Raw genomic sequence first — 57489 nt, 5'->3', positions numbered from 1 at the left:
AAGCAGTCTTGTAATTCTTGATAGCGTTGGCTTTCATCAAACTATCAAAGTCTGGATGATTTAACCACCCGTGAATATTGGAGATAGCAGTTGATGGCTTCTTTAGACGTTCGGTCAAATCAGCGATTCGATCTAAGACAAGTGTAATTGGAATCTTCACTTGCTTTAACCAGAGCAGGTCATTGTTCATGCCATTCATCTGATTATAAATAAATCGACTAGCGTCACTGTTACGCCTAATCAGCCGCCTTTGTTTGGTTGAAGGAAAGACTCTAACTTTAACCCCATAATGATAAGGTAATTGCGCCATTGTCTTCGCCATAAATTACCACCTCCTCTTGCTTGATAGTAGCATAGCATATGAGTATACTTAATCCAAAGCAAAAAGGCTTATAATAATATTTATGGAGGTATCATATGAGCAATGATTTTGGCGGAATAATTCACGAACGAGGTTATGTTTACAACTTTCATTTTCACTTGATCTGGGTCACTAAATACCGGCATGAAGCATTTACAACGCCCAAGTTAGTCGCTGAAATGACCGACATTCTAACGAAAATAGCCCGGCTGAATGAAGTAACCATTGAGCAAATGGAAGTAATGCCGGACCATATCCATTTATTACTAAGCTTTAAGCCTAAGTATGCACCAACCAATGTTGTCAAAGCCTTCAAAGGTGGTTCAGCGCGCTTATTCTTTGAATTACATCCAGAGATAAAGGCTCAGAAGTTCTGGAGTGGGCATCTCTGGTCTCCTAGCTACTTCATGAGTACTCTTGGTGATATGAGCAAGGAAACTGTAGAAAATTATATCGCCAGTCAGCGAAGGAGATAGTGGCATTCATCCCTTGCTTGAAAGCAAGGGAATTCTGCCTAATTTGTATTAAAAAGCGTACCCGCTAGAACTAGTCTAACGCGTACGCTACTGAGTGATAATTATATTTGTAAGCCGTCTTGCCTAAAGAATGCATTCATTCCTGATACACTAGTCAGGCAAGGAGTTTTTATGTGCGGGGGCTGTCTTTTCCTTTTGAGGTGAGGTCTATGGAAAATTCCGAAGAAAGGTTTCACGACCCGTGAGTGTTTTTCAAGCGCTGTCGTTAATGTTGGCATTCGCAACATTAATGATTCTTATCGATCGCCATAACGATCGCAAATAAAAAAGCCGCCCCTTCAACTTTGACCAGTTAAGGGCGACCCGTCGTCGTTACTGTCTCCGCTCTTAAAGCGGCTTGCAAGGCCGGTGTGCAAGCATCGGCTTTTGCTATAGCCTTAATATACCACAAAACCTGGTTGAGCAACACCAAACACGTTTGCTCCTTTTTCAGCACAAAAAAATACCAACCACCGAAGTGATTGGTATTTTGAGTTGTTACTAGTTGCGACGGCGTTCTGGAATCCGCGCTGCCTTACCGTTAAGTTCACGGAGGTAGTACAGCTTAGCACGACGTACACGACCTTGACGAATAACGTCAATCTTAGCAACACGTGGGGAGTGTAATGGGAAGATCCGTTCCACACCGACACCGTTACTGATCTTACGTACAGTGTAAGTTGCTTGGATGCCAGCACCCTTACGCTTGATTACGACACCTTCGAACAATTGGATACGTTCGCGGGTACCTTCAACGATACGGGCGTGAATACGCACAGTATCTCCGGCACGGAAGTCTGGAACATCGTCCCGTAATTGTTCTTGGTTGATCTTTGCAATTAAATTGTTTTGGCGCATATCAATTCTATCCTTTCGCCAACATTCATTCTCAGTTTCGACAGCGGAATGTTGTTTCTGTGGCTAAACAGCCAAAAGTAAGTGTATCATATCTCGAAATACCTGTAAAGGTTATTTTCTTGACTCCTGCTCAGCAGCCTGCCGTTCTTCCTCTTCAATCCGCACGTCGGCCAACAGATGCTTCTGTTCCTTGGTCAACTTGCTGTGATCGATGAGGTCAGGACGCCGCGTGTAAGTCCGTCGTAACGCCTCTTTTTGCCGCCATTCGTCAATCTTACCGTGATTTCCACTAATCAAAACGTCAGGCACCTTCATGCCGCGAAAATCAGCTGGCCGCGTGTATTGCGGATATTCCAGCAATCCTGAAGAAAAGGAATCTCCAGGTGCAGACTCCTCGTTGCCAAGCACACCGGGTAATAGCCGCACCGTGGCATCGATCATCACCATAGAGGCCAATTCTCCCCCTGTCAGCACGAAGTCCCCCAGGGAGACCTCATCCGTCACGAGTGAGCGAATACGCTCGTCATAGCCCTCGTAATGGCCACACAGGAAGGTTAAGTGTTCCTCATGGGCAAATTCTTCGGCGACGTGTTGATTGAACGTGACGCCAGCTGGGTCCATCAAAATTACCCGGCCCTTAGGCAAGCCCTCAGCCGCCGCCTGTTCTTCCGTAGCCTTAACGGCATCAAAGATCGGTTGCGGTTGAAGCAGCATCCCAGCACCCCCACCAAAGGGGTAGTCATCGACATTGCCGTGCTTGTTAGTCGAGTAATCTCGGAAATTGGTGACTGGCATGGTTAGATGGCCATTTTCAATCGCCTTCCCCACGATGGAGTCGTGCATTGGCCCGGAAAACATATCCGGAAATAGACTTAACACATCGATTCGCATTACTCGAGTCCCTCCATTAATTCAACCGTGACTTGGTGTTGATCCAAGTCAACATTTTTAACCACCTGGTCAATCTTCGGCAGTAACAGATCGTCCTTGCCAGGACGGTCAACGACCCAAACATCATTGGCGCCGGGCGACAGAATTTCCTTGATGGTCCCCAACTCTTCGCCATCGACCGTCACAACATCTAAGCCCACGATTTGGTGGTAGTAGTACTCGCCAGGTTGTAACTTATCGTGTTGTAATTGGTCATCCGTCACCTTCAACGTGCTTTGCTTATAGATTTCAACATCATTGATTGACGGCTTACCCTCAAAGCTTAATAAGTAAAAGTTCTTGTGGGGCCGTTCGGAAGCAATCGTCAACTTAACAGGCTTGGACTGGCCCTTCTGAAAGGCGTAAAGCGTTGAGCCCACCGCAAAACGACTCTCTGGAAAATCGGTGATTGCCATAACGCGGACCTCACCCTTGATACCATGCGTGTTCACGATGGTCCCGACTGTGTAATATGCCATCTAATTGGCCTCCCTATTTTTTAAAATGATTATTTTATATTTTTAACTCAGTTATCTAGTTATACTAATTCGCCTTACCGGGCGGTGAAAATAAACCGGAACGCGGTGGGCGGACGTCCCGAGCCACAGAGCGGTCTCGGAACTTGCTTTGAACCTCTGAGAACCGAGTTTCAAAGTCACCAATTCTCTAAGCGACAAGTCGCTTAGAGAATTCCCACGGCTGAGTTTATTTTCACCGCCCTCACGGCTGACATTGCTTTAACCAAATTTACCTGTCTACTCAACTCAGAAATCATTTAAATTGAATGACCCCCATAACCGATCACGACAAAACTACGGATTACCGCAGTGGTATTTTACCACTACTAGCACCGTTTCCCACCAGTTTACGTCCAAACCAGTCGTCACATTAACGCGACTATCTTAGCCGGAGGAGGCCAGAGATGGCGCCAGCCGTGACGGTGGTGCTAGCTGATATTTTTCGGCTAGCACCACGGGACGCATTTGGAGACGTGTGACTCTTCACGGCTTCAAATCGAGCCGAAAGACCGCTCTATGGCTTTCGGCGGTCCCACAGCAGGCAGAATCTCTGGCAACCGCAGGCGGACAGTTAGCCGTTTAATGTGCGCTTAGTTTGGGGTACAAAAAAACTCGAGGAAACGTTGCCGCCTCACTCGAGAGTCTTTGCCGGGCGGTCATCAATGATGAGTCGTACCCGTTTATTGCCTTGAACGCGAACGCTATAGACGATCGTACGAATCGCCTGCGCCACGCGGCCTTGTTTACCGATCACCCGACCGATATCGTCCGGATGAACGGTTAACCGATATTCGTAGAACCGGTCCGTCTCCTGAGGTGTTACCACCAAAGCTTCGGGATGTTCCACGAGTGGGCTAACAATTGCTAGAATTAATGCCTTAAAATCGGTCATGGCTAATCACTACTTTTTAGTGTATTTAGCTTCGTGGTATTGCTTCATGATACCAGCGTTGGAGAGTAAAGTCTTAACCGTATCTGAAGGTTGAGCACCGTTGTTCAACCAGTTCATGATAGATTCTTCCTTCAACGTAATTGAAGCAGGTTGGGTAACTGGATTGTACGTTCCAACTTGTTCGATGAAACGACCATCACGAGGACTCCGTGAGTCGGCAACCACAATCCGGTAGAATGGGCGCTTCTTAGAACCCATCCGCTTTAAACGAATCTTAACTGACATGTAGACACCTCCTGTATTTCTTTCAACGTGTAATAATATACCAGTTTATGGATATGATGTAAAGGGTTTTTTCTTTACACCTCGAAATTAATCGAAAGGACGCTGTAACCAGGCCCGATCATTCGGGGTTAAATACTGTTGATTTGCGGCAATCCACCGCTGAACGGCCCCGTAATCGTCGAACTCTAATTTTACCGGACTCACTCCTGCTGCCTGCAGATCCTTGGCAAACTGGAGGTCGGCTACGGTAATCGGCTCTTGGAACAACGGATTCTCTTGGGCCCGTGCACCCCACTCGTCAGCCAATATGGCGTGAGCATTGCGATACGGGGCCGTTTGTTTGATCAACGACCGTAACTCGGCCGCCGTTAATTGTTGGGTCACGACTTTTCCCTCCTTATCGCTTGCCATTGCGGATCAGCCATTAGACTGACCACGGTACCGGGAGCCGACTCGACTGAGAATGCCGCGACGGGACTCGTCAGCAACCAGATCACGGGTACCGGTAACGTTGGCTTCAAGTGGCGTTCACCATAGCCATCCGTCAAAATAATGACCAGCTGACCGCTCGCCCCCTGCAGAAGCCGGGGCAAGACATCGAGGACCGCTTGGAACCGCGTGCCACCTCCACCTGTCCGTATGAGACACTGAGGACGTCGCTGTAAGTCAAAGCTCTTACTGGGGTCCACAACCGTATCAAAGGGATAAACGGTCACCTGGGCGGGATAAACGGCTAATAACGCGGCCATCTGCCCCAACAGGTAGCTAATCTCGCGGTCCCCCATCGACCCAGACTCGTCAACAAAGACCGAAATCTTCTGCCAAGTCGTCACGATTTGTCCGGGGAGCTCCATTCGCGCCGGTTGCCGACGATTGAATCGTCCAAACGCCGGCTGACGCCCCGCTGGCACCTGTCCCAGTCCCCGTTTGAGCAAAGCTCGCCAATCTAGCGGATGCTCGGCCATCGTAGGCGTCAGAGCCGCCTGAACGGCCCCAGGGAGCGTTCCTCGTTGCTTGGCCGTCAAGGTGTCCGCCGTGTGTTGGAAGAGCTGTTGACGCCACTGTTCGCGATTAGCTGCGGCGGTAGCGTCTGCCTGGCCCCAGGTCGTGTGGCCGTCCAAATCGGTCGGCTCAGTCCCTTCGGTGGCGGTCAGGTGGGCCACTTCGGTTCCCGGATGCGCCGGTCCACCAGCCGGTTTAGGCTGTGTCGAGGCGTGTTGCTTGGCCCGCCATTGACGCAATTGTTGAAAATAAACGGCCGAATCCTGTTGCCGCAAGACCGGTTGCCCAATCAGCTGCTGGAGCTTTTGACTGGTAATTGCTTGCGCCGGTAAATCGGTCAGATAGTCATTGACCGCAGCGTCCGTCGCCCACCGTACCAGTCCGGCCTGCGCCGGTGTCTGTAGCGCAGCGGCGTACCGTTGCGGGTGTTGCCACAGCAAGTGTAGTACCGTGTGTCGGAGCATCGTTACCCACTGCGCTCCGGTCCAACTCTGTTTAGCTATGGCATCAGGATTTAATCGTAGTCGCCAATCAGTGGTCGTTGGCCGCAGCTCTAATGGCGTACGCCCCTGACCAACCTCTAGCGTCAGCTGACTGAGCACGTGGCCGTAGAAGGGGTCCGTCTGTAATAGTGCCATAACCGCATTACGGTAAAGTTTCTGAGTTTGTGACCGCTGATCAGCCAGCGGCACCGTAGCCAACCGCTTCAAATCCTGCGTTAAACTGGTCATCGCCTACACCTCGATCTGACTACCACGCTTGCCAATCGTCGTTAACTGCTGGTACAACTTCGCCACACCGGGCGTTGTCGCCGTCACAGCCGCTAACTGTTCCAACAGATCTGGTTCCTCCGCCAGCTGTTGAGCAATCGCAAACTGACCATCGGCAGGACAGGCGGCTAACAATTCGCTGAACCGTTGGGCCGTACTCCCCGTCGTCAAGGGCCATTCCGCAGCATTGGCGGCCAAACATAGTCGCAAAATTTGTTGCTGCTGCGCGGGTGCTAGCGCCTTGAAGACGGCCACCGCATCAGCTGTCGTATACGCTTGATCAACGGTCAATCCCGGCCGCTGCTCTTGCACGTAACCGGCAAAAGCCGTGCCGACCGTCATCCCCAAGTTTCCTTGCATGATGGCCGCCACGACCGCCGTTTGACTCAGGAGTCGTTGCTGTTCTAGTTCGTGTAAGGCTTGGGAGACCCGCTCCCAGGCACGGGGTGTCGGTTGCAGGTCATCATCCGCCATAGCATTGGTCGTCGCGACCACGTGCAGATCGGCGGGATTTTCCGCTAGATAAGCTGTGACCAGCGGGTGAATTCGTGGCTGCCCAGCGCTCGTCTGTGTCGCCCAGGCCAACCAAGTCGTGGCGTCCGCCGTTAAGACGAGCCGCGTCGTCCGGTCCGCAATCGCTGCATCCCCGGGGGTCACGCCGTAGCGACTCTGCTCGAAACCGGCCATGGTCGCATCAGGATTCTCCGCAAGGATCAGGTGGACCTGTTTCGGTAGCGTCAACGTATTGATTTGCCGTTGGAGCACAAGGTTCATCAGCTCACTCTGAACCGCCTGCGTTCCCCGGTTAAATTCATCCAAAAACCAGATGATCTCCTGATCTGGATGGGCCTCGGCGTAACGAATCATGGCGACCAGGGTGTGCGAATAGCCGAATTGCACATCGGCCAGCGACCCATACTTTTCGGTCTGGACAAAGGAATCACTCGTCAGTGGTGGCACGGGAATCACCAGATCCCCCTTTTCCACTAAACTGACGACCGTCGTAAATAACTTGGCATGGCGCTGACAGGCCAGGTCCGCGACTAACGCAGATTTCCCAATCCCCGCTTCACCCACGATGGTGGGCACACTCCCACTCGCTATGACGACGTTGGTTGCTTGCAAACACGCTTGATACGTTAAGGCCACTACCTTCACACCCCTTCAGGTCACATTCTGTAAAATAACGATTACCATTATTTTACCACGCGGCGTTGAAAGAATTTAACGATTTCCACAATGACGATCATCATGAATGAAGCACCCAAGACGATGGCCCATTGGAACAGATCCAGGTGCGCCACGTGGAACATGCCGTTTAAGCCCGGAATCAGAATCGTCATGGCTAACAGTGCAAAGGCAATGACGATTGCCCAGTTAAAGAACTTGTTCCGGAACAAGCCAACCGTGAAGATCGACCCATGAATCGACTTGGAGTTAAAGGCATGGAAGAGTTGAATCAAACCTAACGTGGCAAATGCCATGGTCAAAGCGTCGGCATGGGCCAAGTTGGCGGCTGCATGAACCGGATAAGTGATTGCCATCCAGTAAACAAACAGTGTGATGGCGCCTTCCAATAGCCCCTGATAGAGGATACCGCCCAGCACCCCGCCGGAGAAGAAGTTAGACTTTCGACCCCGCGGCGGTTGCTTCATAATGTTACGTTCCATCGGCTCAACCCCCAGCGCAATCGCTGGCAGGGTGTCGGTCACCAAGTTGATCCAGAGGATGTGGACCGGTGCCAGAATTTGCCAACCCAACATGGTCATCATGAACAGCGTCAGGACTTCCCCCAGGTTGGCGGATAGCAGATACTGAATGGCCTTTTGAATGTTAGCAAAGACTTTCCGTCCTTCCTCAACGGCAACCACGATTGTCGAGAAGTTATCGTCGGCCAGCACCATATCACTGGCCCCCTTAGACACTTCTGTTCCCGTGATCCCCATGCCAATCCCAATGTCGGCGGCCTTCAGTGCGGGGGCATCGTTGACCCCGTCACCGGTCATCGCAACGACCTTGCCATGTTTCTGCCAAGCATTTACGATACGCACCTTATGCTCCGGTGCAACCCGCGCATAAACAGCGTAATCCTTGACCTTCTTGGCAAAGGTTGCGTCGTCCATTTCGTCCAATTCCGCCCCGGTAATCACCGCGGCAGTTTCACCCTCTTCGATAATCCCCAAACGCGTGGCAATGGCGGCCGCCGTATCTCGGTGGTCCCCCGTGATCATCAGTGGGCGAATCCCGGCCGACTTAGCATCGGCCACAGCTTGTTCGACTTCTGGTCGCTCAGGGTCAATCATCCCCACCATTCCGGCAAAGACCAGATCATTTTCCACGTTGGCGCTGGTCATATCATTAGGAATAGCATCGACAATGCGGTAGGCAAACGCCAAGACCCGTAATGCTTGCGTCGCCATCTCGTGGTTCGTCGTCAAGATAGTCTCGCGGTCGGCGGCCGTTAACGTGGTCACCTGGCCGTTCTTAGCAATCTGAGTGATGCGTTTCAGCAGCTCATCCGGCGCACCTTTGACGGCAATCAAGAATTGATTATCGGCTAAAGGATGAATGGTCGACATTAATTTCCGCTCAGAATCGAAGGGGATTTCTGCCACTCGCGGCCGGTCAGTTAGGACTTGATCAACCGGGTAGTTCCGATCCATCTGGTATTGAACCAATGCCGTCTCCGTGGGGTCACCAGCCAGGCCCTCAGCCGTAATCTTAGTGTCGTTACTGAGAATCATGGTCTGGGCCAACAGGTTATCTCGCTCAAAATCCAGGCTGTGGGCGTCGACCAGCTTTAGATCCTGGTAAACCTTTTCAACGGTCATCTTGTTTTGCGTCAGCGTCCCCGTCTTATCGGAGGCGATGATGTCGGTACTTCCCAACGTTTCCACGGCCGGTAATTTCCGCACAATGGCGTGACGCTTGGCCATTCGTTGGGTTCCCAAGGCCAAGGTAATCGTAACGATAGCGGGTAGCCCCTCTGGAATCGCCGCAACGGCTAAGGAAATCGCCGTCAGTAACATGTCGATCAGGGTTTCAGCCTGCCGCCACATTCCCATGGCAAAGACGATGGCCGCAATCACCAGAATTAGAATCGTCAGGGACTTTCCGAGTTGCGTCAGGTTGGCCTGTAGTGGCGTGGTCGTCTCATCGGCGGCTTCAATCATACCAGCGATCCGGCCGACTTCCGTTTGCATCCCAGTCGCGATGACGACCCCGGTGGCCCGACCATACGTGACATTACTGTTCATGAACGCCATGTTGGCCCGGTCTCCAATGGGCAAGTCATCACCCGTCAAGACGCCGTCACGCTTTTCAACCGGTACGGATTCCCCGGTCAACGCGGACTCCTCAACCTTGAGTGAGCCCACCGCGACCAACCGCAGATCCGCGGGGATGATGTCACCAGCTTCTAGTAATACGATGTCCCCAACCACCAGTTCATCACTCTTGACGGTCGTGACCACGTTGCCCCGGCGCACGGTGGCGTTGGGGGCCGACATTTCCTTTAAGGCATTGATGGCTTCCTCGGCCTTAGCCTCCTGAAATACCCCGAAAATGGCGTTTAACACGACCACAATCAGGATGATCACGGCATCAACGACTTCACCCGTCAGCCCAGCAATCAATGCCGCGACCAGCAAGACGATGATCATGAAATCCTTGAACTGTGCGATAAACTTCTGCAAGAGAGACGTTGTTTTCTGTTGATTCAACGCGTTTTTGCCGTTCTGCGCCAGCCGCTCCTGTGCAGTCGTTGCGCTTAAACCCTGCGCATCAGTCCGCAGTGACTGGTAAATAGTGGACACGGGTTGCTGGTAAATTGGGATTTTTGCCATTTTCCATTTCCTCCTATGGTGTGCGCCGACCTCACTTGCTTAACCCACGATAATGATTAACGGTCATCATTAAATGAGGTTAAAAAAATGAGGCCTACGCATGCACACAAAAATTCGTGAACACACATAAGTCTCACTATTTAAGACAATACCGGATTGGCTTCTTGCTGACGATATTGCCGCAGAGTTTCCTGCTAGTTACTCCCTTATGAATTGCTTTAGGGACAGTATACCGAATAAATTTCTCGGCGTCTAGCTTTTTGCAAGTTCGTCGTGAAAATATCGGTATTTATGAAAAACGTTATCGGTTGTCGCTCGCGACTGGTCAGCCCAGGAGAGCTACTTCCGCCGCTTTTTCTTACTCTTAAGACGCTTCTTCTTGTTTTTCTTCATCTGACGGGACATCCGGTTCATGGCCATCTTCTGCATGCGGCCCATACCGGCGCCACCGCCCATGCCACCCATACCAGAGCCGCCCATCATTTGTTCCATCCCAGACATGTTCCCCTTGGAAACCTGGTTCATCATTTTCTTCATCTGGTTGAACTGCTTGATCATCCGGTTCACTTCATGGATGGGACGACCGGAACCAGCGGCAATCCGCCGGCGACGGGAAGGATTCAAGAGGTCAGGATTGGTCCGTTCTTGTGGCGTCATGGAATACACGACGGCCTTCAAATGTTCCATATCCTTAGGGTCCATCTGAGCGTTCTTCAAGGCAGGATTGTTGGCCATCCCTGGAATCATCTTCATGATTTCATCCATGGGTCCCATCTTTTGAATCTGCGCGATCTGGTCCAGGAAGTCGTTGAAATCAAACGAATTTTCCTGAATCTTTTCGGTCAGTTCTTGGGCTTGCTTTTCATCGTATTCCTTCTGGGTCTTTTCAATCAGGGAAAGCATGTCCCCCATACCCAGGATACGTGACGCCATTCGGTCGGGATGGAAGACGTCCAGATCAGACATCTTTTCACCTTGACCAATGAACTTGATTGGCTTACCAGTCACGGCCCGAATGGACAGTGCGGCCCCACCACGAGTATCGCCATCTAACTTAGTCAGTACAACCCCGGTGACGTCCAGCTTGTCGTTGAACCCTTCGGCGGTGGCCACGGCATTTTGCCCAGTCATGGCATCAACCGTCAGTAAGATTTCATCAGGATGGGCTAAGGCTTTGATCTTGGCCAATTCGTCCATCAACTGTTCGTCGATCTGTAAACGACCGGCGGTATCGATAATGATGTAGTCGTTGTGGTCCGCTTCAGCTTGGGCTAACCCTTGCCGCACGATTTCCACGGGGTCCACGTCAGTTCCCAGTTGGAAGACGGGAACGTCGATGCCTTGGGCGACCTGAACCAACTGCTCAATGGCAGCTGGCCGGTAAATATCCCCGGCAATCATCAAAGGACGGGCATTTTCTTCTTCCTTCAACTTCCGGGCTAATTTCCCGGCAGTCGTCGTTTTCCCGGCCCCTTGAAGCCCAACCATCATGATGATCGTTGGAATCTTGTCGGACTTGTTCAGGGGAACGGCTTCTTCCCCCATGGTCTTCGTTAATTCTTCATCAACGATTTTGACGATCTGTTGGGCGGGGTTCAACCCTTCCAGCACATCGGCACCCATTGCCCGGTCACGGACCTGCTTCACGAAGTCCTTGACCACGGTAAAGTTAACGTCGGCTTCCAGTAATGCTAGCCGAATCTCACGCATGGTTTCGCGCAAATCACTTTCGGAGACTTTCCCCTTCCCGCGAAGTTTGCGCATTGCGTTTTGCAGTCGTTCAGTTAATCCTTCAAACGCCATTCGTATTGCCACCTAACTTTCATTGTTCTTCTAGATTTTCAAGTCCCGCAACTAACCGGTTGAGCTTGGCGTCCTTGGGGTAATTATCCGCCACGTATGCCTGAATCTCATCGGCCTGTTGGTTACGAGCCGTAAATTCTTGATAAAGATGAAGCTTGCCCTCGTAATCTTCGAGGATCTTTTCCGTCCGCCGCAAATTGTCATAGACCGCCTGCCGGCTCACGTTGAATTCCTCGGCAATTTCACCCAGGGAGTAGTCATCGCCGTAGTACAGCTGCATATAATTATTCTGCTTTGCGGTCAACAACGGCTGGTAGAACGCAAATAAGGAATTAATTCGATAATTTTTTTCAATTTCCATGATTGGTCCTCCCAGATAGTTACACCGCGCTTACTGGATCATCACCATCCCCGACTGCCGTTGCCGGTCTGCCGGGAACGCTTCACACATTTGGAAAATATGACGGGACCCATCCACGCACTTACACACTCTACTAGAGTACCGATTTTTAGCGGTTTCGTCAATTTTTTTCGCGTTCTTTACGTGCTGAAAATAAAAATTTTCAAGTTCTTTGACGTTTGACGTCTCTCGTAAAAAGAATCCTAACGTAAAAAGCTAGCCAACCCCAGCCGTTACAACGGTAGAGGTCACCCAGCTTTCGTTTAAAATTTAAATTTAACGCGATTTTTCCAAAGCCTTCACATCGATCAGGCCCTTGAACAGACCGTAAACGAACTCGTTCGGGTCAAAAGGCCGCAAGTCTGAGATCTGTTCACCCAGTCCAATAAACTTCACAGGTACGTGGAGCTCGTTGCGAATGGCCAACACGATTCCCCCACGGGCGGTCCCATCCAACTTGGTCAGAACGATTCCCGTCACGTCGGTGGATTCCTTGAACAACTTGGCCTGCGTCAACGCGTTCTGCCCAGTCGTTGCATCCAGCACCAGCAAAACTTCGTGAGGAGCCGTTGGAATTTCACGGGTGATGATTCGCTTCATCTTGGCCAACTCATTCATCAAGTTGACCTTGTTCTGCAAACGCCCAGCCGTATCCACGAAGAGAATATCGTAATCCTCTTCCTTAGCCTTACGTACGGCATCGAAAACGACAGCGGCCGGGTCAGATTGTGGCTTCCCCGTCACGATATCAACATCCGCCCGTTTGGCCCAGACATCGAGTTGCTCCGTGGCCCCGGCTCTAAAGGTATCGGCCGCAGCCAGTAGCACTTTCTTGCCGGCCTGGTGATAGCGGTTGGCCATCTTCCCAATGGTCGTGGTCTTCCCAACCCCGTTGACCCCGACAAAGAGGATCACGGTTGGGCCCTCCTTGGCCATGTTCAACGCGGTACTTTCATCGTTACCGGCCGCATCGTAAATCTCGACCAGCTTCTCGACCACCACGTTCTGCACATCGGCAGACTTCTTGGCGTTCTGGAGCTTAACCTCGTCGCGCAACTCATCGCTGAGCTTCACGGCCATGTCAAACCCAACATCGGCACCAATCAGTGTCTCCTCCAAGTCATCGAAGAAGCTCTCATCGACGTGGCGGAAGTTCGCCAGCAAAGCGTTCAGTCGTTCGCCAAACGTGTGCCGGGTCTTCTCTAACCCTTTGTCGTAGAGCTGTTCATCGCTAACTGGTTGGTCGACGGATTCAGCGGGTACTGGGTTCTCAGTCGTGGCCGGTTCAGCCGTTGCTGGGGCTTCAGACGTTGTCGCCTCAGTGGCTGCCGGTTCAGTAGCGGCACTCGCTACGGAATCCGGTTCGGCCGTCTCTTCTGCTGGTGTCGCTTCGGAAACGGATGCCACTGCTGACTCCGGTGTTGGTTCGGCTGGCGTCACCGCAGCTTCACTAGCCGCGCTGTCAGGGGTCGGTGTTGCTTCGCTGGTGCTTTCAGTCTCAGTAGTCGTAGCTTTCTCAGCGGCTGATTCTGGCTCTGAAGCTGCACTACTAGCAGCGGGCGCCTCATCTGACGTTGCCGTTGATGACGCTGGTGTTTTCGTTTCAGCACTTGCTGAACTAGCGGCACTACTGTCAACAGCGCTGCTCGATTCGGCAGTTACTGCCTCACTGGTTGGTGCGGCCACAGCGCTGGCTGGTGTTTCAGCACTGCTGGTTGGTGCCGTTGATTCTGGCGCTTGGCTTTCCGGTTCCTTTTTGGCCCGGCGCCGAAAAATATCAAATAATCCCATTAGGATTGCTTCCCTTCCGTCGTGGTTTGTTTATCCAGATCTACGGCGACCATCTTGGAAACGCCGGACTCCTGCATCGTCACCCCGTATAAGATATCGGCTTGAACCATCGTCTCTTGCCGGTGGGTAATCACGATGAACTGAGTCTGATCCTGGAACTGATGAATGTAGCGAGCGAACCGGGTCACGTTGGCCGGATCCAGCGCCGCTTCCACTTCATCCAAAATACAGAATGGTACGGGTTGTACCTGTAAAATCGCAAATAATAGCGTAATTGCCGTCAGGGCGCGTTCACCCCCGGAAAGGAGTCCCATGTTCTGGAACTTCTTACCCGGTGGCTGGGCCATGATATCGATTCCCGTGGTCAACAGGTCGTGGGGGTCGGTCAAGACCAGCTCGGCTTTACCGCCACCAAACATCTGCTTAAACGTCGCCGCAAACTTCTCGGCAATCTGATCAAAGCTCTGTTTGAATCGCCGTTTGACCTGGCCATCAAGCTCATCCATGCTCGTAGTCAACTGATCACGGGCCGTGAGTAAGTCATCGCGTTGCTGGGTCAAAAAGTCGTAACGCTCACGAACCTCTTTGTACTCGGCGATGGCGTTCACGTTGACCGTTCCAATCTCATCCAGCCCCCGCTTCAAGAGCTTCAACTGCACGGCCAACTCGGTATCGGGCAGGTCGCTAACTTCCTTCTCAGCCCCGGCTAGACTAAGCTGGTACTTTTCTGAAAGTTGATTCTGTTGCTGGTCGATCAACGCGGCTAACCGGGTCTGCTTGACCTGCGCCTGTTGCAGGTCGTCGTTGGCCAGTTGCAGCAGCCCACTAGTCCGCTGATTTGCGTCCTCAGCCGCTGCCAATTGGTCGTTGACCGTGGTCAATGTTTCATTGCTGGCAGCCAGCTCGTGGTCGATGGTTTCCCGATCGGCCTGTGCCTGTTTCAACTGTGTCTCAGCTTCGGCCGGCGTCAACGCCTCCTGTTGATCCAACTGTTTCAAATCGGTGGTCAACGTGGTGACTTGTTGCTCAGCCGCCTCAATGTGGTGTTTCAGATCCGCACAGGTTATCCGTTGTTGCTGTTGGCGTTCCTTGGCCCCGGCCTGCCAAGCCTGCTTCTCAGAGAGTTGCGCTTGCTTAGTCGTCTGTTCGGCCGTCACCGTCTCAATCTGTTTCTGGACGGTCTGGACCTGCGCCTCGGTCGCCGTAATCTGCTTCTCACCGGTCAAAATCTGCTCCGCCAAGTGAGCATCCTGTTGGTCATCCCCAGCATTCTTCGCCTGGTCGATATCCAACTGAGCTGCTTTGACCTGCCGACTGGCTTGGGACAGCGCGGTTTGGGCACTGGCTAAGTCATCATCCAGTTGCCGACACTGCGGTTGTAGCCGATTAATGGTCGCCTGCAGTGTCTGACTCCGCTGTTCACTCGCCAGCATGGTGGCTCTGGTCGCCTTAATCTTGGCTTCTTGTTCTTGTAACTGTGGTTTCATCTTAGCAATTGAATCCTGTAACTGCTGGAGATCCTGTTGTTGCCGGAGCACGCTGCTGTGAGTCTGCCGCGCTTGTCCCCCGGTAATGGCCCCGCTGGCACTGACCACGTCACCGGCCAGACTGACCACCCGATAACGGTGATGAATCTGCTGACTAATCGCCACCGCCGTGTCGAGGTCGGCCGCAAAGATCGTGGTCCCCAACAGGTACTCTAAAATATTGGTGGCCCGGTCGTCAATCTTGACCAGTTCGCTCCCAATCCCTAGAAAACCGGTCAGCGACTGCAAATTCTGCCGCGTCGTCCGGTCGACCTGACGCCCATGAATGGCCGTCAATGGTAGGAAGGTCGCCCGGCCAGCACGTTGCTGACGCAGATAACCGACTGCGGTCTTTGCCGTCGTCTCGTTATCCACGACCACCTGCTGGAGCTGACCGCCCAGTGCATATTCAACGGCTGCCGTATAGCGTTCTGGGACATCCAACAACTCTGAAACGGCTCCTAAGAGGCCAGTAAACTGTTGGCGCTGCTTGAGAATAGCCCGCACACCTTGGTAGAAGCCGCCGTACTCAGCCGAAGCCGCCTGTTGGCTCGCCACCTTGGTCTGCGCCCGTTGGTAGACTTCCAACGCGGCCTGCCAATTGTGTTGCAACTGCTGATAAGTCTGTTGTTTTTGCTGATACTGACCAGCCTCGGTGTCGAGCGCCTGCTCCGCCGCATTTAGCTTGGACTTGTGCGTTGTCGCCGTTTCGGTGGCCGCATCAACCTTGGCCTGGGCCGCCTTTTCCGTTGCCTGTAAATCGACTAACTGGCGGGCGACTCGTTCGCCTTGCTGGAGTAACCGTTCCTGATTCTGCTGAATATATTGCCGCTGATTCCGCCAGTTGGCAACGCTCTGTTTCTGATCGAAATAGGTTGTTCGCAGGTGTTCCAACTTAGCGCGCAGATCACGCAACGTCTTGGGGGACGTGGCTTTGGTCAGCTCACGAATCTCTGCCTCAGCCGTCGTCATGGCTGCCGTTAAATCCTCTAAGGTCCGTTCGGTCGTTGCCAACTGTTCCTGGTTCGACGCTATTTCACGCCGCAACTGTTGGCGTTGATCCGTGGTTGCCTGACGTTGCTCGTCTTGGTGGCGTTGTTGTTCACCGGACAGATTCACCTGTCCCTGACATTGTTCAACCTTCTGGGTGGCCGCAACCAGCTTCGCCTGCAGGTCATCTTTCTTGGCTAGCAACGCCGTTTGACGTTGTTTGAGCGTCTGAACCGTCGCCGTCTGGTCGCGTTCGGCGGTCTGATGGTCGGCAACTAATTGCTGCTTTTCCTTGACTGCCGCGTCCGCAGAACCCTTTTGGTCTAATTCCGCATGAAGCTGCCGAACCAGTTGCGTCTTTTCCAACAGCGCATACTTCTTCTGCTGGTCCAGATAGTCCTCAGCTAAGCTACTCTGTTCTTCCAAAGGTTCCAAGCGACCCTCAAGCTCGGCCACGATGTCTTCAACCCGATGCAGGTACGCCATGGTCTCTTCCAGCTCACGTTGGGCCTTTTCCTTATCCTTACGGTACTTGTAAACACCGGCAACTTCCTCGATGATGTTCCGTCGATCCTCGGGTTTACTGTTGAAAATTGCCTCGACCCGTCCCTGTGAAATGATTGAAAACGAGTCTTGTCCCATTCCCGAGTCCATCAATAGCTCCGTAATATCACGCAACCGACAGTTCTGCCCGTTGATCTGATAGTCACTCTCGCCGGACCGGTACAGGATGCGGCTGATTGTTAGTTCCGTGTAGTCGCTCTTCAAGTAGTGGTCACTGTTATCCAATGTGATTGCCACCGCCGCACGATTCAGTGGGTGCCGGTCGGCGGACCCAGCAAAGATCACGTCAGGCATCTTACTCCCCCGTAAACTCTTCGCTGATTGTTCCCCCAAAACCCATCGCACGGCTTCAGAAATATTACTCTTCCCACTACCATTAGGGCCGACGATGCCGGTCATCCCCGGCAAAAAGTCAATTCGGGTCTTGTCCGCGAAGGACTTGAACCCGCTAATTTCTAATGTCTTTAGCCGCATCGTTAGTCATCCTTACTCTGTTTTCAAATTCTCCAGGGCGTGGCGCGCCGCATTTTGTTCGGCGTGCTTCTTCGAGTGGCCGTGGCCCTCACCCAATTTTTTATCGTCCACGTAAACGGCGACTTCAAAGGCCCGATCATTGTCGGGGCCCTCTTCGTCTAGCAAGCGGTAATCAATGGTTACGGAGCCGTTCTTCTGAACCAGTTCCTGTAATTCCGTCTTGTGATCAAAGAACTCGTCGAAACGCCCCTCATCCAACTTAGGGAAGACAACCGTCGTGACGAAGCCCACGACCTTGTCCAGGCCTTGATCCATGTACAACGCCCCGATAAACGATTCGAAAATATCACATAACAGGGAGTCACGTTGCCGGGCTTGCGCCTTCTCTTCACCCCGACCCAACCGAATGTACTGGTCGAAGTGACACTCACGCGCAAAACTAGCAAAGCTCTGTTCATTCACCATGGCTGCCCGTAACCGGGTCAACCGTCCCTGCGGCATGTTGGGGTACCGTCGGAAGATGTAGTTGGATACAACCAACTGCATGACCGCATCCCCTAAAAATTCAATGCGTTCATAAAACTTGAGTCCCTGATTGGGGTGTTCGTTGACGTAAGAAGCCTGCGTAAACGCCTCATCTAGCAAGGATTGATCTTTAAAATGGATATCGAAGTTATCTTTTAGTTCTTGATTTAATCCAGCAATCACGCGCTAATTCCCTCATTTCTGTTGTTCTGTTAAGTACTTGGGGCCTGTGTTTGGTTCTGATACTGTACCGACCCTACATAATAGGGCACCCCATCGCCCTTCGTCTACCTCAAGCATTTGTGCTCTCTGACTGACAAGACTGGTTCGGAGCCTTCCTAATTTCATATTGCCGAAACGTGCGCCACAAGGCAGGTCCCTGCGCTACCCCATTAGGCAAAAACCTAGGCCCGGGATTTTGTGCCTAATGACGTTAATGCTCGGGACCTAAGCGCCTTGTTCTGCACTCTCTAAATTGATTGAAAAAGCCCGGGACAAAGAAATGCGGCCCGGACTCGCTCAATCGTTATTTATCTTCGGTTTGGTGGGCCACGATGTAGTCGACCACTTCGCCAACGGTCATCAATTTCTCGGCGTCTTCGTCGGAAATTTCCGCGTTAAACGTATCTTCCAGTTCCAAGACGAATTCCACGAAATCAATGGAGTCGGCGTCTAGGTCCTTCTTAAAATTCAACTGTTCGTTGATTTGGTCCCGGTCGGTTTCGAACCGATCGGCAATAATATCGGCAATCTTGTCAAAAATTTCTGCTCTCGTCATATCTATCCCTCGCTCACAGTATTCAATAAGTAGTCTAACCGTTTTGGCTGACCTTGTCTAGCAAATTAATATCGGTCACGAATCCATTTTTAGTATGAAATGACCCGTGGCACCACGACTTTGACGCTTACTTCAAGGATTCCTTCAAAGCCGCCATCTCGTCGGTGTGATTGGCAAAGTAGCTGACCAACTGATCAGCACTCTTGGTTTCGATCAATTCGCGAATCTGACCAATCGTGTTCTTGACGGTCGGTGCCTTGCTGGAGCCGTGGGTCTTCACAACTGGCGCCTTCAGGCCCAACAGAACGGCCCCACCGTATTGAGAGTAATCCATAGCACTCTGGACATTCTTGAAGACTGGCTTCAGCATGCTGGCCCCAATCTTACCACCCAGGCCACCACTCATGATTTCACCCTTGATGAGCTTCAGCATGGAGAGCGCCGTCCCTTCAATAGCTTTCAACGTGGCATTCCCCGTAAACCCATCGGTCACGACCACATCAGCGGCCCCGTTTAAGAGTTCCCGTGATTCAACGTTTCCGATAAAGTTAATGCTGTCGATACTGGCCAGAGCTTGGTAGATGGCCTGGTGAGCCATGTCGCCCTTGTCGGCTTCGGTCCCGTTGTTCAACAGACCAATGCAGGGTTGCTTCACGTGCATGATCGATTGTGCGTAGTACTGGCCCATTACAGCGTATTGCACGACGTTAAATGGCTTGGTATCAGCATTTGCGCCCACGTCCAGCATCACAAAGCTGGACTGATCCGGCTTGCGCAGGACGGGTAACGTTGTGGTCAACCCTGGCCGATCGATGCCCTTGATTCGGCCAACGATTAGCAAGCCAGCAGCCAACACAGCCCCGGAATTACCAGCGGAGAAAAAGGCATCCGCCTCGCCATCCTTGACGGCGTTCGCTGCCAGGACGATACTCGACTGCTTCTTCCGACGAATGGCCCGGACTGGCTCGTCCTCCATGGTGATGACCTCAGTGGCCGGCACCAGCGTAAGGCGGCTATCGTCTTGAATCAACGGCTTCACTTGTTCTTCTTGTCCGTATACTAAAAATTCAACGTCACTGTAAGCGTCTCGTGCTAATTCGACACCTTTGATAATTTCAGCGGGGGCGTAATCGCCACCCATTGCGTCAACGGCAATTTTCATAATTCGTCTCCTTTTAATCCATGGTGGTGTTCTGGTGGGCTGTCGTGCTCAGAAACGCGGCAAGCGCCAAGTTGGCGTCCTTATCCGCCCAATCGGGGGAAGCCACCGTTTCCTTAGCCGCCTGTTGCGCCGCACTCAAAATGTTCAAGTCGGCTACAGGATCACCAACTTTGAAGTCGGGCACCCCAGACTGCTTTTTACCCAGAATATCACCTGGACCCCGTAATTCCAAATCCTTTTGCGATAAAACAAAGCCATCGTTGGTGCTGGTCATGGTCGTCATCCGCTCGACGGCCAGCTCATTCTTCGGGTCCGCAATCAGGATACAAGCGGAAGCCTTCTTCCCCCGACCGACACGACCACGCAGCTGATGAAGTTGCGCCAAGCCAAAGTGATCGGCATCATAGATCAGCATCACCGTGGCGTTAGGCACATCGACCCCAACTTCGATCACGGTCGTGGCGACCAGGACCTGGAACTCGTTGGCCTTGAAGGCATCCATCACGGCATTTTTTTCATCATTTTTCATCCGACCGTGAAGCAAGCCAACCTTATAAGTCGGTTCGAACTGTTCCTTGAAACGTTCATAAATGGCCTCGGCATTCTTCATGTCGACGGCTTCCGACTCTTCAATCAACGGTGTTACCACGTAAGCCTGTGAACCGCTACTCAGCTCGGCCTTGACCTGACGGAGCGTGCTGTCGACCTGATTGCTACGAATCCACGAGGTCTTGATGGGTTGGCGTCCAGCTGGCAACTCATTGATGACCGAGACATCCATTTCCCCATAAGCGGTAATCGCCAGTGTCCGGGGAATCGGGGTCGCCGTCATAGCCAGAACATCGGGTTGTTGCCCCTTCTCACGCAATGCTTGCCGTTGATTGACACCAAAACGGTGTTGCTCATCGACCACGGCGAGGCCGAGGTCGTGGTAAGCCACTTCCGGTTGAATCAGCGCGTGCGTCCCCACAATCAGATTGACGGCGCCGTTGGCAATCTGCGGCAACAAGGTCTTGCGGGCGGCGGGCTTGGTGGCTCCCGTCAGTAAGGCCACGTTGACCGGAAAATCGGCGAACAATTTCGCTAAATTATTCGCGTGTTGTTCAGCCAAGATTTCCGTTGGCGCCATGAGGGCGGCTTGCGTCCCCGCGGTGATGGCCGCGTACATGGCCACGGCGGCCACCACGGTCTTACCACTCCCCACATCCCCTTGCAGGAGCCGGTTCATGTGGACCGGTCGCTTCAGGTCGTAGCAGATCTCATTGACCACTCGTTTCTGAGCGTCCGTCAGTTCATACGGCAGCGAGGCGATGAAGTCCTTGAGCTTGGGTAAATCATAGGTCAGCGCCTGACCGTGAAGTGTGTGATCCTGTTGCTTCACGATTTGCAGGCGTGTTTCAAAGAGATAAAACTCCTCAAACTTGGCTGTTCGCCGAGCCGCTTGAGCTGCGGCATCCCCCGCCGGAAAGTGCATGTCGTGAATCATTTGTCGACGATGCAACAAGCGATACTGCTCGCGCAACGGCTCCGGAATCAGATCCACAATAACCGGCTCGTAAGCGGCATAGGCGCTTTCGACCAACTTTTGAATGGTGGCTTGACGCACTTCCTTATTGGCGGGGTAAATTGACCCCATGCCGCCTCCGTCATCGGTACTGGCAATAATTTTCATACCAGATAGGCTCTGCCGCTTGGCATCGAAACGACCATATACGGCCAGCTCGTTACCGACCTCCAACTTATCCTTGAGCCACGGTTGGTTAAAGAACGTGACCGGAATAATCGTGTGTTCGTCGAGGAGTAGCCGAAAGTTCAGCCGTGTCTTCCGCCGACCGAACCGTGAAATCACGGGAGCGGCGGCCACGGTACCCTTTAAGGTTACTTTGGCTTGGTCAGTCAGTTCAGTAGGATCTTTGGCCTGCAAGTCCTCGTAACGAAATGGGAAGTAGGTCAACAGGTCGTTAACGTTCTCAATGTCCAAGGAATTCAGCGCTTGCGCCCGCTTTGGCCCAACACCGGCCAATTCACTGACCGAATCATTCAAACTCACCATCGTGACACCCCTCCCATCCTTATTGTTTTGATTTAATCTTGTGGTTAATGCGCGTTTCGTTCCGCTTGCGGCTGTCAGGGATTCTGCCGCTGTGGGGACCGCCTGCAGCCAAAGAACGGGCTTCCGGCTCGGTTTGAAACCTCGTCAAAATTCAGACGAGTTTCCAAACACGTCCCACGCTGTAAGGCCGGGGGAAACCGAACACCCGGCCTAACACCGTTGTCACGGCTGACGCCATCCCTGACAGCCTCCAGCTAAACAAGCAGTTAATCACAAATTCAAATAAACCATACTCTGTGATGCTACCACAACAAGATGAGTCTCTTGTTGATAATTCCCAATCTAGTACTCTAATTTTACGCCTTACACGTCAGTCATCAAAGGTACAATCACCTAGATTACCTGAATACTTTTAACCATATCCAGACGACTCTACTAAATAGTTCAGCACGATCATCTCTCGCTTCCGCTTGGATCAACAATGCTTGGACGTGAACGATCCGTCTGAGCCGGAGGAGGCCAAGGGTGTAGCCAGCCGTGTCCATGGTGTTAGGCTGGGTGATTTTCCCGGCCTTTACACCATGGGACGAACTTTAAGACACGTGTTCTTCGTGACTTAAAGTCGAGGGAAAAGACCGTTTTTCAGGCTTTTCCCGGTCCCCACAGCAGGCGGAACCCTTGGCAGTCGCAGGCGACAACGGATCACGCATCTAAGCGTTGTAGACCCGTAACGCGAAAGAGGACCGGGACAATCGTCCTGGACCCCTTTGGTGGTAATACTATTCGACAGAAATCAAGAATGGATAGACCGGTTGGCCCCCATCATGAACTTCCGTTTCTAATTCATCATCTAAGTCTTCAACGGCCGCTTGCAATTGGTTTGCAACGTCTTCGGTCGTGTCAGTCCCATAAATAATCGTGACAATTTCACTGTCATCGTCGAGCATGGCCTTCACCGTAGCGACCGCCGTCTTTAACAAGTCGGCATCGGTCACCTTGATGGTGCCATCGACGATTCCCATGAAGTTACCTTCTTTGATGTCAAATCCATCCAACTCGGTATCCCGAATGGCGTGGGTCACTTGACCACTCTTAACGGCGGCTAAGTTTTCTTCCATCGCAGCTTGGTTGTCATCCAACTCGGCATCTGGGTTGTACCCCAACATAGCCGTCATCCCTTGAGAAACCGTCTTTGAGTGGACGATAACCGTTGGAACATCGGCAACCTGAGCGGCTTGTTCAGCAGCCAGGAAGATGTTCTTGTTGTTTGGCAACACAATGGCCCGTTTGGCCTTACTGTTGTTGATGGCGTCCACGATATCCTGCGTACTTGGATTCATGGTCTGACCACCGTTGACCACGTGAGTCACACCCAGGCTCTTGAAGAGCGTAGCGAGACCGTCACCGGCAGCGATGGCAATAATGGCAGTATCGGCAGGTGCTTCGGCTTCAGCCACTGGTGCAGCTGCTCCAGCAGATTCTTCATCATGTTCCATGATGGTTTCCTGTTGCATCCGCATGTTGTCAACCTTAACCTTTGCGAGGTCACCAAATTCTTGGCCCCAAGCAATGACCTTGCCAGGATGCTCCGTGTGAACGTGGACTTTGACGATTTCGTCATCGTTCACAACCAGCAAAGAATCTCCTAAATCAGCGAGGTACTTGTAGAAGGTATCGTAATCAAAGTCGTGTTCGATTTGCTTCCCACGGCCGATTCGGACCATGATTTCAGTACAGTAACCGTACTTGATGCTTTCGGGATCGAGCTTACCCTGCACACTTTGGTGGTGAGCAGCATCGATCATTTCGTCCATTTCAGCATCGTCAGGCTTGTAGTCGCCCTCTTCAGCCACACGACCATTTAATGAGTCGTTAAAGGCTTCGAGCACAAACGTCAACCCTTGGCCACCGGAATCAACCACACCGACCTGCTTCAAAACAGGCAGTAAGTCTGGCGTCGTTGCCAAGGCTGCCTTAGCAGCTTCGTAGACGGCATCCATCACTGCTAAAATGTCATCGGACTTCTTAGCGGTGTTTAAGCCGGCCTGAGCACCCTCACGGACAACCGTCAGGATAGTTCCTTCAGTTGGCTTCATAACGGCCTTGTACGCCGTCTCTGCGCCAGCTGCGAACCCATCAGCTAAGTCTTGGGCCGTCAAGGTTTGCTTATCCGCCAATTTCCGAGAAAAGCCCCGGAAGATCTGGGATAGGATAACGCCGGAGTTTCCCCGCGCACCCATCAGTAAACCCTTGGCTAGAGCCGTTGATAAAGCCCCCACAGCATCGGTATCGGCTTCACGTTCGTACTTGGCCCCACTCTGCAGTGACAGACTCATGTTGGTTCCAGTATCCCCATCAGGAACGGGGAAAACATTCAATGAATTAATAAAATCGGCATTCTGGTTTAGCTTTTGCGATGCGGCTTGGACCATCTTACCAAACTCAAGATTAGTAATTTCTGTTACTTTCAACTAAGTATCCTCCTTGATTTCAGTACGTCTGGCTAATCAGCCAACACCCGCACCCCTTGAACAATGACGTTTACTGAGTTTGCAGTAACCCCCAGCATCGTTTCCAGGTTATATTTGACTTTAGATTGGACGTTACGTGAAACTTCGGAAATCTTAGTTCCGTAGCTAACGATCACGTAAACATCAATGGCCACGCCATTTTCTTCTTGGCGAACGACCACACCGCGGGCGTAGTTCTCCCGCCGTAAGATATCATTTACATTGTCTCGAATCTGATTTTTGCTTGCCATGCCCACGACACCATAATTATCAGTCGCGGCACCCCCAACAACGGTCGCAATCACTTCATTGGTAATATCAATTGTTCCGTATTGAGTCTTAATCTTTACGGCCATGGAAATAGCCTCCTTATCTGGATATACAATCTTAACAGAAATTAATCTTACCACAACCGCGCCCAAAATAGAAATAGGATGACTGAAAAGCACGTTGTGAGGGGAAATAGGTGTCAAGTAGATTTCCTTGAAAGAAAACATTGCGTTCCGCAAAAGAGTATGGTAAATTAGTCAGGTGAGTAAAAAGCACTGCTTTTTTATAAAAGTAATGAATGAATTAACAAAGGAGGGTTTACGCCATGGCAAAGGATTTTATCAACGGCAAGCGGACGCGCTTCGGTAACAAGCGTTCTCACGCTTTGAATTCAAGTCGTCGCGCTTGGAAGCCGAACTTACAAAAGGTTCGCATCTTAGTGGACGGTAAGCCAAAGAAGGTCTGGATTTCTGCTCGGACCTTGAAATCAGGTAAGGTAACCCGCGTCTAGTTAAACAGACACGGTTAAACGAAAAAAGCGAGGAGTGCAGGCTTTACCTGTGCCCCTCGCTTTTTTCGTACATTCGATACCACCTCTTTCAAGAGCCCGTTTGTTGTGAAAACTGTCACGCAACGGCTCGTTCTCATTTCAAGAATATGAAAGTTATGGGCACCAGATTTCATCGGTGTGCCCCTACACTTAGCCTTTTCCAAATAGTCTCTTCCAAATTTTTATTAATACGCCAAATCGCGTCAAGTTTCCGGCAATCACTAAAACTGGTGATTCGCTTCGAAATTTGAGGCGATTTTTTTGTCCCTTACCCCCTACTACCACGCAAAAGTCAGTCCTAAACGCAAAAAATTTAATCAATTCAATCAAAAAAATGAGACAGATTCTACGATTTTTGCATTAGTAGTAAGTGTAGGAAGATGTTTAACGGTTCAAAACAAAAAATCGTCACCCACTAGAAATTTTCTAGTAAGGCGACGATTATCATAAACTACAAAGTTTGGTCATCAAAATGGCACAAAATCTACCACACTTAGCGACAGCCCATGAAATCCGGCGAATAACTGCACAGCTCTAGTAATGGTGAGCCGGAGGAGGCCAGGATGGAGCCAGCTGTGTCGATGGTGTTAGGCCGGGCGCTTGGTTCTTCCCGGTCTTACAGCATGGGACGAACTTTAAGCCGTGTGAATTTCACGGCTTAAAGTCGAGGCAAGAGACCGCTTCTCAGGCTCTTGCCGGTCCCCACAGCAGGCGCAACCCTGGCACGCAGGCGGTAAACTCAAATAGTACACCGCCAAGTTATTCGTGTCGCGCCTCATAAGTGTCGCAGCTTTGGATGACACATAATAGGCCCGTGTCGAATTGGAACTCGCCCGATCCGCCCACGAACTCGTTACTGGCGAAAGAAATTGGGTACGGAATTGGCTCGTTGTGGAGTTGGTATTTTTCATTAGTCAGACTCAAATGGTCAATGGGCGTCAGTGGAATGAAGGCCAAATAGTTCTTATCGGCTTCCTTCTCCACCGTATAATGCCCCGGCAAATAAAACGAAATCGTATTCTGCTTGTCAATCAACCGAATTCGGCCGGCATACCGCTTATACTCCGGCTGGAGCACGATAAAGAGGTTTGCCAAGAAATGGTCTAACCGACCACCCGTCGCACCGTAGATGTCAATTTTATCGGCACCGTAGTCGTTTAACGCGACCGAAACGGCAAGCTGGGTGTCCGTATAGTCCTTTTCCGGCTGTGACTGACGAATATCCTTTACGTTGCGCCGAACGCGTTGGAGCTCTGGTGCTTGTAAGGAGTCAAAATCGCCAATCGCCGCCACTGGCTGAATATTCTGATCGATTAACCGTAACGTCCCCCGATCAACGCCAATCCAGGAGCCGTCAATTTTCCGTGCACGCAAGTCGTCCGGCCATTCAGCCTTGGGCCCACCCACGAGGAGATTGAACGTTCCGCCCCGTGGCACTATTTCGTCGCTGCTTTCAAGGCATTGATGCGAGCAACCGGGTCATCGGCGTTGAAAACATAAGACCCAGCTACGGCAACCGTTGCCCCAGCATTGGCACAGTCAACGACCGTCTTGTCATTGACCCCACCATCAACTTCGATATCAAAGTCGTAACCCTTAGCCTTCTTGATGGCATCGAGTTGTGCGATTTTTTCAACCGTGCTGTGTAAGAACTTCTGACCACCAAAGCCAGGGTTAACCGTCATCACAAGGACTTGGCCAACCATGTCTAAGACGGGTTCGATAGCGGAAACGGGAGTCCCAGGGTTGATGACAACTTCTGGGGTCACACCGGCGTTTTGAATCATTTGTAAGGCCCGGTGAATGTGTGGCGTTGCTTCGACGTGAACCCCGATGATATCGGCACCGGCCTTGGCAAAGTCGTCAACGTAACGTTCTGGGTTTTGAACCATCATGTGCACATCTAAGACCATCTTCGTGATTGGACGAATAGCCTTGACCCAACCGGGACCGTATGACAATGCTGGGACAAAGTTACCGTCCATGATGTCGATGTGTAAGACCTCGGCACCGGCCTTGTCGACCATTTCGATATCTGGTTGTAAATTGACGTAATCTGCACTTAAAATTGATGGCGCTACTTTAATCATAAATTCTCTTCCTCATTTCTTTTTATTGTAAACAGGTTTTTGATTCTTTAACAACGTGAGTAATTGCAGATATGTGTCATAACGACTCTGCATGAATTGACCGGCTTCAACGCCGTCTTTGACCGCACAACCGGGCTCGTTCAGATGAACACACCCGCGGAACCGGCACTCGCGTGAAGCCAACGCGAACTCGGGGAAGTATTGCCCCAACTCGCGATAACCAATGGTCAATGTGTCGTACGATGAAAATCCTGGCGTATCCGCCACTAGACCACCCGCAACGGGCATCAAACTGACCTTCCGAGTCGTGTGTTTCCCCCGATTCAAGGCCGTTGAGATCTCACCGGTCGCTAACGTCAGGTCCGGTGAAATATGGTTCAGTAACGTTGACTTACCGGCACCGGTCTGGCCCATAATGACCGTGACTTTGTCGGCCAACAAGCCCCGCAACTCGTCCAAGCCACTCTCCGCAAAGGGTTCACGGGTCAAGCAGACATCGTAACCGATCTGCCGGTACCCCGCCGCCAACGTCTCGAATTCCTGATAACGTTCATCGGGAATCAAGTCAGTCTTGGTGAAGTAAATGACTGGCGTGATATTGCTGATCTCTAGTGCAATCAACTGCCGGTCCAGTAGGTTCGTGGAAAATTCGGGCGACGCTACCGCCGTCACGACGACACCCTGATCGATGTTAGCCACTGGTGGCCGAGTCAACGCGTTATCCCGGGGAAGAATCTCCAAAATGTACCCTTCCTTGGGTGATGAGCTTTCAAACTGTACCCGATCCCCAACAAGCGGCGTAATTCGCCGTTTCCGGAAATTCCCGCGTGCACGGGTCCGGTACAGCTCGCCATCACTGAAGACGTCGTAAAAGCCGCTCAGTGATTGACGAATTTGTCCCTCTGACATGCAGCACCTCCTTATTCTTTTTTCCAATGTTTCCTTGCATTTGGCGCTTTCAAACAGTTCGCCTTACCGGGCGGTGAAAGTAGTCACCTTCGGCTGTCAGGAATTCCGCCTGCTGTGGGGACCGGCAAAAGCCTAAGAACGGTCTTTTGCCTCGACTTTAAGCCGCGAAGTTCACCCGTCTTAAAGCTCGTCCCGCGCTGTAGTCTGGCAAAGAACGCCAGACAACACCGCTGTCACGGCCGGCTACATCCCTGACCTCCTGCGGTTACACTTGCTCACCGCCCTCACGGCTGACACTGATTTAACGTGCAAAAATGCCAGGTAAACCGGCCAGTCGTTTTAAACCTGCGAAACCACTTAAACAAATACACATCCAGCGGGCAACTGGTTGCAAGGTTTCCTTTGCCCGCTTTCTTTGAAAATTTGGTAACAAAAAACTCAGTCCTTTATTATTATAAAAGAACTGAGCTATAAATGCAGGTTTTTTCCTTAATTTTTCGTGACGTGATTATCTGAAGCGACCACGTGACCATCTCTGACGACCTTGTAGGCCCCAGATTTGCCCGATGCTACCGCAAATGGCAACGTGACGGTTGTATCCGCCGTGATCGTCATTTGTTTGTAAATCGAGCTTAATGAATGGTCCTGATCCTTCAAGTAAATCTGAACCAGGTTGCTGTCACTACTGCTGGATGACGTGCTACTTGAGGACTCATCGTCGCCTTCGCTCTCGTCATCGGTCGAGCCACTGTCGAATGGGATCTTAACGTTCACGCTGAACTCATCGACACTAGAACTGCTCTCGCTCTGCGTACCACGCGACACAGTCAGGGTGATTTCGTCACCTTCTTGGACAACGGCCCCCTCACCCGGCGATTGCCGAATGACCCGGCCCTTAGCCACGTCGCTCGAGTAAGCATACTGGAAGGCAAGGTTCAGGTTATGATTCGTGGCGTAGCTCTGAGCTTGTCGCTTAGTCTTATTAGTCAGATCGGCCAACGTGACCGTTTCCGATCCCGTGGAGACCGTGAAGGTGATGTCGGTCTTGCTTGGCACTACGCTCTTACCGGCTAAGACACTCTGCTGCATGATCTTACCGGCAGGAACGCTGGTCGAGTGGACCGATTCTCGGTGCACCGTGAAACCCAACGCTTCCAACTTAGCGGCCGTGCTAGCGTACGAATCGCCCTGATAATCATCCAGCTTATAGCGCTTCGGACCAGTACTGATCCACAGATCAACCACCGTATTTTGTTTCAACTGGGTTCCCGAGCGTGGTTCCGTCCGAGCAACCCGGTGAATCTTCACCTTATCACTCGACGTCTTGTGCACGGTCCCCACCTTGAGCTTAGCGGAAACTAACGCACTACGCGCAGCCGTCTCCTGGTCACCAATCACGTTAGGCACGTTGGTCATCTGTGGCCGGAACAACGCTACCCCAATGAAGATTCCCAGAATGACCAGGAAGACAATGCCGCCCGCAATCAAAAATTTACGTCGCCGAGGATGCCGATACTTCTTGCGTTTTTTCTTCCCCGCCGACTGATCATCGGCCGCCGTCGCATCCTTGGTGGCCGCTTCAGCTGATTCTTCACCCACTGGTTTGGCGATGGCGTGAGGCACTGCCGCAGCACTCAGCGCACTGGCTGGCAACACCTTCGTCTCGCCGTCGTCATTTTCCGCCGGTGTGAACCGTAACTCGCCGGCTCGTTTAGGTGACAACGACGTCGCCAGATCATCCGCCATACTCGCCACATCAGTGTAACGATCGGCCGGCCGTTTCGACGTTGCCTTCAAGACCACATTTTCCAACGCTTGTGGAATCCGTGGGTCAATGTCTCTGACCGATGGAATCTCCGATTGGAAGTGCTTCAGCGCAATCGACACGGCGGTTTCACCCTCGAAGGGCACCGTCCCCGTCAGTAACTCGTAGAGGATGATCCCTAACGAATAGATGTCGGATTGCTTGGTTGCCATCCCCCCACGCGCCTGTTCAGGCGACAGGTAGTGGACCGAGCCCAGAACCGTATTCGTCTGCGTGAGGCTGTGTTCGGACAGAGCCACGGCGATCCCGAAGTCGGTAATCTTAGCGACCCGATTCTCATCGATCAGGATATTTTGCGGCTTGAGATCACGGTGAATAATGTTGTGCTCATGCGCCGTTTTCACGGCACTGAGAATCTGTTCCATGATCTGAATGACTTCCTGATACGCAATCGGGAAGTGCTTCTTGATGTAGGCCTTAAGGTCGGTCCCTTCCACGTACTCCATAACCAGGTACTGCATGCCGTTTTCTTCCCCGACATCGTAAACCTGAACAATATTATCATTGACTAACTCCGTGGCGGCGAGGGCTTCACGCTGGAACCGCCGAACGGTACCGGGGTCATCGCGCAAGTCCAGCCGTAATAGTTTTACGGAGACGTCACGGTCCAAAATCAAGTCATGTGCCAAGTAAACGTTGGCCATTCCACCTTCGCCCAGGGAGCGAATGATGCGGTAACGGCCGTTTAACGTGTAACCCGTGCGCATCAGCTCACCTCCCTGTCGAGGTTCGCGATAATCAGAACAGTGATGTTGTCCAAACCACCGGCAGCGTTGGCCATCTCAATCAAGCGGTCACACTTCTCCGCAGTGGTCCGTTTGCTCAGCAGGACTTCCTGAATCTCCTTATCAGAGACCATGTTGGTCAGACCGTCCGTACACAGCAACAACTGATCGCCGGTGACGAGCGGGTACGTCTTGAGGTCAAAGCGCGCATCGGTCGAAATTCCCAGCGAACGAATGATGACGTTCTTTTGGGGATGATGCTGAGCGGCTTGCTTGGTGATCTCGCCCCGTTTGACCAGTTCGTTGACCAAGGAATGGTCCTCGGTCAGCTGGCGAAATTGACGATCACGAAGCAGGTAAGCCCGTGAGTCGCCGATACTGGCAATGACGACTTCTTCCGTAAAGTAGAGCGCGGCAACGAGGGTCGTGCCCATGCCGTTCAAGTCGGCAAACTGATTAGATTTGTCAATGATCGACTGATTTTCCGCGGTGATCTCCCCGGTGATCCAGGTACGCGCCGCGGCCGGCGTGGTCAGGTCAGTCTGTTCGAACTCGTGACCCAGGTGGGAAACGGCCATGGCACTCGCCACGTCGCCCCCCTGATGACCACCAATGCCATCAGCGATAATGGCGAGATGTTGCCCCGCCAGGTTCGTGTAAACATCCACGTAATCTTCATTATCATTGCGTTGCTTGCCGATTGACGTTCGGTATGCCACTTTCATTGCCCGTCACCCCTACTTTTTCTTACGAAATGCACTCACGAAGAAACCATCCGAATCAAAATCATCCGGGTAGATGGCTAACGTGTCCGTGCTCCGGTCATCTTTGACCTTTAATTGCGTCTCCACACGAACGGATTCGAAGTCAGGATGAGCTTCCAAGAACTTGGCTGCGACGTCCGCATTTTCCGTATCCAAAATCGTGCAGGTACTGTAGACCAGAATCCCGTTAGGCTTGAGTTTTTCACTAACGGCATCCAAAATGCCCAATTGCACCTTTTGTAGTTGTTGAATGTCCTGTGGTGTCTTCTCATAACGAATTTCTGGTTTCCGCCGAATCAGACCCAGTCCGGAACAAGGGGCATCGACCAAGATCCGGTCGAATTCTTTCTTAGGGAACCGGTCGTTGATGTTCCGGGCGTCGAGCGCCACGGCATCAACCCGGTCGCTCACGTGCATCCGGTCCGCGTTCTTTTCGATCAACGTGACCTTCTTAGGGTGCAGATCCAGCGCCGTAACCTTCCCACCGGAATGGGCATCGAGTAAAGCAGCGATTTGGGTGGTCTTCCCACCGGGAGCGGCACAGGCGTCCAGCACTTGATCGCCAGGACGGACTTGTAACGCTTCAACGGGTAACATCGCACTCTCATCTTGAATCGTCAACTCACCCGTTTCAAATACATTGCTTTGGTTTGCTGCCTTATCGGTCAAACGAAAGGCGTTGCCAGCAACAACACTAGGCGTTACCGTGTAGCCTTGATCCTTTAAGGACTGTTCGACCTCTTCAACCGTAGCCACTGCCGTGTTAACCCGAACGGATTGTGCGGCTGGTTGATTGATGGTCTCTAAAATGCTGACGGCCTTCTCATCACCGACCTGCTTTTGAATCGCCGTGACTAGCCATTCTGGCACGGAGTATGTCAGGCTTAACCGCTTCACGGGATCCTTGATCTCGCTGACGTCAGGTAGGCCCTGACGATCCATAGCGTGTAAGACGCCGGTCACAAAACGCCGGATTCCTTCGTGGCCCCGGTCCTTGGCCAATTGAATGGCTTCGTTAAAGATGGCCCGCTTCGGCACACGGTCCAAGTAGAGTCCTTGATACAAGGCGACTAACAGCGTCATCTTGACCCAAGGTAAGACCTTCTGGTTAGGCTTCACAAAGCCTTCCAGATAGTATTCCAATGTTAATTGATGTTGGATGGTCCCGTAGACCAAGTTGGTCACGAAACGACGGTCCACGTCGCTCAAGTTGTGACTCTCTAAAGTTGTTTCCAATTGTAAGTTTGAGTAAGCCCCGTTGGCCACACGTGTCAGTGCTTCTACAGCCAGAGCGCGGGGAGTTGTATTTTTCGTCATTATTCAGCCACCTGTTCGCCAATTGTCAGTGCATCGCTAGTTCCGTTCAGAAAGTCGGTGATACTTAACTTCGGCTTACCGGCGGGTTGAATCTCATTTAACGCTAAAACGCCATGGTCGCCAGTCGCAATCGCCAAGTGGTGCTTGTCGTGGCTGACCAGTGAACCGGGCGCCATTTCGGTCGTCTCGTCCAAAACGGTCACGTCCCACAACTTGGTCCGCACACCGTTCAAGAAAATGTGAGCGATTGGTGCTGGCCGCAAAGCACGAACCTTGCAGTCGATCATGTGGGCACTCAGGTTTAGGTCGATTCGTTCCTCATCGGACTTGATAGTCGGGGAGAAGCTGACCTTGTCTTCATCCTGAGGGACCGGCGTAATTTCACCGGCCAGCAGCTTCGGCAACGTCTCTAACAAGAGGTCCCGACCCAGGTCGCTTAACTTATCAAACATGGAACCCACATCGTCTTGGTCAGTAATCGGGATGGCCTGTTGCGCCAGAACAGCCCCGGCATCCATCTTCTTTTCCATAAACATAATGGACACGCCGGTCTCCTTGTCGCCATTCATGATAGCGTAATGAACCGGCGCCCCACCACGATACTTCGGTAACAGGGAAGCGTGAACGTTCACGGCCGCCACCTTCGCCGCCTTAAGCAGCTTCGTTGGCAAGAATTGCCCAAAAGCCGCCGTCACGATCAGGTCGGGGGCTAATTCAATGGCCCGTGCCATTTCGTCACTACCGGAGATCTTTTGGGGTTGGAGCACTTCGATATCGTGTGCTACGGCAACCTGCTTCACGGGAGAAGCAGTCAGCACGTGCTTCCGGCCCACACGCCGGTCCGGTTGGGTCACTACGGCTAAGACATCGTAGCCCTTTTCAATTAAACTGCTCAGAATGGGCGCCGAAAATTTTGGCGTTCCCATAAAAATTACTGAAGTCATCGTACACCATACTTTCTTGGTTTTATTTCTTTTGAATTATTTTAAACTGCTTTCGACAAGTCACATGGCTATCGATCACGTCTTATCAGGCAATGAAAATAGGCTGAAACTACTCGCACAAGATTATTAGCAATACGATTAGCCGATTGTCTCATTTCTTTGCCATCAAACACAACCAAAGCATCCCCACTTGTCAGTCCACCTCAATCATATCAGATTGGGCGCCCATTCCCTATCACCTTTGGCAAATTAGATAGAAAACTTATTGTGTAAGGGTTCTCTGGAGAGATTTCCAACAAATCCCAGAATAGTTTCTACCATAAAGTGATTATTATTAAACGGGAGAAGCGACCGAGCACCTATTTCATGTAACTGTTGCCAGTCCGCTTTGTGATCGACAACGACCTACCTAAGCCGTGAGGTGGGCTCGTAGATGCTCAGTGGTGTCGTTTGTCTAAGTGGCACGGTTCTTGCCACTTAGACAAAGGCCAAGCTTTAAGACCCACGCTTTTTGTGGGGCTTAAAGTTGTGCCCACCACGTTCCAGTATCTACGAGCCCACCGGTAAGGCGTCGGTCATCGTCTACCAGAAAGCCGGCAACCAACTACATGAAATTCATGGGTTCGGAATCGATGGTGACGGAGAGACCGTGACGCGCCGGCACCTGTGCCGCCTGCCGGATCTGCTCCAGCACCGGCCGCAGCTGTGGTTCCTGCTTGTATTTAATCACAACTTGATAATAATACTTCCGCTTGACCCGCGCAATCGCCTTGGGTGTGGGGCCGAGAATAATGGCATTCTTACTGAGGCCCTGCTTCAGCGCATCCACAATCTGATACATGGCTTTTGCCGCCACCGCTTCCTCTTCGTGACTGGCCGTCAGCTGCACCGCAAAGTAATACGGCGGATAACTCCCCTGATGACGCATGTGCATTTCCGTCACGAAAAAGCGTTCGTAGTCTTGGCTCTGCGCTAACTGAATCGCGTAGTGGTCCGGGTTAAACGTCTGAATGTAGACCTCGCCGGGTTTGGTTGCCCGACCGGCCCGGCCACTGACCTGCGTCAACAGCTGGAACGTACGCTCACTGGCCCGAAAATCCGGTAACCCCAGCGCAGTATCGGCGTTCAACACTCCGACCAGCGTGACGTTAGGAAAATCCAGTCCCTTGGCAATCATCTGCGTCCCCAGTAAAATATCAGCCTTGTGCTCGCCGAATTGCCGAAGAATCCGTTCATGAGCACCCTTACGCCGTGTGGAATCCACGTCCATCCGCAAAATTTTCGCAGTAGGCAGTAACTTTTCCAACGCTTGCTGTACCTTTTGTGTTCCCGTCCCATAGTAGCGAATCTTCTTGCTATGGCAGTTGGGACACACGTGTGGAATGGCCTCTTCATGCCCGCAGTAGTGACATTTCATACTGTGAGTATCCATGTGGAGTGTCAGTGAAATGTCACAGTTCGGACACTTCAAGACAAAGCCACAGTCCCGACACATCACAAACGACGAGTACCCCCTCCGGTTGAGCATCAAGACAATCTGCTCGTGACGGTCGAGTCGTTCCTGAATAGCCGTCATCAGGGGCTCGGAAAAGTCGCTATCGCCCTGCTGTTTCAACTGCTCACGCATATCGACAATGTGAACGGTGGGCATTGGTTGCGCCTTGGCCCGCTTTGAAAGGACCAATCGGGTATACAGCCCCTTAGCCGCCCGGGCCCGCGTCTCTAACGACGGCGTCGCACTGCCCAAGACAACTGGACAATGGTGATACTGTCCGCGCCAAAGCGCCACGTCTCTGGCGTGATACCGCGGATTTTCATCCTGTTTATAACTACTTTCATGTTCCTCATCCATGATGATGATGCCCAGATTCTCAACCGGGGCAAAGACGGCGGAACGGGCACCAACGACTACTGTGGCCTCGCCACGGTCGATGCGCCGCCATTCGTCATACTGTTCACCCTTAGACAAACCACTGTGTAGGACCGCCACTCGCTGGCCGAACCGGGCCTTGACTCGGTTGACCATCTGCGGGGTAAGGGCGATTTCGGGCACCAGCATTAGCGCCGTGCGTCCCTGTTGCAGGGCTTGCGCGATGCTTTGCAGGTAGACCTCCGTCTTCCCACTCCCAGTGACGCCTTCGACTAGAAAGTTCTCGGACTTTTGGCTATCGATGGCCTGCGTGATACGGTCCACCGCCACCTGTTGTTCCGAATTCAATTTTAAAGGTTGGGTCGGTGTGACTGGCTGATGAAAGGGATCGCGATAGACTTCGAGCGTGCTCTTAGTCAGCCACCCCTTATCCGCGGCCGTGGCGATGACAGCGGGGGTGACCCCGGCTTGTTTCGCGACAGTAGCTTGCGCAACGACCTTATCCGCTGACATCTGTGCCAAATAGGCTAATAGTTCAGCTTGCTTGGGTGCCCGTTTAGCCACCTCACCGGCAATTTCTTGGAGTTTAGCCGACGTCAGCGCTGGTGTGATCCCAGTGGTCGTCTTGGCGGCCGCCTTATCCTTGACCTCGTAGACGACCTCGACTTTACCCGCCCGTTGCAGCTTCAGCAGACCAGCAACCGTAGCATCATCGAGTTTCGTGGCATCGAAGTCGCGCGGGGCGCCTTCTGGGAAATACGTAGCCATCTCACCCGGAGTCAGCGTGGTCGTTGGTTGCACCTGCCGTTTAGGCTGGGTCTTCAATAGATTAGGCAGCATCGTTTGAATACAGGTAATCCGAAAGGCATAAGTCTCGGTTGCCAGCCAATCTGCCAACTGACGTAATTCCGTGTTTAAAACGGGGGCAAGGTCGAGGACCGTTTCAATCGGCTTTAGCTTGCCATCAAAGCTGGTGACATCGCTCAACCCAACGACTACGCCGGAGACTAGGCGGTGACCACGGCCAAACGGCACGATCACACGCATCCCCACCTGTACCTGATGTTCCAGCTCGGTCGGAATCGCGTAGGAATACGGGTCGTTCGTCTGCATGGTTGGAACATCCACTAAAATTTGGCCAATCTGGGCCATGGTTGTCACCTCATTTCGTTGCTAAAATTGTTGCAAGTTTGGCGACCAGTGCCGCCGCGATCCGGGTCTTACTGGTCTTGGGTGTCTGATCACTGACCCCGTCCGCTTGAATGAACGTGACCTGGTTATCGTCGCTGTTAAAGCCGATGTCCGCCCGGGAAACGTCGTTGGCAGCCAGAAGGTCTAACGACTTACTTTCGAGCTTGTGCTGGGCGTTAGCAAGTAAATTCTGTGTTTCCGCAGCAAAGCCCACCGTCACCTGATCCGCACGCTTGATTTTGGCGACTTCGGCCAGGATGTCCGGTGTTTTTTTTAATTTTAAAATTAATTCATCATTATCTTTAGTTTTCTTGATCTTCTGATCGGCAGTCGTCAGCGGCTGGAAATCCGCAACGGCCGCGGCCATCACGAGCGCATCTGCCTCAGGAAAACGCGTTAAGACCGCGTTCGCCAAGTCCGTCGTGCTTTGGATGGGCACGACAGTCACACCAGCCGGTGGCGTCAACCGCGTTGGGGCGGTAATCAGTGTCACGTTGGCCCCCGCTTGTTGGGCGGCCGCCGCCACCGCGTACCCCATCTTACCGGAAGAGTCGTTGGTTAAGAAACGCACGGGATCGAGGCGTTCACGCGTCCCGCCGGCCGTAACGATGACCGACTTTCCCTGCAACGTTTGCGGTGTGAAGAGGGCCAACTGACTGATCTGACGGACAATTTCGGCGGGCTTCAAGAAGCGTCCCGTCCCAGAATACCCTTCGGCCAAGGCGCCGGTGGCCGGCTTTAACACGGTCACGCCATCATCAATGAGTTGTTGCCGGTTGCGTTGGGTCGCGGCGGCCTGCCACATGTGGTTGTTCATGGCTGGCACCACAATCTTGGGTGCACTGGTCGCAAGCCAGGTCGCACTTGCTACGTCATCGGCTAGGCCGTTAGCAAACTGGGCCATTAGGTTCGCGGATGCCGGCGCCGCAATGGCGAGGTCGGTCCAATCGGCTAACTCGACGTGCGCAATTTGACCGTCGTCGCGCCACCAGGTGGCATCGGTCAGTACTGGCTGTTTGGTCAGGGCCGCAAAGGTCGCAGGCGTCACAAACTTTGCGGCGGCCTGGGTCAAAACGATTCGTACGGTTGCCCCGGCACGTTGAAGCGCGCGGGCAAGTGTCGCGGCCTTATAAGCTGCGACACTCCCACTGATGGTTAACGTCACATGTTTCCCTTCAAACATACTTTCCCTCCGTTCGCATTTTACCAATGGTTTAAAAAAAGCCAGATTACCCAACGGCAACCTGGTCTTTTCTGAAATGCCCGTGTTAGGCGTTCAAATCCTTTTCGTCCGGATCGATCATTAAAGCACCGGCCGCAATTTCTTCGAGGGCCCGGCCAATCGTCTTAGGCGACTTGTAGTCGGTCAACAGTGGCTTAGCGCCGGCATCGAGTTCGTGTGCCCGCTTGCTAGCCAACATAATCAAAGAATACCGTGAATCCACTTGTGCCAATAAATCATCAACTGAGGGATAAAGTAGCATTATTTATTCGTCTCCAATCATTTGTTCGTAATCCGGCATGACCCGGGTTACCCGTAACCGTTCACTGCGAATAATCATTTGAATCCGATCAACTGCCTTGTTGACTTCGTCGTTTACCACGGCGTAGTCGTAGTTGCGCATCATTTGAATTTCACCAACGGCCTTTTTGATTCGTTTGTTAATGACGTCCATGGCGTCAGTTCCCCGACCAATCAACCGGTGCTTCAATTCCATCAAGTCAGGCGGCGTCAAGAAAACAAAGACGGCATCAGGGCAATTTGCCCGAACCTGCATGGCACCGTTGACTTCGATCTCCAAGAAAACATCCTTGCCTTGATCCAAGGTCTCATTAACATATTTTAACGGGGTGCCATAGTAGTTGTCAACATACTTGGCGTATTCCAGCATCTGTCCGGTCCGAATATTCTCCTCAAATTCCTCTTTGGAGACAAAGTAATAGTCGACACCGTTGACTTCGCCCTCACGCGGTTTCCGCGTTGTCATCGAAATGGAGTAAGAAAAGTCGGTCGCGCCGGTCTCAAACAATGCCTTACGCACCGTTCCCTTACCAACACCGGATGGACCTGAAAGCACAATGAGCATTCCACGTTTAGCCATCGTTTAAAAATCCCTTCAATAAAAATTTAATTATGACACCGTCACCACTGGCCACCGTGTCGTTTAAAGTCAATCATCTTTGACTTCAGCTATAATCTATAGGTTACTATATTACCACTATTTAGGAAGAAATACTCCCCTTAGCACCGAAAACGTTGAAAAAGTTCCGGTTCAGCGCTTAAAGCAGCTGTTCGGGGTGTCAGCAACCATTTCCACACTAAAGTCTAACCCGTTATCACTAATATTCAGAACAGAAAAAGTCATGTCAGGCTCACAAGTCACTGATATCACTGGTTTAGCGGCTCGTTAACTACCTGAAAGATTAAGATAATCGCAAATCGCGAGAAAAAAGGCTTGCAATATCAAACACGCGTTCGTATAATGAAAATACAAACAAACGTTCGAGGTGATCAGCATGCAAAACTTAATTACTAATGGCACGACTGCCCTGTCTGATCGGGTAGCAACCGCGTACAAAGAACTCTTCAGTGACTTGCCAGTGATTAATGGCCAAGTCGTTTATCCGCAGATGCCCGCCTTTCAATTAAACTACTTTATTCAGCAAGCACTCGACCGACACTACTTAGTCCGACTCCAATTTAAAGCCGCTACGGATGTGGCCCCTGCCACGGTCATCGGCCATCTGAAAGAAGACGCCGCTGGTCACCTTATCCTCAAGCAAAGTCGGGCCTTAACGACCATCGTTACCCCCGGTCTCTTACGCTCAGTCCAACGCGCTCGTTAAACTTTATAATCACAAAGTCCCCCTGGAACAGCTCATGTTTACAACAAGCTCTTCAGGGGGACTTTTTTTCTTACTTTGAAGTGAACCACTAGTATAGAAAAACTGACCTCACACAGGTTATCTGAATGAGATCAGTTCTGTAAAATTACTTATCACTTAACGTGAGTCCTCCGCCACTGTGAAGCGGCGAGACTCAAGCCTAAGATTAAGAAGCCAATCAGCATGGCTAACAAGCTACGTTGCCCGTTAGTTCGCGGTAAATAACCATTGGCATTGGTACGAGGCTTAGTAGCCTTAGAAGCCGTGTTAGCCGTTGTGCCGGCTGCGGTTCCACCGTTACGTGGCGTGGTAGAACTAGAGTTGCTGGACACTACGTTAGCTACCGTGGTGCGCTTGGCTTTAGTGGATGAAGTACTCGTGGAACTGGTGTTGGAGCTACTAGAATTGCTGGAGCCATCTGAACTATCGGAAGAATCAGATTCTCTGGAATTGCTAGAGCTATCACTAGAAATATTGCTAGAACTGTCACTAGAACTATTGTTGGAACTATCGCTAGAGCTGTCACTAGAACTACTGCTGGAACTATCGCTAGAGCTATCACTAGAACTACTGCTGGACTCTTTTAGCTTGTCACTTGCACTGACACTTAAGTCATCTGGACCATCATTTGCAGTAATTGTTGCCTTATACGGGGTCGAATCCACTGCATAACCATCCGGAGCCGAATTCTCTACATAGGTATAACTTCCAGGAGCCATATTTTCCCAGAATATTTGACCATTTTCATCAGTGGTTCCTTGATACTCTTTTTTATTTGAACTCGATTTTGAATTCGTTAACGTATAAGTTGCTCCTTTGAGGCGCACCCCATTAACGCCAGTCTTAGTTAAAACAATTGTACGGCGATAACCTCCTTGATACTCACCATAACCACCCCAAAAAAAGTTTTTAATCATTTTGGCCGGATTATCCGCCGCTCCGGTACCATTTTCAGTTCCTTTATCACCAGTTGTCGGATTGGCACTTATCATGGAAACACCATTGCCCAAGGAACCACCTGAACCGGATAAACTATTAGACACCGTCGACGTATACCAAATTGTAATTTCTTTAGAATCTATATTGGGAAATTCAAATGTAATGATCTTGCCACTCGAATCCACAGATACTTTAGGCGTGTACTTTACAGCTTCTGAATCTGATTCATTAGTACCATCTGGATCTTTTACTTGCAAAACTGTGATTTTATCTTTGTCCGGATCATACGTTTGAAAATCTCCCAAGGTATCAGTTAACGTAACTTCACCCAAATTTTGGTGTAATGAATTGAAGTCAATATCCCAGGTCGTCTGTGTCGGAATTCCAGCACTACCCCGGGATTCCTGAACCCAACCATTCTTTGTAATGACCGCATTCCCAGATGCCGTGTTCTCAGCGGTTCCACCCGCATAAAATGACAATGTTCCGTGACGATTGTAGTTATCCTTGAGATCCTTTGTAAACTCAATATGGGCCGTTGAATCAGCTCCACCTTCTCCCTTCTTATCAACAACAAGCGAAGCAACCTCTTCGTTTGTTGAGAAATCCGTAATGGTCACTGAAGAACCGGAAGCGATACTTGGGCTACAGCCGGCAGGCAATGTCACTGTCGCCGTGTCACCCTCATTGATTGTCACACCATTATTTATAGTCCAGTTATAATGCAGATAGTAATTTTCACCCGACTCAAGAGTGGAATCAGTCGGAATCGTTTGCCATATTCCGCCATCACCTGTCTTATTTATTTCAACAGCACTAGGTCCATCTAGCCCATTCATAAGGGTCGTAACATCATCCGCTTGTGCTCTTATCTGCCCACCACTCACTAAAATAACCAGTCCAACTAATAAACTAACTCCCAATAATCCAATTCTTTTCCACATGACGCACACCTCTACACCGTTTTTGTTTGCTAAATCAATTATATATCAATCATTAATTTAATTTAAGGGGTAATTTGTAATAGCATTAAACTAAGTTGTACACAATAATAAAAGCCGTTATCAATCACCTGATAACGACTTTTATTATACACTTATTAGTTTTTAGTTTTGTGATGGGAATCCTTGACCTCATCGGCTAATTTTAACAATTCATGTGCGTGTTCCAACGCAAGCTTCGTGACTTGAGTTCCTGCCGACATCCGAGCCAATTCATCCACTCGGCTAGATTCGTCTAAACGTGTTAGGGAAGTTTCGGTGCGGTCTGCGACGACCTGCTTGGCAATGAAGTAGTGGTGATCCGCCATCGCAGCGACTTGTGGTAAGTGTGTGATACAGAGCACCTGTGACGCCTGCGCAATCCCACTGATTTTTTCGGCAATGGCCTGAGCCACCCGACCGCTGACACCGGTATCGACCTCATCAAAAATAATTGACGTAATGCCCTGCGACTCAGAGAAGATGGTCTTCAATGCCAGCATGATCCGGGACAGTTCCCCACCGGACGCAATCTTGGCTAATGGTCGCATGGCTTCACCCGGGTTGGTCCGCAGGTAGAATTCCACGTGATCTAACCCCGTACTCATCAGTGACTGCGTCTTAGAACGGGTGAAATGCACGGCAAAGACGGTCTTATCCATATACAAATCGGCCAATTCGCCGTGAATGGCTTTTTCTAAGCGCTTAGCTGCCTCCTGCCGAGCCTTGCTCAGCTTCTCCGCCAACTTCAACAGCACAGACTCTTGACTAGCAACCCGGTCTTCCAGATCATCCGCCGTCTCATCGGTTGACTGCATCTGCTTGAGCTCGGCAGCAATCTTGTCGTAGTAACTGAGGACTTGTTCTTCGGAGTCGCCGTACTTGCGCTTCAACTGATTGATGACGTCCAGACGCCGTTCGATTTCATCCAAACGGCCCTCGTCCCATTCCAACAAGTCCAGCTGCGAGGAAACATCCCCCACGGCATCGCTCAACGCGTAGTAGGCCGTCTCCAGACTCGATGCAATCTGCTTAAATGCCGGATCAAAGTCAGCAATGGCCTGCATCGACTGCATGGCACTTCCAATTTGATCATTCGCGCCGGCACTGGTCTCTTCACCGGTTAAAATAACCTGCGTCTGTTGGAGGGCGTCATTGATCTTTTGGAAATTATCTAACCGGTCACGCTCCGCCACCAGCTCATTTTCTTCGCCAGCCTGCAGCTGAGCCGTTTCAATCTCGTTGACCTGAAATTTTAACATGTCGAGGTGTTGGGCCCATTCCTTCTCGTTGGCCCGCCGACTCTCCAGTGTCGCCTTGAGTTGCGTGTACGCTGCGTACTTCTGCGTGTAATCCTCACGTAACTCGGCTACCTTGTTTCCGGCGAACTCATCGAGCATCCCCAAGTGCTTCTCTGGTTGCATTAACTCCTGGTGCTCATTCTGACCGTGGATATCGACCGCCGTTTCACCAATTCTCTTCAGAGTATTGGTATTGACTAACATGCCATTTACGCGACAGGTGTTGCGCCCATTGGCGTGAATCTCCCGTTGGAGAATGACGCTACCGTCATCATGATCGATACCCAGTTCATCCAACACCCGGTAGGTCGTCCCGCCGGTTGGAAAAACAAAGCTCCCCTGAATAATGGCCTTATCGGTACCCGTCCGCACAAAATTGGCCGAGCCTCGACCGCCAGCCAGTAAACCTACGGCATCAATAATAATCGACTTCCCGGCACCTGTTTCCCCGGTCAAGACCGTCATGCCATTTTTAAAGGCCACATCCAGTTGATCAATAATGGCAAAATTTTTAATCGACAGCTCCTGTAACACGTTCTGGCCTCCCAAATTTAAAGCAAATATATTCGTTCTCGTTAATTTTATACGTGATTTTTGAATATTAAATGACTGTATATTTTCAGTCTACAGACTCTATTTTATAACTTTCTCAGCCAGAACACGACCCAGCCAGCAAAAGTTCAGGAATTAGTCAACTACTCACTTAGACTAAAACGACCACAGCTGCTTCGTCAGCACTGTGCTGGTCGGTCAGTCGTGGTCGGTTTCTTAGTCCGCAATCATGCGGTCAATCGTCTCTTCTAATTGTAGTGCGCCCTTATGGGAAACACAAACGGTCAGCACGGAACTATCGTCACCGACCGTGCCAAACACGAACTCATAGCGCATCTGATCCAGCAGTGAAGCAATCACCGGACCGTTACCTGGCAACACCTTCAGGATAGTAAACTCACCCTGCACGGCGAAGGAGACGTAGGCGTTTTGCAAAGTCCGTTGCAACTTCTTCTGCGTATCAATTTTCTTTTGGACCGGAAGGCTGTAACGATACCCACCCGATTCGGCAGGCAGCTTAACCAGTTGCATCTCCTTAATATCCCGTGAAATCGTCGCTTGCGTGACATGAATGCCATCGGCTTCCAGGAGATGGACGAAATCCTCCTGCCGTTCGATTTCTCGTGAGGTTAATAAGCGTTTGAGTAATTGCTGGCGTTCTTGCTTCTTCATACCTGGCCCCCCTTTTTCTCTGATAAAAAATGCATAATCTTATCATATACCAGACCTAAGTATTTGGAAAGCAAATTCTCATAGTTTTCTCATAAACTAGTGATTTAGGCCCTCATAGGCAGCATCAATCGTCTGTTCAACGGAAACTGAACTTGCACAGACTGCATTTTTATCAACCGAACGTAAATGCACCAGGAACTCAATGTTGCCTTCGCCCCCCTTGATTGGGGAAAAGTCCAGGCCAAGGACACTGTAGCCAGTCGCTACCGCAAAGTCAATAATCCGCTGAACCACGGCGGTATGGACGGCACGGTCACGGACGATTCCGTGACTGCCGACATCCGCTCTGTCCGCCTCAAACTGTGGCTTGATCAAAGCCACCACGTCGCCGCCAACGGCAATAATGTTTTTCAACGGTGGCAAGATCATCTTTAACGAGATAAAGGACACGTCGATCGAGCTAAACGTCGGCTGACCGCTGGTAAAGTCGGCTAACTTACTGTAGCGAAAGTTGGTATGCTCCATGACGATGACCCGTGGGTCTTGGCGCAACTTCCAGACGAGCTGGTTACTACCGACATCCAAGGCGTAGCTGAGCTTAGCACCATTTTGCAGCATCACGTCGGTAAACCCCCCGGTCGATGACCCAATGTCTAAAACGACGCGGTCGGTCACGTCGATTTTGAAGACATCGAGTGCCTTGGCCAGCTTAAAACCGCCCCGCGAAACGTAGGGTAACGGATGGCCCTTCAAATGGAGCTCTGTATCCGCCGAAATCATCGAACCCGGCTTGTCCAGTCGTTCCTCGTTGGTTCCCAGGATCTCACCCGCCATAACGGCGCGCTTAGCCTCGTCTAACGACGTAAACAGGCCCTGTTCAACTAATAAATCCGCAACGCGTTTCTTCTTCATGCCTTCACCCGTTTCGTATCAAAGTAACTGAAAAATGACGCCAAGAGGTCACACCCCTCACCGGCGGGCAAGGCGGCTAACGCCTGCCGACCAGTCTGAATCGTGTCGATCAACGCCTGGTTCGCTTCCGCTAAGCCCAGCTTACCCGGATAGGTATTCTTGGCTTCGCCAGCGTCTTTTTGCGTGGCCTTGCCCAACTCGGCTGCTGTTCCAACCACGTCGAGAATGTCATCGTAGATCTGGAACGCCAGTCCAAAGGCATCGGCAAATTGCAGGTACGGTGTCCACTGCGCTTGTGGGGCTTGGCCGATAATCAATCCGGCCTGCACCGCATAGTGAAGTAGGGCCCCGGTCTTTTCCCGGTGGAGCACGCGTAGCTTAGCCAGTGGCAAATCCACATGTTCGGACTGCACGTCCTTGGCCTGACCCGCAACCATGCCGCCAGGACCGGCCGCAACGGCCAGTGCTTGCACCAACTGAGCCTGCGTTGTCGCCGGCAGATCCGTCGCGGTCAGCCATTGAAAAGCCAACGTCAACAGGCCATCCCCGGCCAGAGTCGCCATCCCTGCGCCAAATTTGACGTGGTTAGTCGGTTCCCCGCGACGGAGATCATCATTGTCCATCGCCGGTAAGTCGTCATGGATCAAGGAGTAGGTGTGTAACAACTCGAGAGCCATGACTGGCCGCCAATCACGCTCCTCATCAAACGGAACATTCAGAGCTTGTAATGTAGCGACCGTCAGCAATGGCCGCAATCGTTTGCCACCAGCCATGACGGAATAAGCCATAGCTTCAGCCAACCGCGGGTCACCACTATCCTGATCGATGGCCGCTTGTAACGGTGCATTTAGCCGTGGCACCCAGGTCGTTTCAAATTGTTTTAGCCGCGTATCAATCGGCATCACCTGTGCCCCCTTGTGGCGTCTCGAAAGCTTGTTCTTGATCGTTATCATCCATCATCGTAGCTAAGGTCTTCTCGGCCCCTTGCAGGGTACTCTGCAGGTCCTTACTTAACGCTACACCCTTCTGAAATTGCGAGAGTGCCTGTTCCAAGGGAATGTCTCCCTGTTCCAGCTGAGCAACGATATTTTCTAAAGTCGTTAAATTTTCTTCAAAGGTTGGTTTTTGTTCTTCACTCATGTTAATCCTCCGATGTTGGTTGAATGTCAGTAATATCCGCAGTTGCGGTGCCATCGCTCAAGTGAATCGTAGCGGGTCCGGTCTTCAAATCAGCCGTCTGCCGCACCACGTGATCATCTTGCGTCACGTAGCTGTAGCCACGCCCCATAATCTTCAGTGGGCTCAGATAGTCCAAGCCGTTGATCAGCTTGCCCACATGTTCTTGGCGATCGGCCAGATACCGTTTGGCCTCGCTATTGAGCCGTTCGGCCAGTTGCGCCACCGTCGTCCGGTCGCGTTGCACTCTAGCCAGTGGATTATGGCTCTGCAGGCTCTGCTGGGCCAACTGGTAGCGCTGCTGCGTCTGTTGCAATTGCGTCCGCATATTACGTGCCAGGCTCTGTTGTGCATGATCCAACCGCTGAACATAAGTCTCATACAGGCGTTGCGGCTGCCGGAAAACGTAAGCGGCCATCAGTTTGTTGAGGCGTTCCTGTTGGAAATTAATTCGATTGGTCATGGCATTATACAGCCGTGTCCGTTGCTGTTGCAGCTTGACCACTTCATCGGTCAAGACGGGTACAGCCAATTCAGCCGCGGCGGTTGGCGTAGCCGCCCGCACGTCCGCGACCAGGTCGGCAATCGTCGTATCCGTTTCGTGACCAACGGATGAGATCACCGGGATCTGGCTTGCCGCAATGGCCCGCGCCACCGTTTCTTCGTTGAATGGCCAGAGATCTTCGATGGAACCCCCACCACGACCAATAATCAAGGTGTCATAGGTTCCAGTCGCATTCACCCGTTCGAGTTGCCGTACCAAGTCCGGTGCCGCGCCATCCCCCTGAACCACTGCGGGGTACAGCACAATCTGCGCGATGGGGTAACGCCGCCGCGTGGTGGTAATGATGTCGCGAATGACCGCCCCACTAGGACTCGTGATGACCGCGATGCGTTTGGGAAAACGCGGTAACGGCCGCTTAGGTGCTGAGAATAGCCCTTCATCGGCTAACTTTTTCTTCAATTGTTCGTAGGCCTGATAGAGTTGACCAATACCATCGGGCTCCATCCGTTCTACGTAGATCTGGTACTGACCAGTGGGTTCGTACAGGGAGATCCGTCCGGTGACCAGGACCTTCATCCCGGTTTCCGGCGTAAACTTCAGCTTCTCAAACGCCGAGCGAAACATGATGGCACTGATTTTAGCGTGGTCATCCTTCAAACTAAAATACTGGTGAGCGTGTGGTCGCAGGCGAAAGTTTGAAATTTCCCCCGTCAGGTAGACCTTACCCAGGTAGGGGTCCACCTCAAATTTGCGTTTTAAATACTGGGTTAGCGCCGTGACTGTTAAGTAATCAGTTGCTGCCAAGTTGCTCACTCCACTCACATAAGTCTACCGTCTGCTGCATCAACGTGGCAATCGTCATCGGACCCACGCCACCCGGAACCGGCGTAATTGCGCCAGCCCGGTCTACGGCGGCATCAAAATCAACGTCGCCGGTCAGCTTACCATTTTCATCGCGGTCCATCCCCACATCAATGACAATGGCCCCGCGTTTAATATCATTGCCTTTAATCAAGTGGGTCACACCGGTCGCCACGACTAGAACGTCGGCAGTCCGGGTGATCTCTTCCAAATGTTTTGTATGCACATGCGCCACAGTTACCGTCATGTCGGCATTCAGTAACATTGCCGCCATTGGCCGCCCCACGATCATGCTACGACCAACAACCACGGCCCGTTTGCCACGAAGATGCTCATTCAGGCTAGCCAACATCGTCATGATACCACGCGGCGTACATGAGACCGGATAATGCCCCGGTAAGTTAGCAAAGAGCCGCCCCACGTTCAGCGGATGGAACCCATCCACATCCTTCTTAGGATCGATGGCAGCCACGACTGCCTGCTCGTCCAACCCCATGGGGAGTGGCGACTGGACCAAGATGCCGTGGATACTGTCATCGTGGTTATATTCGTTCACAATAGCGAGGAGTTCGGCCTGACTGATAGTTGCGGGAAGTTCCCGTACCACGGACTTAATGCCCAACTTAACGGCCTTACGGTGCTTATTCCGCACGTAAATGGCGCTGGCCGGGTCATCGCCCACGATAATAACGGCGAGACCGGGAACGGCCCCCTGCTCTTTCAGTGCGGTGACCCGCTGCTGGGTCTGCGCGTTGAGGTCCTTTGCGATCTGTTTCCCGTCGATAATGATTGCCATGCGACTTGTCCTCCCCTAAAATTCAAAGTTACTTTCCATTTTAGCATACCTTATCTGAAAACGGGGATGGTATCCGTTCTCACAACAAAATCTATATTTTTGGCGTATTTTATGGTTACTTTGATCCTATCAGTCGACCACATTCATTGGAAAATTGGGGCTACCGTCCAAAATTATTGCGTTTATCACAAGAATTAATTCTCTCTATTTCCGATGTCCGCCGAGTCATCAATCTCACCAGCCATCTCGCCCTTTTCAATGGCATCAGTTCCACTCGTCACCACCGACCGACCATGGACCACACCATCAGTATTTCAGCAATAGCTAAGCTAACGCCCGACACACTGCCACCGCCGTTTTTGGTTCGCAGATCCACCACCACTGACAACAGCGACAAGTCATAGCCGCAGGCGGCCAGGGGTGCAGCCGGCCGTGACGGCGGTGTTACGCCGGGCGCTCGGTTCTTCCCGGGGTTACAGCGCGGGACGAGCTTTAAGCCATGCCCGAACCTGGCATGGCTTAAAGTCGAGGTGCGAGACCGCTCCACAGGCTCGCACCGGTCCCCACAGCAGGCGGAACCCCTGGCAGCCGAAGGCGGTCACTTTTCTCCACAGTCATAGCTCGTACGTCTGCAAACAAAAAACCGGCCGTCCCAAAAGGACAGTCGGTCTCTTAGCTTAAGCTTGTGAATCAGCGGAATCGCCGTCCAGAGTATGGGCGAGGACCCCGTTGATGAAGCGCCGTGAACGGTCGTCACTGAAGTTCTTGGCTAATTCCAAGGCTTCGTTAACGGCAACTCGGTTCGGCACTTCTTCCACGTGCGCGATTTCAAAGAAAGCGATACGCATAATGACCAGGTCGGTCTTTGCGATCCGCTTTAATTGCCAACCGGTACTCAAGTACTGGTCGATTTGGGCATCCAACTCGGGTTGGTTTGCCAAAACACCTTGCACTAACGTGGTCAGGTAGGCGGGCACGGGAACGGTTTGGTTCGGGTCATCGGTCAGAACACGTTGGTACAACGCGTCTTGATCAGCTTCGGGATTGGCGTTCAATGCAAAGAGCATTTGAAATGCGCGTTCCCGAATTTGATGTCGTGTAAGTGTCACTATTGGTCACTGTCTCCTTCATCGCTCTGGTTGAACAGGTTATCTGGATCAACCTGTTGCGCCGTCTTTTCGGGAATGACGCCTTCCACGTGAACGTTTACTTCACGTAAATCGAGGTCCGTCATGAACAACAATTGTTGCTTCACGCTATCTTGAATGGCCAAGGCAACCTTGGGAACCGCTACCCCGTAATTCAAGTAAACGTACACATCAACTGCTAGTTCGTCGCCATCAAACACGAGCTTAACGCCCTTACCGTGTTGTTCTTTGCGACCCAAAAGCTCCGTGACGCTGTTTGCCAGTGAACCACGCATCCGCGCAACGCCTTCAGTTTGGCTAGCCGCAATGCCGACGATGATTTCGAGGACTTGTGGCGCCACTTCGATCTTACCCAGTGCGGGTTCCTTTGATTCTAAAATGATATTAGTATCTTCTGCCATTCGTTGACCCTCCCTTACTGTTTAAACGTATGAAAACTTAGGCACGAGAAATGTAGGTACCATCAGTCGTGTTGATGGAGAGCTTGTCGCCTTCGTTAACGAAGAATGGCACTTGAACGACTAAGCCAGTGTTCATGGTAGCAGGCTTGGAACCACCAGAAGCGGTGTTCCCCTTGATACCAGGTTCAGTAGCCGTAACTTCCAAAACAACGGTGTTTGGTACTTCGATACCGAGAACTTCGTTACCAAATTGTACCAAGTCAACGTTCATGTTTTCTTGCAAGTAAGGCAATTGTGCCTTGATTTGGTCGTCAGACACTTCGATTTGTTCGAAGTTGTCCGTATCCATGAAGACCCGGTTGTCAGCGTCTTCGTAAAGGTATTGCATTGAACGCGTTTGGATGTCAGCGCGTTCCATCTTAGCACCGGCACGGAAAGTCTTTTCTTGCACAGCACCCGTCCGTAAGTTCTTTAGCTTTGAACGAACGAAAGCGCCACCCTTACCTGGCTTTACGTGTTGGAATTCAACGATCCGCCAGATTGCGTGATCGACTTCGATAGTTAAACCATTTTTAAAATCAGCAGTAGAAATTGCCATAATGTTGTCAGCCTCCTAAAATATGTCCTCTTTATAATATCAATTTTTACCCATAAAAAGCAAGATGAGCGTGTGACTTACAGAATAATTAAATTCCGTGGTGCCGTCGTCAGCGTCTCGTGACCCTCTGGCGTCACCAATAAATCGTCTTCGATCCGCAGACCACCCTGATCCGCAAAGTACACACCAGGTTCGACCGTAATGACTTCATTAGCTGCCATCACGTCGGGCCAGCCACGACCAATGTTCGGCCCCTCATGAATATCCAGTCCAATACCATGGCCGGTCCCGTGAATGAAGGCCTCGCCGTAACCCTGTGTGGTCAGGTAGTCGCGTCCGATTTTATCGAGCTCGCCACCGGTCACACCGGGTTTGACAGCTGCCATGATCTTTTCCTGGGTCGTTTGAACGGCCTGATAAGCTGACTTGAGCAGCTCACCGGGGTCACCCAACGCCACCGTCCGGGTGACATCAGACGTATACCCGTCCACGTAGAAGCCACAGTCGATAGTGACCATGTCATGATCCGCCAACAGTTTGTCGCTGGCAGACCCGTGCGGCCAGGCCGACCGTTTGCCACTCGCCACGATGGTATCGAAGCTCGTACCGGTCGACCCGTGGTCACCCATCCACCGTTCCAGCCATTGTGCGGCTTGCCGTTCGCTCATGCCCACGTGGAGCTGATCAAACAACGCCGTCACCCCTTGACTGGTCAAGGCAGTGGCCTTGCGAATCGCCGCAATCTCAGCCGGTTCCTTGATCTGCCGTAAATTATCCACGACGCCAGCCAACGGCACGATGTCCGTCCACAGATGCTCGTCTAACCACTGATACTCGTTCAAGGATAAACTATCCTCAATTCCGAGTACGGTGGCCCCTACGGCCTGTAAATGGTCGTTAGCGGCCTGCAGATAGTCCCGCGTGATTGCTAGTGGCATGTCTGGAATGGTTGCCTTCAATTCCGTCAGATACCGAGCATCGGTAATGAATACGGCATCCTTAGCCGTTACCAAAAGATAGCCATCGCCACCCTCAACGCTCGCACCAGCTAGATACTGCTGGTTGCTTGCACTGGACACCAAGAAACTATCGATACTGAGCCGGTCAAACTGTGCTTGTAACCGTTCGATTCTAGTCGACATCAACTCAACCCCTTTGCTATTTTAGAGATGAATTTGATTCTGGTAAGACTTTCACCGTGTAGCTGGGCAACGCCCACAAGACCCCATTGTCCCAACTATCAGCGATAAAAGCCGTCGTCTTGCCTGACGACTTCCCTGGTAAGCGTACCATTTTATAGGAAAACGGCAACCCCTGCTAGAGAAATCACCGGCCCGTGCGCCGCCCATCGTAACCAAAAAAGATATGTAGCTGGCCCAAAGTCGACCAGTTTCTTCAGTTGCGATGAGCGGCCACTGACAGCCAGTTCGAGAAACGTTCATCACCACCAGCTCACACGAGCCTGACGGAACGCCTTTCATTTTAGAGAGAGAAAGAAGAGCTTAAAGCGAATTGGTCTCGCCTCAAGCTCTTCAGTCGTACGAGGAAAACCTCGTGTTATTTAGCTACTTCTTCAGTAACTGGGTATACGGATACTTGACGCTTGTCACGGCCAAGACGTTCGAATTTAACAACGCCAGCAACCTTAGCAAACAAAGTATCATCCCCACCGCGGCCTACGTTCACACCAGGGTAGATGTGCGTACCACGTTGACGGTAGAGGATAGAACCACCGGTAACAGTTGAGCCATCAGCAGCCTTCGTCCCAAGACGACGACCAGCAGAGTCACGACCGTTAGCAGTAGACCCACCACCTTTATGGTGAGAGAAGAATTGTAAGTTCATGTTCATCAGCATAAGTTTCACCTCCGCAAATTAATCTTTGGTTTCTGCGAATTTAACAAAATCCGCGTAATTTGTGGCGACATCTCTTAACCCATCCGCAAAACTCTGGAGGAGCGTTTGTCCCTTAAGTTCAGCCGTTGCTTCCAGCTTTGGTGGGAGGTGGACTTCCAGAAAGCCACCTTCCTGATCGCGGTTGTCGACTTGCACCGGAATCTTAGCGATTCGTTGCAAGCTGTTGACGGTCGTGATCGCAAGCACCGATACTGCGGCACAAACAATGTCTTGACCATACTCACCTGAGTCAGCATGGCCAGTGATTTGGAATGAATCGATTCGGTTAGCTCCGTGATGGAACGTCGCGTGAATCATCGAGATCGCCTCTCTTTAATCTTTAGGCTTAAGCGTTGATAGCATCAACGACAACCTTGGTATATGGTTGACGGTGACCCTTCTTCGTATGTTGGCCCTTCTTGGCCTTGTACTTGTAAGTAACAACTTTCTTTTCCAGACCCTGCTTTTCAACAGTTCCAGTAACAGTTGCACCTGCAACAGTTGGCGTCCCGATCTTAGGCGTTTCGCCACCGACAAAGACAACTTGGTCAAAAGTAACCTTTTCACCAGCTTCAACGTTCAACTTTTCGACGTAAACAGCTTGGCCTGCTTCGACCTTGTACTGCTTGCCGCCAGTTACGATAATTGCGTACATGTGTGTGCACCTCCTTATAATTTTAGACTTAGACTCGCCGAAAACAAGTGCTCCGCAAGCGGAAAACTTAATGACTTGTCCCGAGCGGTTGCAGCTGTGGAAGTCCACAAATACAACATGAAAATTATACTTGATAGGATTTCTCACGTCAAGCTTTATTTTCAATTCGGGTGAAAACAACGACCTGTTTTAAATTAGAACGTTATCGCTATAGGCCGAAACACCTGACGCTTACTTCTCCAGGTTACACGTGATGAACCACTCACGTAGCCGCGTTGCTTCGGGGCTGGGCAACAGTGCCGCAAAGCTACGGCCCAGATGGCTATAACTGAAGCGCCGGTCATCGGCCAGCCACTGCATGATCATCCCCATGAAAGCAGACGCCAGATAGCTGGCCGGAATTTCGTTTTCCGTCATGTGAAAGTTTTGTTGTTTCCCCTCAAAGTTCAAACCAAACTGGTACAGCTTCTGAATCAGCGTAGCCAGTAAATATTCCCGGAAATGTGGGAACTGGGTATCAAACAATGTGGCCAGAATCTGATGGTGCTTGTCCGCATACTCCAGTGCAGCATTCAGATCAAATCCGGTCACCTGTAAAACGCCTGCAGCCGTATTGGTGTCAGTAACCGCCGTAATCGTTTCAGCGTGAAAGAACCACTCGTCCACGACCTGTCGCTCCGTTTGCAGGAGGAAGTCGGCCTTGTCTTTGTAGTGGAGATAAAAGGTACCGCGGGTAATCTGAGCGGTCTTCGTCAGTGTTTGCACGGAGACTTCCCTTAACTGATGATCTTCAAGTAAAACACTTAGGGCTTGACGTAGCCGTTCATTGGTCCGAACGACCCGTGGATCGACGTGACTGATAAGAGTCCCCTCCCTTTTGGTTCATGAAATTTATAAATATTCAGCCGTAACTGTCAGTCTTCGATAATTTAAAAGTTTTAGGACAGTTACGATTACATATAGAACTATTAGGTAATAGTGATGTTAATCAATAGTTCTTAACACATAGCTCTTGCATTTTAACAGTCCCCACTCAAAAATGCCAGCAGTCTTCTCCTAATAATCGCGACTGTTACCATATTTGACACACGGTGCCCATAACAGCCCACATTCCTACCGAGGACACCCTCGTATACTATCAACCAGTCTGTGAAAAGCTTAACTTCTCCTGAAGACGCAAAAAGGACCGGCGATTGGGCGATCCTTTTGAACTGTTGCTATTCTAATAATCATTTGCCTGACGATCCAGGTTAACTTTGCGTTTTTCTTCATAAGCCGTTTGAATCTCATCTTGGCTAAATCCGAAATCCACAAAGCCCCACTTCAAGAATAGCCGCCAAGCGTGGCGGAAATCTTCTTGTCGGTGGTCAAAGTGGCTGTTAAATAACATGCGCTTTAGAATTAAGTATTGTTGATCAAGGTCCTTAGCTGGCCGACTCTTCTCCAGCCCCTTCAGGTCCTCCTCGGTGATCATAATCAGATGCGTCCAGGTTTTCTTGGCCGCGACCAGGAAGAAAAAGTCCATGGCATCGGTATACTCCGTCAGTAAGGTCTGGCGTGGCGTTTGGCCTTCATCAGCCTTACCACGATGCGTCTTCCACACCTTGAACCACTCGGACGTGTTGGCCGTTTCAGCCAATTCGACATCCAGTGCGACGTAGGCGTTCTCGATTTGAACCTTCCGGGGAAGTTCAATGTCTCTATCCCGGGTAATCTGTTCATCTAAGGAGATGGACTGCTGTACCAGTTTTGCTAGTTCTAACACCGCGTGAACCCCCTATTCAAAGACGAGTGGGTCTGACTTAATTTCCAGATCCGTCAGATTTTCTAAGTACCAATCCCGCATGAACGGGTATTTCAGTAGCACATCGAACCAGGAAATCTTCTGATCATCATCATGGACGGTCAAGACCCATTCGGGCTGACCTTCCAATTGATTATTGAAGATATCCACGACCACGTTGTTATCCAACGCGATTTCGGCCCCGTTACCATTCACACCGTTCGTCAGCATGTAGTCGTTCTTAGCGGCCGTCACAAACAAGCGGTCGACGATACCTGCTGGCAAATCTGCGGCCCGAACTGAATAGTTCTGGCGGTTAGCAGCGTCCAAGATGTTAAAGTCCACGGAATAACCGTAGTCTTCCTTCAAGTAACGCGCAAAGTCCAATAATACCTGAACGGAGGTCTTAACCGTTTCGGCCGGAACCGTCTCGTGCAGGTCAATGATGAAGAGTTGGGTCAACGCATGACTGTTGAAGCGGAACATCTTGCGTTCCAAGTTCAGGTAGAACAAGGATTGACCGGTTGCCCGTTCACGGTAGAAGACCCCACCATTTTCGGAGGATTCTACGCGGAAACTAAAGGTTCCCCGATCGCCTAACGTCGTCAACTGTTGCGTCAACTCTTCACGGTGATCACGTGACTGCAAGATCACTTGGCTACCCTGATCGTGCAATTCCAACATCCGTGACATGAATAACAGGTAGTAATCGGCATTACTATATTGGTGTGGAAATGTAACGTAGTCGGAGTCCAATTGAAAGTCGGCGAGTTGCGTGGCCGCACTAACCAGTTCATCAGCATCGGTCGTCCGAATCAACTGGTCCATGAGTTTCGTAAAGGTCAACCCGGTTTGCAGGCCGTCCTTGATGGCTTCGTTATAGTTCAGTAGGCGGCCGCTCGTGGTTAACGTGGATGGATCGTTTTCGTTAATCATCGACTGTCACCTCACCCTCGCTCTTACCCAATAGGCTGTTCAAGTAATCGGCATACAAGCTAGCATTGTGAGCCTCGAAATGTTCAAAATCATCAAATGCATCGCGAATGCTTTGCTTTTCGTAATTCAAAATCGTATCTTCCTTGGACAAGACCAGAATCTTATCGTCGTTTTCCTTGATCTGTTTGTGGGCGTTCAGAGCCTTTTCGTCCTCGTCCGCCAGCTTCGTCAATTGATCGATAATTTCTTGGCGTTCGCCTTTAACCTTGCCAGATTCCCATGGCATGCTGCTCTTGCCACTGTTTTCCTTCAACTGGTCACGCAGCTTAGTCTTCTCGTTGTCCCGCGTTGCCTGAGCATCGACTAATTCCTGTAGCTTTTCGCTTTCAGCGGAAACAGCTTCAATCTTTGACGTGTTCAAACGTTGGCCTTGGCCCTCCAGCCCGAAGGAATCGCGGAGCTTTTGGTATTCGGTCTTGTCAAACTCAAAACGAACATTGATGACGTCTAGGTCACCAAATAATCGCCGGTCCCACCAGTTACCAAAGTAAATGTGGAACATCCCCGTCGTAAATTCTTCGTAGTAAAAGAACGGGTAAATGTGGCCTAAATAATCGATTAAATTGTCACTCAAATAATGGCTAATTTGGGGATGAATGTTGTCGACCAATTCGGCTAAATGGTTCACGGACCGGTTAGCACGGGTCTTCTTTACTTCTTGGTAGTAGCGAACTTGATCAAGAAGTTCGTAGATTTTTCGGTCATCGCCATGCTGAACCGCTGCCTGCATCGTACTTAAGTAATCGAGTTTACCTGCGATTACCTGCGTCAGGGCATCGGCTGCATTGGCTTGCTGTTCTTGATTTTCCATGGATTATCCCTCATTCTCATGTTCCCCAGCCTGTGCTGAAAACATTTGGTTATACGTTCATGTTACCAAAAAACGCCGCAGAATAAAGCAGTTTCGCCCAATTTCGCCGGAAAACAATGAAATTTTTAAAATTTTTGAGTTTGTTTGCCACATTGCTGATGGGATTGTCGAGACTGGTCGCCTGCGGCTGTCAGGGGTTCTGCCTGCTGTGGGGACCGCCTGCAGCCAAAGTACTGGCTTCCGGCTCGGTTTGAAACCTCGCCAAGTTCAGGCGAGTTTCCAAACGCGTCCCACGCTGTAAGACCGGGGGAAATCAATCACCCGGCCTAACACCGCCGTCACGGCCGGCGCCATCCCTGACTTCCTCCGGCTTGGATTCAGCATTAATGCAACAAATCCTTTCAAATTCTCTCAAATTCAAAACAAGTCCTTCGCATCATGTCGATTGCTATACTCACGACTAATTTTAGTTTAAAACACCAGCTACTGACTGACGAATCCAATAACTTACCAATCGATTAAATGGCAAGCCAATTACGTAACTCATTAATGCATCTAACAAACATTTGATACAAAAGTTTATCAAGCAAAAAAGGTTCTAAAATATCTGTTGT

General features: G+C 51.2%; 54 protein-coding genes and 1 other annotated feature. Of the genes, 4 read left to right on the top strand and 50 right to left on the bottom strand.

Going from position 1 to position 57489, the window contains the following annotated elements:
- On the bottom strand, positions 1–322 hold a 322-nt coding region (locus FD07_RS06160), incomplete at its 3' end, for a helix-turn-helix domain-containing protein (protein WP_156403280.1).
- A gap of 95 nt (positions 323–417) precedes the next feature.
- Between FD07_RS06160 and tnpA the strand changes: the two genes are divergently transcribed.
- Positions 418–837 carry an IS200/IS605 family transposase gene (gene tnpA, locus FD07_RS06155; RefSeq protein WP_020088977.1) on the top strand — a complete coding sequence of 140 codons (420 nt, stop codon included), beginning with the start codon at positions 418–420 and terminating at the stop codon, positions 835–837.
- A 241-nt stretch (positions 838–1078) separates the two neighbouring features.
- Complete coding sequence (locus tag FD07_RS12795; protein ID WP_225419762.1) at positions 1079–1162, top strand: putative holin-like toxin; 84 nt, start codon at positions 1079–1081, stop codon at positions 1160–1162.
- A gap of 215 nt (positions 1163–1377) precedes the next feature.
- Here FD07_RS12795 and rplS read toward each other — a convergent pair whose 3' ends face one another.
- The 19 genes from rplS to FD07_RS06060 all read right to left on the bottom strand — a co-directional run bounded on the left by rplS (position 1378) and on the right by FD07_RS06060 (position 24908).
- On the bottom strand, positions 1378–1734 hold the full coding sequence (rplS, locus tag FD07_RS06150) for a 50S ribosomal protein L19 (protein ID WP_020088978.1): 357 nt from the start codon (positions 1732–1734) through the stop codon (positions 1378–1380).
- A gap of 111 nt (positions 1735–1845) precedes the next feature.
- A complete protein-coding gene (trmD, locus tag FD07_RS06145; protein ID WP_020088979.1) occupies positions 1846–2625 on the bottom strand; it encodes a tRNA (guanosine(37)-N1)-methyltransferase TrmD in 780 nt (259 codons plus the stop codon).
- Positions 2625–3143, bottom strand: a complete 519-nt coding sequence (gene rimM / locus FD07_RS06140; RefSeq protein WP_020088980.1) for a ribosome maturation factor RimM — start codon at positions 3141–3143, stop codon at positions 2625–2627. The genes trmD and rimM overlap by 1 nt, the downstream gene beginning before the upstream one ends.
- A gap of 670 nt (positions 3144–3813) precedes the next feature.
- The gene (locus FD07_RS06135; protein WP_020088981.1) at positions 3814–4074 is read right to left on the bottom strand and encodes a KH domain-containing protein; all 261 of its coding nucleotides are present in this window, start codon (positions 4072–4074) and stop codon (positions 3814–3816) included.
- 9 nt (positions 4075–4083) lie between these two features.
- Complete coding sequence (gene rpsP, locus FD07_RS06130; protein ID WP_020088982.1) at positions 4084–4359, bottom strand: 30S ribosomal protein S16; 276 nt, start codon at positions 4357–4359, stop codon at positions 4084–4086.
- Between the two features lie 87 nt (positions 4360–4446).
- Entirely contained in the window at positions 4447–4743 is a 297-nt protein-coding gene (locus FD07_RS06125; protein WP_020088983.1) for a hypothetical protein, read from the bottom strand.
- Positions 4740–6092, bottom strand: coding sequence for a vWA domain-containing protein (locus FD07_RS06120; RefSeq protein WP_020088984.1), 1353 nt, complete (start codon positions 6090–6092; stop codon positions 4740–4742). The genes FD07_RS06125 and FD07_RS06120 overlap by 4 nt, the downstream gene beginning before the upstream one ends.
- 3 nt (positions 6093–6095) lie before the next feature.
- Positions 6096–7280, bottom strand: coding sequence for a P-loop NTPase family protein (locus tag FD07_RS06115; protein ID WP_020088985.1), 1185 nt, complete (start codon positions 7278–7280; stop codon positions 6096–6098).
- A 47-nt stretch (positions 7281–7327) separates the two neighbouring features.
- Entirely contained in the window at positions 7328–9976 is a 2649-nt protein-coding gene (locus FD07_RS06110; protein ID WP_020088986.1) for a cation-translocating P-type ATPase, read from the bottom strand.
- Between the two features lie 339 nt (positions 9977–10315).
- Entirely contained in the window at positions 10316–11779 is a 1464-nt protein-coding gene (gene ffh, locus FD07_RS06105) for a signal recognition particle protein (protein WP_020088987.1), read from the bottom strand.
- Between the two features lie 19 nt (positions 11780–11798).
- The gene (locus tag FD07_RS06100) at positions 11799–12140 is read right to left on the bottom strand and encodes a putative DNA-binding protein (RefSeq protein ID WP_020088988.1); all 342 of its coding nucleotides are present in this window, start codon (positions 12138–12140) and stop codon (positions 11799–11801) included.
- Positions 12141–12455: 315 nt separating this feature from the next.
- Positions 12456–13970, bottom strand: coding sequence for a signal recognition particle-docking protein FtsY (gene ftsY / locus FD07_RS06095; protein WP_020088989.1), 1515 nt, complete (start codon positions 13968–13970; stop codon positions 12456–12458).
- Positions 13970–17524 (bottom strand): chromosome segregation protein SMC, encoded by a 3555-nt coding sequence (gene smc / locus FD07_RS06090; RefSeq protein WP_020088990.1) that lies wholly within the window; start codon positions 17522–17524, stop codon positions 13970–13972. The genes ftsY and smc overlap by 1 nt, the downstream gene beginning before the upstream one ends.
- Before the next feature lie 12 nt (positions 17525–17536).
- Positions 17537–18232 carry a ribonuclease III gene (gene rnc / locus FD07_RS06085; protein ID WP_020088991.1) on the bottom strand — a complete coding sequence of 232 codons (696 nt, stop codon included), beginning with the start codon at positions 18230–18232 and terminating at the stop codon, positions 17537–17539.
- A 343-nt stretch (positions 18233–18575) separates the two neighbouring features.
- Positions 18576–18827 carry an acyl carrier protein gene (acpP, locus tag FD07_RS06080; RefSeq protein WP_020088992.1) on the bottom strand — a complete coding sequence of 84 codons (252 nt, stop codon included), beginning with the start codon at positions 18825–18827 and terminating at the stop codon, positions 18576–18578.
- Positions 18828–18954: 127 nt separating this feature from the next.
- Positions 18955–19989 (bottom strand): phosphate acyltransferase PlsX, encoded by a 1035-nt coding sequence (gene plsX / locus FD07_RS06075; RefSeq protein WP_020088993.1) that lies wholly within the window; start codon positions 19987–19989, stop codon positions 18955–18957.
- Positions 19990–20002: 13 nt separating this feature from the next.
- On the bottom strand, positions 20003–22120 hold the full coding sequence (gene recG / locus FD07_RS06070) for an ATP-dependent DNA helicase RecG (protein WP_081624576.1): 2118 nt from the start codon (positions 22118–22120) through the stop codon (positions 20003–20005).
- Between the two features lie 701 nt (positions 22121–22821).
- Complete coding sequence (locus tag FD07_RS06065) at positions 22822–24513, bottom strand: DAK2 domain-containing protein (RefSeq protein WP_020088995.1); 1692 nt, start codon at positions 24511–24513, stop codon at positions 22822–22824.
- Positions 24514–24545: 32 nt separating this feature from the next.
- The gene (locus tag FD07_RS06060) at positions 24546–24908 is read right to left on the bottom strand and encodes an Asp23/Gls24 family envelope stress response protein (protein WP_020088996.1); all 363 of its coding nucleotides are present in this window, start codon (positions 24906–24908) and stop codon (positions 24546–24548) included.
- 239 nt (positions 24909–25147) lie between these two features.
- Between FD07_RS06060 and rpmB the strand changes: the two genes are divergently transcribed.
- Entirely contained in the window at positions 25148–25333 is a 186-nt protein-coding gene (gene rpmB, locus FD07_RS06055; RefSeq protein ID WP_020088997.1) for a 50S ribosomal protein L28, read from the top strand.
- Between the two features lie 798 nt (positions 25334–26131).
- Here rpmB and FD07_RS06050 read toward each other — a convergent pair.
- From FD07_RS06050 to gmk, 11 genes are all read right to left on the bottom strand, one after another.
- Entirely contained in the window at positions 26132–26809 is a 678-nt protein-coding gene (locus FD07_RS06050) for a thiamine diphosphokinase (RefSeq protein WP_020088998.1), read from the bottom strand.
- On the bottom strand, positions 26809–27462 hold the full coding sequence (gene rpe, locus FD07_RS06045) for a ribulose-phosphate 3-epimerase (protein WP_020088999.1): 654 nt from the start codon (positions 27460–27462) through the stop codon (positions 26809–26811). Before rpe ends, FD07_RS06050 begins: the two co-directional genes overlap by 1 nt.
- A gap of 12 nt (positions 27463–27474) precedes the next feature.
- On the bottom strand, positions 27475–28371 hold the full coding sequence (gene rsgA / locus FD07_RS06040) for a ribosome small subunit-dependent GTPase A (protein ID WP_020089000.1): 897 nt from the start codon (positions 28369–28371) through the stop codon (positions 27475–27477).
- Positions 28372–28860: 489 nt separating this feature from the next.
- Positions 28861–30903, bottom strand: coding sequence for a Stk1 family PASTA domain-containing Ser/Thr kinase (gene pknB / locus FD07_RS06035; RefSeq protein ID WP_020089001.1), 2043 nt, complete (start codon positions 30901–30903; stop codon positions 28861–28863).
- A complete protein-coding gene (locus tag FD07_RS06030) occupies positions 30903–31646 on the bottom strand; it encodes a Stp1/IreP family PP2C-type Ser/Thr phosphatase (RefSeq protein ID WP_020089002.1) in 744 nt (247 codons plus the stop codon). Before FD07_RS06030 ends, pknB begins: the two co-directional genes overlap by 1 nt.
- Before the next feature lie 12 nt (positions 31647–31658).
- Positions 31659–33002, bottom strand: coding sequence for a 16S rRNA (cytosine(967)-C(5))-methyltransferase RsmB (gene rsmB, locus FD07_RS06025; protein ID WP_020089003.1), 1344 nt, complete (start codon positions 33000–33002; stop codon positions 31659–31661).
- Positions 33002–33946, bottom strand: coding sequence for a methionyl-tRNA formyltransferase (gene fmt / locus FD07_RS06020; RefSeq protein WP_020089004.1), 945 nt, complete (start codon positions 33944–33946; stop codon positions 33002–33004). The genes rsmB and fmt overlap by 1 nt, the downstream gene beginning before the upstream one ends.
- Before the next feature lie 604 nt (positions 33947–34550).
- Complete coding sequence (priA, locus tag FD07_RS06015; RefSeq protein ID WP_020089005.1) at positions 34551–36968, bottom strand: primosomal protein N'; 2418 nt, start codon at positions 36966–36968, stop codon at positions 34551–34553.
- Between the two features lie 10 nt (positions 36969–36978).
- Positions 36979–38190, bottom strand: a complete 1212-nt coding sequence (gene coaBC, locus FD07_RS06010) for a bifunctional phosphopantothenoylcysteine decarboxylase/phosphopantothenate--cysteine ligase CoaBC (protein WP_020089006.1) — start codon at positions 38188–38190, stop codon at positions 36979–36981.
- Between the two features lie 85 nt (positions 38191–38275).
- Positions 38276–38491, bottom strand: coding sequence for a DNA-directed RNA polymerase subunit omega (gene rpoZ, locus FD07_RS06005; protein WP_020089007.1), 216 nt, complete (start codon positions 38489–38491; stop codon positions 38276–38278).
- Positions 38492–38494: 3 nt separating this feature from the next.
- Positions 38495–39109 (bottom strand): guanylate kinase, encoded by a 615-nt coding sequence (gene gmk, locus FD07_RS06000; RefSeq protein WP_020089008.1) that lies wholly within the window; start codon positions 39107–39109, stop codon positions 38495–38497.
- Between the two features lie 415 nt (positions 39110–39524).
- On the opposite strand from gmk, the gene FD07_RS05995 reads away from it, so the two are divergent.
- Positions 39525–39854 carry a hypothetical protein gene (locus tag FD07_RS05995; RefSeq protein WP_020089009.1) on the top strand — a complete coding sequence of 110 codons (330 nt, stop codon included), beginning with the start codon at positions 39525–39527 and terminating at the stop codon, positions 39852–39854.
- A gap of 152 nt (positions 39855–40006) precedes the next feature.
- On the opposite strand, the gene FD07_RS05990 is transcribed toward FD07_RS05995, so the two are convergent.
- The 19 genes from FD07_RS05990 to FD07_RS05900 form a co-directional block, all read right to left on the bottom strand.
- Positions 40007–41776 (bottom strand): prealbumin-like fold domain-containing protein, encoded by a 1770-nt coding sequence (locus FD07_RS05990; protein WP_057161932.1) that lies wholly within the window; start codon positions 41774–41776, stop codon positions 40007–40009.
- Between the two features lie 155 nt (positions 41777–41931).
- A complete protein-coding gene (gene recN, locus FD07_RS05985) occupies positions 41932–43647 on the bottom strand; it encodes a DNA repair protein RecN (protein WP_020089011.1) in 1716 nt (571 codons plus the stop codon).
- Between the two features lie 234 nt (positions 43648–43881).
- Positions 43882–44337: an arginine repressor gene (locus tag FD07_RS05980; RefSeq protein WP_020089012.1), complete on the bottom strand. Its 456-nt coding sequence runs from the start codon at positions 44335–44337 to the stop codon at positions 43882–43884.
- A gap of 96 nt (positions 44338–44433) precedes the next feature.
- Positions 44434–45249, bottom strand: coding sequence for a TlyA family RNA methyltransferase (locus FD07_RS05975; RefSeq protein WP_020089013.1), 816 nt, complete (start codon positions 45247–45249; stop codon positions 44434–44436).
- A complete protein-coding gene (locus tag FD07_RS05970) occupies positions 45246–46151 on the bottom strand; it encodes a polyprenyl synthetase family protein (protein ID WP_020089014.1) in 906 nt (301 codons plus the stop codon). Before FD07_RS05970 ends, FD07_RS05975 begins: the two co-directional genes overlap by 4 nt.
- The gene (locus tag FD07_RS05965; RefSeq protein ID WP_020089015.1) at positions 46141–46389 is read right to left on the bottom strand and encodes an exodeoxyribonuclease VII small subunit; all 249 of its coding nucleotides are present in this window, start codon (positions 46387–46389) and stop codon (positions 46141–46143) included. Before FD07_RS05965 ends, FD07_RS05970 begins: the two co-directional genes overlap by 11 nt.
- Before the next feature lies 1 nt (position 46390).
- Entirely contained in the window at positions 46391–47734 is a 1344-nt protein-coding gene (gene xseA / locus FD07_RS05960) for an exodeoxyribonuclease VII large subunit (RefSeq protein ID WP_020089016.1), read from the bottom strand.
- Positions 47721–48587, bottom strand: a complete 867-nt coding sequence (folD, locus tag FD07_RS05955) for a bifunctional methylenetetrahydrofolate dehydrogenase/methenyltetrahydrofolate cyclohydrolase FolD (protein ID WP_020089017.1) — start codon at positions 48585–48587, stop codon at positions 47721–47723. Before folD ends, xseA begins: the two co-directional genes overlap by 14 nt.
- 677 nt (positions 48588–49264) lie before the next feature.
- Positions 49265–49696 (bottom strand): transcription antitermination factor NusB, encoded by a 432-nt coding sequence (nusB, locus tag FD07_RS05950; protein WP_020089018.1) that lies wholly within the window; start codon positions 49694–49696, stop codon positions 49265–49267.
- Positions 49696–50136, bottom strand: coding sequence for an Asp23/Gls24 family envelope stress response protein (locus FD07_RS05945; protein WP_020089019.1), 441 nt, complete (start codon positions 50134–50136; stop codon positions 49696–49698). Before FD07_RS05945 ends, nusB begins: the two co-directional genes overlap by 1 nt.
- A 37-nt stretch (positions 50137–50173) precedes the next feature.
- Positions 50174–50734 carry an elongation factor P gene (gene efp / locus FD07_RS05940; RefSeq protein ID WP_020089020.1) on the bottom strand — a complete coding sequence of 187 codons (561 nt, stop codon included), beginning with the start codon at positions 50732–50734 and terminating at the stop codon, positions 50174–50176.
- A 77-nt stretch (positions 50735–50811) separates the two neighbouring features.
- Complete coding sequence (locus FD07_RS05935; RefSeq protein WP_020089021.1) at positions 50812–51876, bottom strand: M24 family metallopeptidase; 1065 nt, start codon at positions 51874–51876, stop codon at positions 50812–50814.
- Between the two features lie 415 nt (positions 51877–52291).
- Positions 52292–52585: a 50S ribosomal protein L27 gene (gene rpmA / locus FD07_RS05930; RefSeq protein WP_027825933.1), complete on the bottom strand. Its 294-nt coding sequence runs from the start codon at positions 52583–52585 to the stop codon at positions 52292–52294.
- 24 nt (positions 52586–52609) lie between these two features.
- Positions 52610–52948 (bottom strand): ribosomal-processing cysteine protease Prp, encoded by a 339-nt coding sequence (locus FD07_RS05925; protein WP_020089023.1) that lies wholly within the window; start codon positions 52946–52948, stop codon positions 52610–52612.
- A gap of 28 nt (positions 52949–52976) precedes the next feature.
- Positions 52977–53285, bottom strand: a complete 309-nt coding sequence (gene rplU / locus FD07_RS05920) for a 50S ribosomal protein L21 (RefSeq protein ID WP_020089024.1) — start codon at positions 53283–53285, stop codon at positions 52977–52979.
- Positions 53286–53305: 20 nt separating this feature from the next.
- Positions 53306–53385: a sequence feature (ribosomal protein L21 leader region), on the bottom strand.
- A 131-nt stretch (positions 53386–53516) separates the two neighbouring features.
- A complete protein-coding gene (locus tag FD07_RS05915; protein WP_020089025.1) occupies positions 53517–54050 on the bottom strand; it encodes a TetR-like C-terminal domain-containing protein in 534 nt (177 codons plus the stop codon).
- Positions 54051–54507: 457 nt separating this feature from the next.
- Positions 54508–55050 (bottom strand): dUTPase, encoded by a 543-nt coding sequence (locus FD07_RS05910; protein WP_020089026.1) that lies wholly within the window; start codon positions 55048–55050, stop codon positions 54508–54510.
- Between the two features lie 12 nt (positions 55051–55062).
- Entirely contained in the window at positions 55063–56004 is a 942-nt protein-coding gene (locus tag FD07_RS05905; RefSeq protein ID WP_020089027.1) for a hypothetical protein, read from the bottom strand.
- On the bottom strand, positions 55997–56875 hold the full coding sequence (locus tag FD07_RS05900) for a hypothetical protein (RefSeq protein ID WP_020089028.1): 879 nt from the start codon (positions 56873–56875) through the stop codon (positions 55997–55999). Before FD07_RS05900 ends, FD07_RS05905 begins: the two co-directional genes overlap by 8 nt.
- Between the last annotated feature and the right edge of the window lie 614 nt (positions 56876–57489).

The organism is Levilactobacillus parabrevis ATCC 53295 (assembly GCF_001434055.1).
Lineage (GTDB): Bacteria > Bacillota > Bacilli > Lactobacillales > Lactobacillaceae > Levilactobacillus > Levilactobacillus parabrevis.
The sequence above is the reverse complement of the archived record's forward strand: the minus strand, read 5'-3'. Positions and strand labels throughout refer to the sequence as shown.

Coding starts and splice junctions, on each gene's coding strand:
- FD07_RS06110 (WP_020088986.1), bottom strand. CDS start 9,976: ATGGCAAAAATCCCAATTTACCAGCAACCCGTGTCCACTATTTACCAG.
- trmD (WP_020088979.1), bottom strand. CDS start 2,625: ATGCGAATCGATGTGTTAAGTCTATTTCCGGATATGTTTTCCGGGCCA.
- rplS (WP_020088978.1), bottom strand. CDS start 1,734: ATGCGCCAAAACAATTTAATTGCAAAGATCAACCAAGAACAATTACGG.
- FD07_RS05990 (WP_057161932.1), bottom strand. CDS start 41,776: ATGTGGAAAAGAATTGGATTATTGGGAGTTAGTTTATTAGTTGGACTG.
- fmt (WP_020089004.1), bottom strand. CDS start 33,946: ATGACTTCAGTAATTTTTATGGGAACGCCAAAATTTTCGGCGCCCATT.
- rpsP (WP_020088982.1), bottom strand. CDS start 4,359: ATGTCAGTTAAGATTCGTTTAAAGCGGATGGGTTCTAAGAAGCGCCCA.
- smc (WP_020088990.1), bottom strand. CDS start 17,524: ATGCGGCTAAAGACATTAGAAATTAGCGGGTTCAAGTCCTTCGCGGAC.
- efp (WP_020089020.1), bottom strand. CDS start 50,734: ATGGCAATTTCTACTGCTGATTTTAAAAATGGTTTAACTATCGAAGTC.
- FD07_RS06030 (WP_020089002.1), bottom strand. CDS start 31,646: ATGAAAGTGGCATACCGAACGTCAATCGGCAAGCAACGCAATGATAAT.
- plsX (WP_020088993.1), bottom strand. CDS start 19,989: ATGAAAATTGCCGTTGACGCAATGGGTGGCGATTACGCCCCCGCTGAA.
- rpmB (WP_020088997.1), top strand. CDS start 25,148: ATGGCAAAGGATTTTATCAACGGCAAGCGGACGCGCTTCGGTAACAAG.
- FD07_RS05995 (WP_020089009.1), top strand. CDS start 39,525: ATGCAAAACTTAATTACTAATGGCACGACTGCCCTGTCTGATCGGGTA.
- tnpA (WP_020088977.1), top strand. CDS start 418: ATGAGCAATGATTTTGGCGGAATAATTCACGAACGAGGTTATGTTTAC.
- rimM (WP_020088980.1), bottom strand. CDS start 3,143: ATGGCATATTACACAGTCGGGACCATCGTGAACACGCATGGTATCAAG.
- rsmB (WP_020089003.1), bottom strand. CDS start 33,002: ATGACGAAAAATACAACTCCCCGCGCTCTGGCTGTAGAAGCACTGACA.
- rplU (WP_020089024.1), bottom strand. CDS start 53,285: ATGTACGCAATTATCGTAACTGGCGGCAAGCAGTACAAGGTCGAAGCA.
- FD07_RS06100 (WP_020088988.1), bottom strand. CDS start 12,140: ATGGAAATTGAAAAAAATTATCGAATTAATTCCTTATTTGCGTTCTAC.
- FD07_RS05980 (WP_020089012.1), bottom strand. CDS start 44,337: ATGAAGAAGCAAGAACGCCAGCAATTACTCAAACGCTTATTAACCTCA.
- FD07_RS06060 (WP_020088996.1), bottom strand. CDS start 24,908: ATGGCCGTAAAGATTAAGACTCAATACGGAACAATTGATATTACCAAT.
- ffh (WP_020088987.1), bottom strand. CDS start 11,779: ATGGCGTTTGAAGGATTAACTGAACGACTGCAAAACGCAATGCGCAAA.
- FD07_RS05905 (WP_020089027.1), bottom strand. CDS start 56,004: ATGATTAACGAAAACGATCCATCCACGTTAACCACGAGCGGCCGCCTA.
- FD07_RS05965 (WP_020089015.1), bottom strand. CDS start 46,389: ATGAGTGAAGAACAAAAACCAACCTTTGAAGAAAATTTAACGACTTTA.
- FD07_RS05900 (WP_020089028.1), bottom strand. CDS start 56,875: ATGGAAAATCAAGAACAGCAAGCCAATGCAGCCGATGCCCTGACGCAG.
- acpP (WP_020088992.1), bottom strand. CDS start 18,827: ATGACGAGAGCAGAAATTTTTGACAAGATTGCCGATATTATTGCCGAT.
- coaBC (WP_020089006.1), bottom strand. CDS start 38,190: ATGTTTGAAGGGAAACATGTGACGTTAACCATCAGTGGGAGTGTCGCA.
- pknB (WP_020089001.1), bottom strand. CDS start 30,903: ATGCGCACGGGTTACACGTTAAACGGCCGTTACCGCATCATTCGCTCC.
- FD07_RS05935 (WP_020089021.1), bottom strand. CDS start 51,876: ATGTCGACTAGAATCGAACGGTTACAAGCACAGTTTGACCGGCTCAGT.
- priA (WP_020089005.1), bottom strand. CDS start 36,968: ATGGCCCAGATTGGCCAAATTTTAGTGGATGTTCCAACCATGCAGACG.
- rsgA (WP_020089000.1), bottom strand. CDS start 28,371: ATGTCAGAGGGACAAATTCGTCAATCACTGAGCGGCTTTTACGACGTC.
- rpe (WP_020088999.1), bottom strand. CDS start 27,462: ATGATTAAAGTAGCGCCATCAATTTTAAGTGCAGATTACGTCAATTTA.
- gmk (WP_020089008.1), bottom strand. CDS start 39,109: ATGGCTAAACGTGGAATGCTCATTGTGCTTTCAGGTCCATCCGGTGTT.
- ftsY (WP_020088989.1), bottom strand. CDS start 13,970: ATGGGATTATTTGATATTTTTCGGCGCCGGGCCAAAAAGGAACCGGAA.
- rpmA (WP_027825933.1), bottom strand. CDS start 52,585: ATGAACATGAACTTACAATTCTTCTCTCACCATAAAGGTGGTGGGTCT.
- FD07_RS05970 (WP_020089014.1), bottom strand. CDS start 46,151: ATGCCGATTGATACGCGGCTAAAACAATTTGAAACGACCTGGGTGCCA.
- FD07_RS05975 (WP_020089013.1), bottom strand. CDS start 45,249: ATGAAGAAGAAACGCGTTGCGGATTTATTAGTTGAACAGGGCCTGTTT.
- FD07_RS06120 (WP_020088984.1), bottom strand. CDS start 6,092: ATGACCAGTTTAACGCAGGATTTGAAGCGGTTGGCTACGGTGCCGCTG.
- FD07_RS05925 (WP_020089023.1), bottom strand. CDS start 52,948: ATGATTCACGCGACGTTCCATCACGGAGCTAACCGAATCGATTCATTC.
- FD07_RS06135 (WP_020088981.1), bottom strand. CDS start 4,074: ATGACCGATTTTAAGGCATTAATTCTAGCAATTGTTAGCCCACTCGTG.
- folD (WP_020089017.1), bottom strand. CDS start 48,587: ATGGCAATCATTATCGACGGGAAACAGATCGCAAAGGACCTCAACGCG.
- FD07_RS05945 (WP_020089019.1), bottom strand. CDS start 50,136: ATGGCAGAAGATACTAATATCATTTTAGAATCAAAGGAACCCGCACTG.
- rpoZ (WP_020089007.1), bottom strand. CDS start 38,491: ATGCTACTTTATCCCTCAGTTGATGATTTATTGGCACAAGTGGATTCA.